The organism is Brucella pseudogrignonensis, from assembly GCF_031454375.1.
Lineage (GTDB): Bacteria > Pseudomonadota > Alphaproteobacteria > Rhizobiales > Rhizobiaceae > Brucella > Brucella pseudogrignonensis_A.
The window spans coordinates 1-57040 of record NZ_JAVDQT010000011.1 but is presented as its reverse complement, the minus strand read 5'-3'; the positions used below and the strand labels follow the sequence as shown (position 1 = coordinate 57040).

The following is a 57040-nucleotide window of genomic DNA, read 5'->3' as shown; positions in this document are numbered from 1 at the left end:
GGCGGTTTTAGGCATTTGTCTTGGTAGCCAGCTTATCGCGCGCGCTTATGGTGGCGAGAATATTCTCAACCGCCCGATGGAATTTGGCTGGCATGAGGTTCGGCTCACAGAGCAGGGTGCCGCAGATCCGGTTCTTTCGGCAGCAGGCGCGGCGTTCCCTATTTTCCACTGGCATCGTGATACGTTTTCGCTGCCTGATGGGGCGGTTCATATGGCAACCAGTGATATGACGGTCAATCAGGCTTATAGGATCGGGCGTGCGACCTACGGCACCCAGTTTCACTTCGAGGCTGACACCAAGCTGGTCTCGGAATGGAGTGCTTTTCTTAGTGAGATGATTGCCGGTTTCGATTCTCAATGGGCGGCTGAACTTCCGAGAAACATACAACTGTCAGGTGTTGCTGCTGACCGGGCAGGGGCTGCTCTCGCGCGGGCATGGGTCGGTCTGATCTGACAATTCGTTGCGAGTTTGCCACAGGTGAAAACCATTTGGGATTTTCAGTCTGAAAGCAACAATTGTAATGCCGACGTTTAGTTGCGAGTAACTTTTTTCAGGTGTAACTGAGGCCACGTTCCGGGTGGCAAATGGTCGGACAAGGTGCAAACCTTGCCCATTACGAAAGCTCGGTCTCCGACTGTCCGGTAACCTGTCCAAAGAGTTTTCGATTATGACCGCTAAGCATGCTGCACTTCTCACAGTTCTGATGGTTTCTGCGATCGTGTTCATGGCAGTTGGCATTTTTACCGTCGATGCTGGCAACAGCATGACCTCGACCGACGGCTACGGCATTTCAAGCGCGCGTTAAATAATCGGATTGGCGGCTGGGCCAGTCGCTTCAAGAAAGCGCTTTTCCGGGCCATCGATGACGATGGCCGACAGCTTTCCGTTTTTCCATGCATATGTGTCTAGATTGACCCGGTTGGGCTGAACATCAACGACGCGCTGCGGTGTATGGCCGTGGATGATCACCTTATCTAATGGGTCGGTCCATTTCAGAAATAGTGTTCTGATCCACATCAGGTCATCACGATCCTGCTCATCAAGCGGCACCACCGGGTTAACGCCCGCGTGGCAGAAGAAGAAATCTCCAAAACTTACCGAAGAGGGCATTGAGCGGACATAGTCAATATGCGCTTGCGGAATTGCGTCCAGCAAGAGCGGGTATGCGGCTTTTGCCGATGCAGGGTCGGTGTAATCGACCGCCACACCGTAGGAACGGGCAGTGTCACTGCCGCCATGCAATGCAAAAATGCCATTTGTATCGCCGGTCGCAAGATAATGCAGAAATCCATCATCATGATTGCCGATTAGTGAAAGAATGCGCGGATCATGCGTTGAAGCATGGATCAGAAAATCCAGCACGCCTTTGGAATCCGGTCCCCGGTCGATGTAATCGCCTAAGTGAATAATGCGCCAATCATGCGTGGGATGACGGTCAATATCGGCGCGGATCAGCCCATGCATATCCTGCAAAAGATCAAGGCGACCATGCACATCGCCAATGGCGTAAAGCCGGATACCTTCCGGGCCTTTTGCGTCCTTTAGGGTAATGCCACTCATGAATCGCCGCTCTCTTTCACGTCTTTTCCAGCCCGCTGCCGATAGCGCAATCGCGACACGCGTTCACGCTCGTCGTTGAGTTCGCGGTCGTTGGTTGCCTGTTCGACAAAGCGGATATGTTTTTGCACCGCTTCGCGTGCCGCTTGCGGGTTGCCCGCAATCACCGCGTCGTAAATGGCGCGATGCTGTGACAGCAGCATGTCAGCCACGCCGGGATAGCTGTAAATCAGACTTCGATTGTAGAAAACGCCGTCTTTCAAAAGCTGATAGCAGGAGCGCAATGTGTGCAGCAGAACGATGTTGTGTGCAGCTTCCCCGATGGCATTATGAAACTCAACATCGAGTTGCGCACCCTTATCAAGATCATTGGCGCTGTTCGCATCTTCCATCGCCGTCATGATTTCAGCGAGTAATGCTTTATCGGCAGAGGTTGCGCGCAGCGCCGCATATTCAGCGGCAATGCTTTCGATCTCACGACGATATTCGAGATAATCAGTCGTGGCTTTTCGGTGTTCAGCAAAAAGCTTCACCACTGGCGGACTGAAAACCTGTCCGATGACATCGGCCACAAAAGTTCCGCCACCATGACGGGATGTGAGAAGGCCAGCATTTTCCAGTCTTTTCAGCGCATCACGCAGGATCGGGCGGGAAATATCGAGCTGCAGCGCAAGATCGCGCTCACCCGGAAGCTTATCGCCGCCGCGCAGAACGCCTTCGAGGATCAGGCTCTCAATCTGATGCACAACATCATCTGCCGTACGGCTTGCGAGAATGCGGGAAAACACTGGTTCGGTCATGGTCGCAAACTAGCCCCAAGCGGAGGTTACGGCAACGGGTCTCTGAAACGCATAAACAAAAACCCCGGAAGCGATGCATCCGGGGTTTGGAAACGTTGAAATATCTTATCAGGCCGTCTTACGCTTGCGGGTTCTCACGAAAACAACGATGCCGGCGACAAGGCCAAACATCGCCCATTTGAAAGGCAGTACATCGGCGGTTTCGCTGCGGATTGGAAGCACGGTGACAGTACCCGGACGGCTTTCGAAGCCTGTTTTTCCTTCAGCTTTTGCCTGTTCGATCTGATGTGGGGAGACAACCCATTCAGCGCCGCGCGACTTGTCGTAAAACATGAAGCCGCAGCCAACGATAACAGCGGTGACGATTGCGAGAATAAGGCGGGGAGCTGTGTTCATTTTCATTCCTTAATTTTCTTTGGCAGCAGTTTTGGCTGGTGCCCTATACTAAAGGCCGTTGAGTGAAACTCATCGGGCTTTGGTTAGCCTGAGTGGCGATTGAACTTTTTCAATGCGTGATGCGATAGCATCTTAGCGCATTGGTATTCGAGCTCGACGGCGTTCATACGCAATCGTGTCCGCTCCGTCTATTATTTAGACATGCCTTGTGGAGCGCTGCCACTTTCCCAGTAAGGAACAGGACCATAAAGATCGGCCAGATAGTCGATGAAAAGTCTGACCTTGGCGGGCAAAAACTGCTTTGATGGATAGACTGCATGAACGGCGACATTTCGGGACGCTGCATAGTCAGGCAATACCTGCACCAACTTTCCAGCGGCGAGATCCGGCCCGACATCCCAAGTTGAGCGTTGCGCAATGCCAAGACCTGCAAGCACGGCTTCGCGCACCAGCTCGCTCGAATTGGTTTGAAGGGGGCCGACCGGACGAATGGTGATCGGGCCTTTCGGGCCTTCTAGTCGCCAAGGATCATTGTTGTGCGGCGCAAGACAAATGTGTTCGGAGAGGTCTTCGATTGTCTGCGGTGTGCCGCGTTCAGCAATATAAGCGGGGGAGGCCACAAGAATTCGACGCACGGGTGCGAGACGGCGGGCGACAAGCGTTGAGTCGGAGAGTTCGCCAATGCGGATTGCAAGGTCATAACCGTCGCCAACAATATCCACCATCTCATCCGAAAGCTGCATATTGACGGTGAGGTCAGAATTGGCGCGCATGAATGGCACCAGATAAGGCGCGATATGCATACGCCCGAAGGTGGTGGGGGCTGAAATTTTCAGTGTCCCACGCGCATCGGCTGACCGGCGGGCGACAAAGGCTTCCGCTTCTTCGATGTTGCCGAGAATGGCCAGCACGCGCTCGTGATAGCCTTGTCCTGCTTCTGTAAGCGCAATCTGCCGTGTTGTGCGCTGGAGAAGGCGGGTGCCGAGGCGCTCTTCAAGTCTGCCGAGACGTTTGGAAACGACAGCCGGTGATAGCCCAAGATCGCGTGCCGCAGCTGACATGCTGCCGGTTGCGACAACACGCGCGAAAATCTCCATATCGGCCAGACTGCTCATCATGTTAGTTTCAAATGCTCCCCGGCAGATATACGCATGCGCTCATCTAGCCGAGGCTTTGCAGAAATCGCAAGGCGATTATGCCGCAGCGTTAAAACTGTTTCGCCATAGGCATGATTGGTAAAATTAGTTTACCAGTTATGTGAAGTCGCTGGGAGGCGGAGGAGCATATGAGCGGATTGATCATGCCAGAGCCGGATGCGGCCGTCTTGCAAAGACGGACTAGCATCGTTGCCGATTTGCGCAATATCGTGCCGGGTGAGGGCGTTGTCGATACTGTTAATGCGATGCGTGTGTTTGAAAGCGATGGGCTGACAGCACATCGTTCTCTACCGCTGGTCGTTGTTCTGCCGGAAACCGTCGAACAAGTCTCAGAGGTGCTGCGCTATTGTCATGACAATGGCATTCGCGTGGTGCCGCGCGGAGCTGGCACATCGCTGTCCGGTGGCTCGATGCCGCTGGTCGATGCTGTGCTTCTCGGCATGTCGCGTTTCAATCGTATTCTCGAAATTGATTATCCCAATCGCGTTGCAGTGGTTCAGCCGGGAGTAACGAATCTCGGCATTACCAAAGCTGTTGAGCATGAGGGCTTTTACTATGCGCCTGATCCATCCTCGCAGATTGCCTGCTCGATAGGCGGCAATGTTGCGGAGAATGCTGGTGGCGTGCATTGCCTGAAATATGGCCTCACCGCCAACAACGTGCTTGGCATTGAAATGGTGCTGATCACTGGCGAAGTCTTGCGCCTTGGTGGCAAGCATCTTGACAGCGAAGGTTATGATCTTCTTGGGCTGATGACCGGCTCGGAAGGTTTGCTTGGGGTGGTGACGGAAATCACCGTGCGTATTCTGCAAAAGCCTGAAACCGCGCGTGCTGTCATGGTCGGCTTTCCATCAAGTGAGCAGGCGGGGCAATGCGTAGCCGATATTATCGGCGCAGGGATTATTCCGGGTGGAATGGAAATGATGGACCGTCCCGCGATCCTTGCAGCAGAAGATTTTGTCCGTGTTGGCTATCCGCTTGATGTGGAGGCGCTGTTGATCGTGGAACTCGATGGCCCGCCGATTGAAGTCGACCATTTGATCGGAGCGGTCGAGAGCATTGCGCTTAAAAATGGCTCGACCACCTGCATCCTGTCGCAGTCGGAAGAACAGCGACTGGCTTTCTGGGCGGGTCGTAAAGCGGCTTTCCCAGCGGTGGGGCGTATTTCGCCGGACTATCTTTGCATGGATGGGACCATTCCACGCAAAGAATTGCCGCGCGTTTTGTCCGGAATGCGCGAGTTATCCGAAAAATATGGGCTTCGGGTCGCCAATGTGTTTCATGCAGGTGATGGCAATCTGCATCCGCTCATCCTCTATGATGCAAATATTCCCGGCGAGTTGGAGGCTGCTGAAGATTTCGGCGCCGACATCTTACGTCTTTGCGTGAAGGTTGGCGGCGTGCTGACGGGCGAGCATGGCGTGGGTATCGAAAAGCGCGATCTCATGCCGGAGATGTTCAACGAAATCGATCTCGACCAGCAGATGCGTGTGAAATGTGCGTTTGATGCGAAGCACCTGCTCAATCCCGGCAAGGTCTTTCCGCAATTGCGCCGCTGTGCCGAGCTTGGTCGTATGCATGTGCATCGCGGCGAGCTGGCCTTCCCCGACCTTCCGCGTTTCTGATCTGTGGTTATGAAAATGACTGATGTGAATATTCTAAGACCTCATGATGAAGCTGGTGTCGTCGAAGCGGTCCAGTGGGCACTTGGCACGTCAACGCCGCTGGAGATTATCGGCAACGGCTCAAAGCGTGGGATAGGTCGCCCGGTGCAGGCCGGGCATGTTCTGGATGTGTCGCAGCTTTCAGGCATAACGCTTTATGAGCCGGATGAACTGGTGCTGTCAGCAAAGGCGGGCACACCTGTTGCCGAAATTGAAAAACTGCTGGCGGCAAGCCACCAATGCTTTCATTTTGAACCGATGGATTATGGTCCGCTGCTTGACGGTGAAGCAGGTCGCGGCACAATTGGCGGTGTGTTGGCTGCAAATCTGTCGGGGCCGCGTCGGTTGAAGGCGGGCGCTGCGCGCGATCATATCCTGGGCGTGCGGGTGGTTTCAGGCCGTGGGGAATTGTTTAAATCCGGTGGGCGTGTCGTCAAGAATGTCACCGGTTACGATCTTTCCAAGGGCATGGCCAATTCCTGGGGTACGCTGGGCGTGGCAACCGAAGTTACATTCAAGGTTCTGCCCAAGCCTGAGACTTCTGTGACGCTTGCTGTTCGCGGGCTGGATGACGAGCAGGCTGCTCGCGTCATGGCTATGGCGATGGGATCGCGCGAGGAAGTGGCATCAAGCGCTCATTTGCCGCCCACTGTCGTCAATCGTTTTCTCGATGGCAAGCTTGGCTGGGAAGCCGCAACCATTCTGAGGCTGGAAGGCTTTGCGCCGTCCGTCGCACATCGAAGCAGGCAATTACAGGCTCTATTAAGTGGGGCGGGGGCAATCGAGGTAATTGATGAGCCTCAATCGACACAGCTCTGGACAGAAGTTCGCGATGTGCTGCCCTATGCGCAGGCTGGTGATACGCGTGCAGTCTGGCGTGTCTCAATGGCGCCGTTGCAAGGCTGGCGTATGATTGATGAGTTTCGCCGCTATGCAGGCGTCGATGCCTATTATGATTGGCAGGGCGGTTTGATCTGGATGCGGATGGAAGCAGAGCCGGAAGCAGGCACGCTGCGGAAGCTGATCGCCAAATATGGCGGCGGCCATGCAACGCTGATACGCGCACCGGAATTTGTGCGAGCCAATACGGACGTATTTGAGCCGCAACCGACAGCGCTTGCAGCACTTTCACAGAGGCTGAAACATCAGTTTGATCCGGAGAACATTCTTAATCCGGGACGTATGTATCCTGAGCAGGCGGGAGCGTGAGCCATGCAGACCCATTTCAGCCCCGAACAATTGCTCGATCCGGGTGTTAACGAAGCAGATAAAATCCTGCGTAAATGCGTGCATTGCGGCTTCTGCACGGCGACCTGTCCGACCTATGTGACGCTTGGTAATGAACTCGATAGCCCACGCGGACGCATTTATCTGATCAAGGATATGCTCGAAAACGGACGTCCGGCGGATGAAGAAGTCGTGCGCCACGTTGATCGCTGTCTATCGTGCCTTTCCTGCATGACGACCTGTCCATCGGGCGTCAATTATATGCATCTGGTCGATCATGCGCGTGCGCATATCGAAAAGACCTATAAGCGTCCATTTATGAACCGCTTTCTGCGCGGGATGCTGGCGCAGGTTCTGCCCTATCCGGGCCGGTTTCGGATGGCACTCAAGCTCGCCAAACTCGGGCGACCATTTGCTCCGCTTATGCGGAAAAACGCGAGCCTGAAGCCTATCGCAGCCATGCTCGAACTCGCGCCACAAAACCTCCCGGCCAAAGCTCATCCTATCCAAATCAGTATGGCCAAGGGAGAAAAGCGCGGGCGTGTTGCAATCCTGAATGGCTGCGCGCAACCTGTGCTTAACCCCGGCATCAATGCCGCGACACTGAGATTGCTCAATCGGTTTGGGAGTGAAGTGGTTGCACCAAAGGATGAAGGCTGCTGTGGTTCACTGGTTCACCACATGGGGCGCGAAGAACAGGCGCTCGATCAGGCCCGGCACAATGTCGATGTCTGGATGCGGGAGATTGAGACGGGCGGTCTCGATGCGATTATCGTGACAGCGTCTGGCTGCGGAACGACGATCAAGGATTACGGTTACATGCTGCGGCTCGACCCGGCCTATAAGGATAAAGCTGCGCTTGTATCATCGCTCGCTAAGGATATTACCGAATATCTGACGACAATCGAACTGCCGCAACCCAAAGAGCCGAAGGTGCTGACCGTTGCCTATCATTCGGCTTGCTCCATGCAGCATGGCCAGAAGATTCTGCGTCAACCGAAAGACTTGCTTTCAAAAGCGGGTTTCACGGTGAAAGAGCCATTGGAAGGGCATCTCTGCTGCGGTTCCGCGGGCACTTACAATATTATGCAGCCGGAAATCGCGACCAAACTTCGCGATCGCAAGGTAAGGAATATTGAGGCGACCGGAGCCGAACTGATTGCGACCGGCAATATTGGTTGTATGACGCAGATTGCAACAGGCAGTAAGCTGCCGATTGTGCATACGATTGAATTGCTGGACTGGGCCTATGGCGGGCCAAAGCCCGTTGCGCTTTCAGGTTCCAGCCTTCACTGACCGGGCATGTTTGAGCGGAAAGCCCTTGAAGCTTTTCGTTTCCTTCAGCACGAAAGTCGTCTGCATTTCCTTGATGCGGGGCAGCCGGCGTAGCGTGGACATTGCAAAATCGGCATAGGTATCGAGATCGTGCGATACGACTTGCAGCAGAAAGTCGGCGTCACCGGCAATACTGTAACAGGTGATGACTTCATCAAGGCTCATCAGCTCAGCCGCAAATTGCTCGGCTTCGGCTTCGCTGTGACTATCGATTTTGATGCGGACAAATGCCAGCACGCCAAGCCCAATTGCCTTGCGATCAAGCGTGGCGCGATAACCCTGTATCACGCCGTCTTCCTCCAGTTTGCGAACTTTGCGCCAGCTTGGAGAAGTTGACATGCCGACCTGATCAGCGAGGGCCTGATTTGTGAGGCGACCGTCATCCTGCAAGGATTCGAGAATTCTGATGTCAGATGTATCAAGTGTGCTCATGTAAACTTACCTCAGAATCGACTATTTCTGGTAAGTTCTACCATAAATCTATGTAAGACAGGACAGATAGGCAGGATTGACCTGATGATGCGGTGTATTCCTCGGTGAGAGATTTCTGTTTCAGGAGCCGTTATGCACGAAGATTTACGCCTCGCCATTATTGTTAATCCAGAACTGCCTCTGGGACTGCTCGCCAATACAGTTGGCGCGATTTCCATTGGGCTGGGTGCAAAGCTGCCCTTCATTGCCGCCCGACAGCTGGTCGATAAAACGGGCATCGCAATCGACATCAGCTCGGATCGCCCAGTGCCAATCCTTCAGGCTGATGCGGAAACTATCCGGGCAATCGCATTAAAAGCGGCAGGCTTTGAAGAGCGACAGGCTGTTGTGGCCTTCCCAGCCTTTGCGCGTTCGCTGCATGTTTATGCAGAATATGAAGCGGCTTTTCCTGAAAAGGAACTTGCGACCGAGGTAATTGATGGGCTGGGAATTGCAGGCCCATCGAAATGGGTGCGCTCGTTAACGGGTAGTTTGAAGCTGCTGCGATGAAAAAAGCCCGCCATTTGGCGGGCTTTATTGTGCCATTAAACCACGGAGAATGTCGCAGGGTTCGGTCCGATGCGGCCGTCTGTTTTGTCCAGCTTGGTGATTGCATCATGGTCGGTGCCATTAAGGCTGAAGTCGAAAACTTCGAAGTTTTCCTTGATGCGCGCTGGTGTAACCGACTTTGGAATAACGATGTTGCCGGTTTCGATATGCCAGCGCAGGATAACCTGAGCGACTGATTTGCCGTGCTTTTCAGCAATCGTTTTCAGCGTCGGGTTTTCCAGAATGGTCCCTTGGCCGAGTGGGCTCCAGGCTTCCGTCGCAATGTCATGCTTGCTGTGGAAAAGGCGCAACTCATCCTGCTGGAATTGCGGATGAAGTTCGATCTGGTTGATAACCGGAACAACATCGCTTTCCTTGAGAACACGCTCAAGATCAGCAGTCTGGAAATTCGACACGCCGATGGATTTTGCCCGGCCTTCTTCTTTAATCTTGATGAAAGCGCGCCATGTGTCCATGAACAGGTCTTTGGATGGCAGCGGCCAATGGATCAGATAAAGGTCAACATAATCCGTGCCGAGTTTTTTGAGACTGGCGTCAAAAGCCTTGAGCGTTGACTCATAACCCTGTTCTTTATTCCAGAGCTTTGTCGTCAAATAAATATCGCTGCGGGCAATGCCGGATTCGTTGATTGCCTTGCCGGTGCCTTCTTCATTGCCATAAATGGCTGCAGTATCAATGTGTCGGTAGCCTACTTTCAGCGCTTCGCTGACAGCCGTGACAGCCTCGTCATTGCCAACCTGCCAGACACCGTAACCGAGCTGCGGGATATGATTGCCGTCGTTCAGTTTTACCGCCGGTACGGTCATGTTCAGTCCTTCCCTCTTACATATATACTCTTCATTTTGCTTGCACAGCATATGGGTGTTCGCATGAAAAGTGAAAGACCTTTCGTCTGCCTTTGTGCCTTAAGGCGGACGCTTTTCCTATAAAAACGCCAAAAATTTCAATTCGATGACAAAAAGGCCGTTGTCACTTTATGCGACAACGGCCTGAATTTGCGATCCATCAAGGGTTTTAATTATCGAACGACGACGCGTGTGCCAACAGGAACGCGACCATAAAGATCGCTCACATCTTCGTTACGCATGCGGAAACAACCAGAAGACATGGCTTTGCCGATGGTCCAAGGCTGATTGGTGCCATGAATGCGGTAAAGTGTGGAGCCAAGATAAAGTGCGCGTGCACCAAGTGGATTGTTTACTCCGCCCTTCATTTGCGCTGGCAGAATACGGCCCTTTTTGCGTTCGCGCTCGATCATCGTTTTGGGTGGCGTCCATGTCGGCCATTCGGCCTTGCGGCTTACTTTTTGCGTGCCTTTCCAGCCAAAACCCTGTTTGCCAACGCCAATACCATACCGACGCGCCTGACCATTGCCTTCGACGAGATAAAGGAAGCGTTTGCCGGTATCGATGACAAGAGTTCCGGGCTTTTCGCCACCGGAATAGGAGACAACCTGCGGCAGGAACATCGGGTCTAGTTGTTGCTTCTTGCGCACAACCTTTGCCGGATTGGCGGCAGGGCGCTGCTGGCTCACATTCTGAATGCGTGCTTCAGACGGCTGCTTCTTTTTAACAATGGTACGTTTCTGAGGTTGTGCAGGTTCGGCGTTCGGTAACACGCGCACAGCAGGGCCGCCGAGTTGCGCGAGCCAGCGCTGCGATGTTTCATTATCGACCCGAACCGGCGGCTTGGTTGCATAACGATCATTGGCAAAAGCCATGCTGGTCGTGACGATGGAAACGGTGATTGCCGCAATTGATCCGATTAAAAGCAGATGACGTGGTTTCATAAGCCAAATCCGTCTATTCTGCGCCTTGCATTCGCGCTGACGCTGTTGCCCTTCATATCCCTGACATGTGCTGTCAGGAGTACGAACCCGAAATTCATCAGGCTATTGTGCCGTGCAATGGAATCATAAAGGTAAATTTTGAGCCGCCTGGTTCGACAGATGGCTTCAAAATATAGTTGTGGTTAGCGCAAGGTTGCGCGACATGATTAAGAGTTGATGAAAGTTCAGGGGGCAGACATGAGCGATACAGTGCAGGAAAAGACTGGCTTGATCGTCAATGCAGACGGAAAAATGCGCTGTTTCTGGCCGGGGGAATTGCCTGATTATATCGCCTATCATGATAATGAATGGGGTGTGCCCGTTACTGATGATCGTCGTTTGTTTGAGAAAATCTGCCTTGAAGGTTTCCAGTCCGGCCTGTCGTGGCTGACGATCCTGCGCAAGCGCGAGAATTTTAGGGCAGCCTTTGATGGCTTCGATTTCAATCGCATTGCACTCTACGATGATAGGGATATCGAACGTCTGCTTGGTGACAAGGGTATTGTGCGTCATCGCGGTAAGATTGTCTCCACCATCAACAATGCAAATCGCGCCATTGAGCTGGTGAAAGAAAAAGGCTCGCTTGCCGCCTATTTCTGGTCGTTTGAACCGGGGGCGGATGAACGCCCTGCCGTGGTTGATTATCCTACCCTGATTGCCAATCCTACAACTGCGACTTCAACGCGTATTTCAAAAGATCTTAAAAAGCGCGGCTGGTCTTTTGTTGGGCCAACAACAGTTTATGCGTTTATGCAGGCCATGGGACTGGTGAATGACCATATCGAAGGCTGTCATTGTCGCGCGCATATTGAAGACCTAAGAACGTCGTTTGAACGCCCTTAAGCATTGATTGCGTTTACATTATTTTTCTGGCAGAAAGCCGCGACAGGAGAAAAAAATGGATCTGACATCGCTTGTGGTTTTTGCCGGTATTCTGGTTGTTGCGGCAGGCACGCCGGGTCCGAATGTTGGCGCTTTGGTTGCGCGGGTTATCAGCCGTGGCCACAAGGGCGTGTTTCCATTCATGTTTGGCCTTTGGCTTGGCGATGCTATCTGGCTCTCACTGGCTGTATGGGGCCTGTCGGCAATTGCTAACAGCTTCCACACTGTTTTCCTTGTGCTTAAATATCTGGGCGTCGCATATCTAATCTATCTTGCATGGAAAATGTGGATTGCACCTGTTGAAACAACAGCAGATGAAAGCGCAATTCCGAGCTATGGCGAAGCAAGAAAGCTGTTTTTCAGTGCGCTGGCTGTAACGCTCGGCAATCCAAAAATCATGGTGTTTTACATAGCGATCTTGCCGACCGTCATCGATATTACGCATGTTTCGGTTGTCGGTTGGCTCGAATTGCTGTTGGTGATGTTTGCGGTTCTGGCTGCAGTCGATAGTGCTTGGGTGGTGCTTGCAGCACAGGCGCGCCGTTTTCTGCGCAGCCCGCGTGCTATGAGAATTGCCAATCGGACAAGTGCCGGGATGATGGCGGGCGCTGCGGTTGCGATAGCCACGCGTTAAGCGCGTCTTTTTAAAACTCTTCCTGCACTTGCCGCACCCCGTTTGATGCGTTAGGAAACCGGCAATGAATTTGCCGGTTTTTTCTGGCGTAATATGAACAAAATCAGTGATCAGGCGGGAAAAATGGCCGACAAAGCGGACAAGATGAAGGCACGGTTGCCACGCGGGTTTGTCGATCGGGTGCCGGATGATCTGCGCGCCACCGAAAAGATGACCGCGACCATCCGCGAAGTTTACGACCTTTATGGTTTTGAGCCGGTGGAAACGCCGCTTATTGAATATACCGATGCACTCGGAAAGTTCCTGCCCGATCAGGATCGTCCGAATGAAGGTGTGTTCTCGTTTCAGGATGACGACGAGCAGTGGCTGTCGCTGCGCTACGATCTGACAGCGCCGCTGGCGCGGTTCGTGGCTGAAAACTACGAAAGCCTGCCAAAGCCTTATCGCAGCTATCGCAATGGCTGGGTTTTCCGCAATGAAAAGCCGGGTCCGGGCCGTTTCCGTCAGTTCATGCAGTTCGATGCCGACACTGTTGGCGCGCCAAACGTCTCGGCTGATGCTGAAATGTGCATGATGATGGCCGACACGGTTGAGCGCCTCGGCATTGCGCGTGGCGATTATGTGATCCGCGTCAATAACCGCAAGGTTCTTGATGGCGTGCTTGAAGCGATCGGCCTTGATGGCGATGCGAATGCTGGCAAGCGCCTCAATGTTCTGCGTGCCATCGATAAGCTCGACAAGTTTGGCGCTGAAGGCGTTCGTCTTTTGCTTGGCAAAGGCCGTCTTGACGAAAGCGGCGATTTCACCAAGGGCGCTGAACTGTCCGATGCAGCCGTGGAAAAGGTTCTGGCCTTCACCGCTGCGGGTGGTGCAACCGGTGCTGAAACCATTGCCAATCTGCAGGCTGTTGTTGCTGGCAACGCCAAGGGCGAAGAAGGCGTGAAAGAGCTTGCCGATATGGAAGCTCTGTTTGACGCTGGCGGTTATGAAGGTCGCGTGAAGATCGATCCTTCAGTCGTGCGTGGTCTCGAATATTACACCGGTCCGGTGTTTGAAGCCGAACTTCTGTTTGATGTCACCAACGAAGATGGCCAGAAGGTTGTGTTCGGCTCGGTTGGCGGTGGCGGTCGTTATGACGGTCTGGTGTCGCGCTTCCGTGGCGAGCCAGTCCCGGCAACGGGTTTCTCTATCGGTGTTTCGCGCCTGATGACAGCGCTGAAAAACCTCGGCAAGCTTGATGTGTCCGATGTGGTTGGCCCAGTTGTCGTGCTGGTCATGGACAAGGATGCGCAGAGCCTTGGTGGCTATCAGAAGATGGTTTCTCAATTGCGTCAGGCTGGTATCCGCGCTGAAATGTATGTCGGCGGTTCCGGCATGAAGGCGCAGATGAAGTATGCGGATCGTCGTGATGCGCCATGCGTCATCATTCAGGGTTCGCAGGAGCGTGAAGCTGGCGAAGTTCAGATCAAGGATCTGATCGAAGGCAAGCGCATTTCTGCCGAGATCGAAGACAATGCCACCTGGCGCGAAAGCCGCCCGGCGCAGGTCACGGTCAAGGAAGAGGGTATCGTTGCGGCAGTGCGCGAAATCCTTGAAGCGCAAGCTCGCGATCGCGCACAGCAGGCGAAGTGACGGATAACATGGCAGGTCAACGCACATCTTTAGTCTTCACGACACTTCGCGGGCAGCTTGGTGCCAGCGAAGCTGAGCTTGTCGATATTCCGCTGATCCAACCTGCCGATCCGTTTCTGGATATGGCGGGCGAAGATTTGCGCCGCCGTATCTTTCTCACCGAAAATGAAAATGGCGACAGCCTTTGCCTGCGTCCGGAATTTACTATTCCGGTCTGCCGCAATCACATTGCGCTGAATGCTGCAACACCGAAGCGTTATGCCTATCTCGGTGAAGTGTTCCGACAGCGTCGCGATGGCGCGGCCGAGTTTCTTCAGGCAGGTATCGAGGATTTGGGTGCAACCGACGAAGCGGCATCGGACGCGCGTTCGATTGCTGATGCGTTGGCCTGTGTTCATGCCGCAGCGCCCAATGCCAAGCTTGAAATCGTGTTGGGCGATCAGTCTGTTTTTGCAGGGATGCTCAAAGCTTTGGGTCTTCCGCAAGGATGGCGCAAGAAGCTGCTGCGTGCTTTTGGCGATGAACATACGATGGAAGCAGCTTTTGCCGAGCTGACTGGCGAACAGCGCAGCGACCCGTTGCCGGAAAATCTGGCTGGACTTGTGGCGCAGGGCGACGAGGCAGGGCTGGCGCGTATGCTGGAAGCAGAAATGCTTGAAGCTGGTATGTCGCCGGGCGCCGGACGCACACCTGCGGAAATCGCCCGTCGTCTGATCGAGAAGGAAGATCTGGCTGCTGCCCGTTTCCCTTCATCTGCGCTGGATGTGTTGAAGCGTTTCCTTTCGATCCGCGTTTCGCTTGAAACGGCAAGCATTACGCTACGGGCTTTTGCTGCTGATAATGCGCTTGATCTCAGTGCTGTTCTGCAAAAATTTGAAGCGCGCACCGATGCGATTATCGCCGCTGGTATTCATGCCGAAGACATTGTCTACGATGCGTCTTTCGGACGTCCGCTCGATTATTATACGGGCCTCGTTTATGAAATCCGTCAGGCGGGAGGCGACAAGGATAAGGTGTTGGCCGGTGGCGGTCGTTATGATCGGTTGCTGACCATGCTCGGTGCATCCGAAAATATTCCGGGCGTAGGCTTTTCCATCTGGCTCGACCGGCTTGAGGCGCTGAGCGGAGAACAATCATGACTGTAACGCTCGCACTTCCATCCAAAGGACGGCTGAAAGAGCAGACGCTCGCTGTGCTGGAAAAGGCCGGATACAAGGTCATTCTGCCGGAGGATTCGCGCAATTATCGTGCGCGGGTTGAAGGCGAAAATGATCTCGACATTCTGTTTTTGTCGGCGTCGGAAATCGCGCGCGAGCTTGGCTATGGCAGCGTTGATCTGGGCGTGACGGGTGAAGATCTTGTTCGCGAAACGCTCGCCCATGCGGATGAGCGCGTGGCGATTGAGGCAGAGCTTGGCTTTGGCCATGCCGACGTTGTGGTTGCTGTGCCTGAAGTCTGGCGCGATGTGACGACGATGGCCGACCTTGATGATGTTGCTGCGGATTTCCGCCAACGTCATGGTCGTCGTCTGCGCATTGCCACCAAATACTGGCGTCTGACGCAGCAGTTCTTCTCGCAGAAGCACGGTATTCAGGTCTATCGCATCGTTGAAAGTCTGGGTGCTACCGAAGGTGCACCAGCAGCTGGTTCGGCAGATATGATTGTCGATATTACATCGACTGGCTCAACGCTGACTGCAAACAAGCTCAAAGTGCTTGAAGATGGTATTATTCTGCGTTCGCAGGCTTGTCTGGTTTCAGCCCGTCGCAGCGAAGCCAATGCGAAAGTTGCAGAGGTCGTTTCGCGTATCCGCAAGGGCCTCGCGAGCTAATAACCGAGTGCTGAATTTAAAAAGCCGGTCTGAAATTCAGACCGGCTTTTTTATTGTTAGTTTTTAGGCTTGCTACCGACAAGGCCATAATAGGCAATGTAGATGTAGCAGATGATTGGCATCAGGAATGCCAGATGAATACCAACGCTATCAGCCAAAGCGCCTTGAATAAGCGGGATGATCGCGCCGCCAACAATTGCCAGACACAGAATGCCCGAACCCTGACTGGTGTGCTTGCCAAGACCATGCAGCGCCAGACTGAAAATCGTAGGGAACATGATCGAGTTGAACAGACCAATTGCCAGAACTGACCACATGGCGACGTGACCCGTGGTTGCGACGGTGATCAGCAGCAGGATGATTGCCATAGCTGCGTTGAACGCCAGTGCCTTACCGTCATCGATATAGCGCATTGCCGCTGCACCAATGAAGCGGCCAATCATGGCACCACCCCAGAAATAGGCCACATAGTGAGCGGCTTCAGCTTCAGCGAGGCCAGCGACATTTGGATCGCTCAGGAAGTTGACAAGGAAGCTGCCGACGCTGACTTCAGCGCCAACATAAACGAAGAGACCGATGGAGCCGAGCACGAGATGGCGATACTGCCATGCGGAACCGTCTTCTTTGGTGATGACGGCGGTTTCTTCTTCCTGCACATCAGGGAGTTTCAGGATAGCAAAAACCACTGCGAGAACTGCGAAGGCGAGTGCAAGCAACAGATAAGGAAACTGCACGGCGTCTGCGTCTGCGGCACTTGTTGCGTCGGAGGTCGCTGCCGACAGGATCAGAAACGCACCGAAGAGAGGCGCAACCGTCGTGCCGAGCGAATTGAACGCCTGTGTCAGTGTCAAACGGCTGGCTGCTGTTTCTGGCGCACCCAGAATGGTGACATATGGGTTTGCTGCCACCTGAAGAATGGTGACACCGGAGGCCAGAACAAATAGAGCGCCGAGGAAGAGTTCGTAAACGCGATAGGATGCAGCCGGGATAAACAGCGCGCAACCAATGGCGGCTACAACCAGGCCGGTTACGATGCCCCATTTATAGGAAATGCGTTTGACCAGAGCGCCTGCAGGCAGCGATACAATGAAGTAAGCGCCGAAGAAGCAGAACTGAATCAGCATCGACTGGAAATAGTTGAGCTGAAAGACGCCTTTGAGATGTGGGATCAGAATGTCGTTGAGACAGGTGATGAAGCCCCACATGAAGAAGAGCATGGTAAGGCTGGCGAGAGCAAAACTGTAATTCTTGCTCGAATGGGAGTCAGCACGAAGCTGAGCATTCGTTGTTGGGGAGACGGCCATTTTTTCTCTACAAACTAAGTTATGAGACACGTCTGGGAGGACGATATGTCTTTCCAAAATTAAAATAGGCGGTTGCATTAACTTACAAGATAACGCGATGCAATCTCTGCGCGTTATAAGTAACAGTTGCGTGTCTTTATAAAGCAGATACTAAAAAAGCCGTGCTGAGGAGGCACGGCTTTTTGAATTTGCGTGGAGAGGCTAAACTTAGCCGCGCTTTGCATCGATCGAGATTGAACCCGCACCCTGCAATGTCAGAAGGATCAGACCGCCAGCAATGGCGAGGTTCTTCTGTGCCATCAGAGCGTTCATGCCTTCGGCGAAGTTCATGTGGGCAACGAGCGTTGCACCGATGGTGAACAGAGCCACGATTGCAGCAGCGAGGCGTGTCTGGAAACCAACGAGAATGGCGAGGCCGCCGACAAATTCAATCAGACCAACAACAATCGCGGTGATGGTTGGAGCTGGAAGGCCGAGGCCAGCAAAATAACCGGCTGTGCCGGAAATTGCTGTCAGCTTGGCGAAGCCAGCGAGAATGAACAGGATCGAAATGAAAACGCGTGCGACGAGTGTGGCAACGCCATTGCTCTGAGGAATAATCGAGGACATCAGGGGGTATCTCCAAATTAATGTGAGCTACCAAATACATGCCTCAAACTGTCAAGGAAAGATAGCTATTCCTCGACAGTTTGTTCGGTTTTTGTGAACAGTTATTCCGGAGCGATCATTTTCTCTGCGCGAACAAGCCGTTCATAATCTTCTTCAGAGACGTGGCCACTGTTTAGCGCTTCTTCACGCAAGGTCGTGCCGTTCTTGTGCGCGGTCTTTGCGATCTTGGCAGCATTGTCGTAGCCAATGGCTGGCGCCAGAGCGGTGACGAGCATCAGCGAGCGTTCCAGAAGATCTTTGATGCGGTCCTCATTAGCCTCAATGCCTTCGACACAGTGATCGGCAAAAGAAACCATGGCATCGCTTAAGATGCGGATCGACTGTAACACGTTATAAGCAATGACCGGCTTAAACACGTTCAGCTCGAAATGTCCTTGGCTTGCAGCAACGGTTACAGTTGTCTGATTGCCGAAGACCTGTGTGGCAACCATTGTCAAAGCTTCTGCCTGTGTCGGGTTGACCTTGCCGGGCATGATCGATGAACCGGGTTCATTTTCTGGCAGCGAGAGTTCGCCGAGACCCGAGCGCGGGCCAGAGCCAAGGAAACGAATATCATTTGCGATCTTGAAGAGATCAGCCGCCAGCGCGTTGAGGCTGCCGTGGAAATTCGCGAGTGCACCATGGCTGGCGAGAGCCTCAAACTTGTTTGGTGCGGTTTTGAAGCTGAGGCCAGTGATTTCGCTCACGGCATCGGCAAAGCCAGTATCAAAGCCCTTCGGTGCATTGAGGCCGGTGCCAACAGCCGTGCCGCCTTGCGCAAGCAGGAAGACGTCGGCGAGCGACTGTTCAATGCGATGGCGCGCATATTCGAGTGCTGCGCGATAGCCGGAGAATTCCTGACCGAGTGTGACCGGCGTCGCATCCTGTGTATGGGTGCGGCCAATCTTGATGATGTCCTTGAATGCTTCTTCTTTGACTTTGAGTGCTTTGGTCAGGTGCTCAAGCGCTGGATAGAGGCGGTTAACGGCTTCAACCGCGGTGGCAATATGGATTGCAGTCGGGAAACTGTCGTTAGACGACTGGGCCATATTGACGTGGTCATTCGGATGGACTGGCTTCTTCGAGCCAAGTTCGCCGCCAAGAAGCTCAATCGCGCGGTTTGAGATAACCTCGTTGGCGTTCATGTTCGACTGCGTGCCGGAGCCAGTCTGCCAGACAACAAGCGGGAAATGCTCGTCGAGCTTGCCTTCGATCACTTCCGATGCTGCAACGGCAATCACCTGTCCCAGAACCGGATCAAGCTTGCCAAGCGCAATATTGGTTTCAGCTGCCGCGCGCTTCACAACGCCCAATGCATGGACGAGGGGCAGGGGCATACGCTCGCCACCAATTTTGAAGTTCTGCAAAGAGCGCTGTGTCTGTGCGCCCCAGTAACGATCCGAGGCAACATCAATCGGTCCGAACGTATCTGTTTCGGTACGCGTGGCAGTCATTTTCAGTCTCCGGCTATGGTTTCAGGCAGCAAACGCCCGCCTATCGATTCGAGAATAACAGCATTGGGCGATTATGGGCTACGCCATGCGCACATGGTAACGCTAAATCACGTAACCATTTGATAAAATATGATTATAAAAGTCAAATTTTATTGAGCGTCATACCGTATCAAAACCTAGTTATCTTCACTGTCGTCATCACCGTCATCGGTTTCCGAAATCCACGCAGTCGGCTCGACTTTTTGCTGTGTTTTGCTATCGGTGAAAATCCACCAGCCGGTGTCAGTTTCATCCCAATCGCCGCCGCCAGCCTTCAGCTTGTCGAGCGACCGATATTGACCAACCGACTCATTGCGCTGATCGTCGTCATCGATCCAGACCACGGTTACTTTGCGGCCATCTTGCGGCGCTGTCGCTATTGGTAGTTCTTTGCGCATATGATTATCCAATCTCAGTTAACTTCATATAATCATAGGGCGAAACAGGATTGCGACAAGCCGGGATAGTCCGGCTTGTCGCCAAATAATTATCCGAGGCGAGCGGCTTTCAAAGCATGGCCCCACCATGCCAATTGATCGAGCATGTTCTTTGCTGCTTCGGCGAGATGCGGGAAGTCATCCAGCGTGTTCTCTTTTTTGACAACTGCGAGGTAGTCAGGGAACAGGATATGAACGCCGGTCTTGACCGACATTGAGGACATTTCAACGGCAATCATACGGAGCTGTTCAACCGCGCGTGCACCACCAACGCCGCCATGACCGACAAAGCCAATTGGCTTCTGAATCCAGTCACCATAATCGATGGCGTTTTTCAGAACTGCCGTCGGCGCATGGTTATATTCGGCAGCAGTCAGGATATAAGCGTCGAACGCGCGAAGCTTGGTCTTCCACTTATCCGCAGTTTCGGCCTGCGCAGTTGTCGTGGCACTATCGCCATAAAAGCCCATCGGATAATCGGCTAGATCAAGAACTTCAACGTCGAATTCGGGACGTTCAGCAGCGACCTTCGCAATCCATTCTGCCGATACGGGCGAGAAACGCTGTTCGCGGGTGCTACCGATAATCACAGCGACTTTTAGCTTGCTCATGGGTGTTTCCTTTTTGATGGTAACCAATGGAAACTGAGGCTATACTGGTGACTGGATCACGCGCAAGGAGGCACTTTTATGAAACCCGGTGACTTCAAGGAAACCAGTGCCTGTAGGGCTGTGACCGATATTCTGTCGCGCGTGGGCGATAAGTGGACAGTTCTGGTTGTGAGCTATCTTGGCAATCGGCCAATGCGCTTTAATGAGTTGCGCCGCACGGTGAATGGTATTTCCCAGAAAATGCTGACAACGACGTTGCGGAATCTGGAGCGGGACGGATTTGTTTCGCGAACCGTTTTCCCGACTATCCCGCCCAAGGTGGAATATGAATTAACTGATCTGGGCCGTGATTTGCTGAAGCCGGTCCGTGCTTTGGGTGAATGGGCCATTGCCAATGAAGCGCATGTCATGATGGCGCGGGTGCATTACGATGCGCGAACAAGCGGTGATGATGTGCGGGCAGAAGCTGCTGAATAGGGATCAAAAAGCAAGGGGCATAAAAGTGGAAAGGCAGGCTTGCGCCTGCCTTTCCTGTTGCCTGAGACAAGACTTCCAAGTGCGGGGGCAAATAGGAAGTCTATCTCGTATTACACTCGCGATTGACCATGAAAGTCGGGGAATGTAAATCAGAAAATTCTAAAATACGGGGTCTATCTACCGAAAAGCTCGATTTAGATGAATTTTCTATAAATCACAAAGAGTTACGCAATGTAAAAAAGGCGACCCGAAGGCCGCCTTTTCCAAAATAATTGGGGTTTTGGATTCCTTAGAAATCCATGCCGCCCATACCGCCCATACCGCCAGGCATGCCAGCAGGAGCTGCATCCTTCTTAGGCAGTTCAGCGATCATAGCTTCAGTGGTGATCAGGAGACCAGCAACCGATGCTGCGTTCTGCAGAGCGGTGCGAACAACCTTAACCGGGTCAACAACGCCAGCCTTGATCAGGTCGCCGAATTCGCCATTGGCTGTGTTGTAGCCATAGGTGTCCGAGCCGTTTTCAAGGATCTTGCCAACGATAACCGAAGCTTCTTCACCAGCATTGGTCGTGATCTGACGAGCAGGAGCCTGCAGAGCGCGACGAACGATGTTGATGCCAGCTTCCTGGTCAGGGTTTGCACCCTTAGCAACGATCTGCGACGAAGCGCGGAGCAGAGCAGTACCACCACCAGCAACGATACCTTCTTCAACCGCAGCGCGGGTTGCGTTCAGGGCGTCGTCAACGCGGTCCTTCTTTTCCTTAACTTCGATTTCAGTTGCACCGCCAACGCGGATAACTGCAACGCCGCCAGCGAGCTTAGCAAGGCGTTCCTGAAGCTTTTCACGGTCGTAGTCAGAAGTGGTTTCTTCAACCTGCTGCTTGATCTGCGAAACGCGCGCGTCGATTTCAGCCTTCTGGCCTGCACCGTCAACGATCGTGGTGTTTTCCTTGGTGATCGAAACTTTCTTCGCACGGCCGAGCATGTCGAGCGTAACGGTTTCAAGCTTGATGCCGAGGTCTTCGGAGATAACCTGACCGCCGGTGAGTATCGCGATGTCTTCGAGCATTGCCTTGCGGCGATCGCCGAAGCCAGGAGCCTTAACAGCAGCAATCTTCAGGCCGCCACGCAGCTTGTTAACAACGAGAGTTGCAAGCGCTTCACCTTCTACGTCTTCAGCGATGATGACGAGTGGCTTCGAGGTCTGAACAACGGCTTCGAGAACTGGCAGAAGAGCCTGCAGGTTCGAAAGCTTCTTTTCGTGCAGAAGGATGTATGCGTCTTCGAGATCAGCAACCATCTTGTCTGGGTTGGTGACGAAGTATGGCGACAGGTAGCCGCGGTCGAACTGCATGCCTTCAACGACTTCGAGTTCGGTTTCAGCGGTCTTGGCTTCTTCAACCGTGATCACGCCTTCGTTGCCGACTTTCTGCATCGCTTCAGCGATCATCTTGCCGATTTCGGCTTCGCCGTTAGCGGAGATGGTGCCAACCTGTGCAACTTCTTCCGAAGTGTTGATCTTCTTGGCTTTGCCGAGAAGGTTTGTAACAACTTCAGTTACAGCCAGGTCGATGCCGCGCTTCAGGTCCATTGGGTTCATGCCGGCAGCAACAGCTTTTGCGCCTTCCTGAACGATGGCCTGACCGAGAACGGTCGCAGTGGTCGTGCCGTCACCAGCAGTGTCGTTGGTCTTGGAAGCAACTTCGCGCAGCATCTGTGCGCCCATGTTTTCGAACTTGTCTTCGAGTTCGATTTCCTTAGCAACCGATACACCATCCTTGGTGATGCGTGGAGCGCCGAAGGACTTGTCGATAACAACGTTACGACCCTTAGGGCCGAGCGTTACCTTAACAGCGTCAGCGAGGATATCGACGCCGCGCAGCATCTTTTCGCGCGCTGTGCGACCGAACTTTACGTCTTTTGCAGCCATTTTACTCTCCTGGGAAATGTCCCGGTCAGATTATGGTGAATTGAAATTTAGGCGGTAACTAATCTCTGGCTTCGCCGATACCGGCGCGAGCCCGAAAAATTAGCCAACGATGCCCAAAATGTCGGATTCTTTCATGATCAGCAGGTCTTCGCCGCCGATCTTAACTTCTGTGCCCGACCACTTGCCGAACAGAACCTTGTCGCCAGCCTTAACTTCGAGAGCGATCAGCTTGCCTGCTTCGTCACGAGCGCCAGCGCCAACAGCGACGATTTCGCCTTCCTGTGGCTTTTCTTTAGCGGTGTCAGGGATGATGATCCCGCCAGCGGTCTTAGCTTCCGATTCAACGCGACGAACGACGACGCGGTCATGAAGCGGGCGGAACTTGATATCAGCCATGGTATAACCCTTGGTGTTATAGACGTTGAACCCTGTTTACGGATCGAGCCGATCCGCGCTTGTTAGCACTCTGTCTGTGTGAGTGCTAAGCTGCCAAAGAGATAGAAGTGGTCCTATTCTTTGTCAAGGATCGTTGCCGTTTTTTGACAAAAGCAAAAATAATTTCTGCCCAACGATGCTTTCGCGCTGTGAAAGCCTGATGGCAACGCATGTGGAGACTATAATGACGCGTAGCAAGGCAGACAGAAAAATATCGTCCAAGGCATTGCTATGGGCGGGGTTATGGTCAGAAATCGGGCAGTTTGGTTAACGAACCTAGCGCCTGCAAAGCCTGATTGGTGAACGCCGGGATTGAACACAATCCGTTCATTTGGACGCAGAGCGGCGCAAGCGTGGTGACAGAGCGGGCTCATTCTTGTAGAGGAAACCGCATGGTGCGCTTGCGCATCGTCCGATTTAACCGGCAAAAGGCCGGACCCAGCATATTGAGGAAAACAATGAAGCTGCCTGAACGCCTGGACGATCTGACGGATGGATATGATGCGATCTTCTGTGATGTCTGGGGTGTTCTGCACAACGGCGAAGTTGCCTTTGCTTCTGCGGTCGCAGCACTCAAGCGTGCGCGCGCCAAAGGCATTACCGTTATTCTCGTCACCAATGCACCACGCCCGTTTGGCAGCGTGATTGCACAGATGACGCTGCTTGGCGTACCAGAAGATGCTTATGATCGCGTTGTTACATCCGGCGATGTCACCCGCGATCTGATTGTCGAAGGCCCGCGCAAGATTTTCCATATCGGCAGCGAGCGCGAATTGGCCATCTATGAAGGCCTCGACGTGGAGCTGGTCGAAGAGTTTGAAGCTGCGGGCGTTGTCTGCACCGGGCTTTATGACGACGAAACCGAGACGCCTGAAAATTATGCGGAATTGCTCCAGCGCATTCGGTCCCGCAATCTGCCATTCATCTGCGCTAATCCCGATATCATGGTTGAACGCGGACCACGCCTCATCTGGTGTGGTGGTGCGCTTGCACGCGAATATAGTCAGCTTGGTGGTCGCACGTTGATCGCCGGTAAGCCGCATCGTCCGATTTACGAAGCTGCATCGAAAGCCGTTGAAGAAATTCGCGGACAGGCCGTTGATAAGTCTCGCATTCTTGGTATCGGAGATGGCGTGCTAACGGATGTGAAAGGCGCTGCGGATTACGGTCTTGATGTGCTTTACATTTCGGGTGGCGTTCATGCTGCCGATTATGCGCTGGATGGTAATGTTGATCTCGACAGAATGACTGCTTTCCTGCACAAACATGGACATTCTCCAATCGCCTCGCTTTATGCTCTTGTCTGATACCTGTTTCGAGAATCTGCTTCGACCATGACAAAATCTGCTTTTCAGCGTCTTTCAGGAACAGATGCATTGCCGCTTACACTGCGTGATTGCGTGGTGGCGATTGGCAATTTCGATGGTGTCCATCGCGGTCATCAAGCTGTACTTGAGCGTGCGCTGGAATTGGCAGATCGCGATAATTTGCCTGCGGTGGTGCTTACATTTGAGCCGCATCCGCGCAGTTTCTTCAAGCCTGACGAGCCTATCGAACGGCTCACCGATGCGGTCGAAAAAGCGGAAATCCTTCGGCTCATGGGTTTTGATGCCGTGGTCGAGCAGCCATTTACGGCTGAATTTTCGGGTCAGTCCGCTGAAGATTTTGTGCGTAATATCCTTGTTGATCGACTGCATGCGAGCCGTGTCGTAACCGGCTATGATTTTCATTTCGGCAAAGGTCGGCGCGGTACACCGCAATTTCTGGAAGAGGCCGGTCAATCATCAGGCTTTAGTGTTTCGCTAGTCGATGCATTTAGCGATGAAGGTGGCAACCTTGTTTCTTCGACGCGTGTTCGCTCGCTTTTATGCGCTGGCGAAGTGGCAGAAGCGGCAGGCCTGCTTGGCTATCGCTATCGCGTGAGTGGCGAAGTCATTCATGGTCAGAAGCTTGGCCGCACGCTTGGTTTTCCGACCGCTAATATGGTGATCGACGATCATGTCAGTCTGAAACACGGTATTTACGCTGTGCGGTTCCGCAGAGCTGATGGCGTACTTCATGATGGTGTTGCGAGCTTTGGCCGACGTCCAACAGTGGCAAGCGATGGAAAGCCGCTGCTCGAAACCTTTGTTTTTGATTTCACGGGCGATCTCTATGGAGAAATCGTTGAAGTGTCGTTCTTCGGCTATTTGCGCGGTGAAGTGAAATTCGATGGTCTGGATCCGCTGATTGCGCAGATGAAACGCGACGAGGAAGAATCACGAGCGATTTTGGCGGGTGCAAAACCTTTGTCAGAACTGGATCGACTTCTGTCTTTTCCAGCATATTAGTGTTTACTTGCAACACTTGGATAAAGATGTGCTGATGTTTCTACCTCTGATTTAAGTTTAATTTTACATATTCCGTTCAACAGTAATAAATATCCCTAAGTTTTATGGGGAACTGTTTTTCGGAGTTTCATGTGACGCGTATTGTCTCTCTCGCCTTTGTTACAGGCGCCGCATTGTTCGTTGGTCCTCTTTCGGTCATTGCCGCAGATATGCAGCAGACAGATGTTTATGCGACTCAGGAAGTGAAACCTGCCCGCAAATATCCATGGTCGGGCGACTGGTATCTCAAGGTCGGCGCAGCCGGAATGATCGCGCCGAAGTTTGAGGGATCAAACAAATACCGCTTTTCAGGGCAGCCTTTGATTTCGCTTGGCCGTCAGGGTGAAGCAGAGCGTTTTTCTTCGCGCAATGACAATGCAGCCTTTGCCTTCATCGATACGGATCGCTTCCGTGCCGGTGCAGTCGGCAAGCTGATGTTCAAGCGTGATACCGATATTGACGGTCTGCATGAAACGAAATTCGGTGGTGAAGCCGGTGGTTTTGTTGATGTCTATCCAACCGACTGGCTGCGTGTGCGTGGTGAAGTGCGCCACGGTATCCGTGCGCATAAGGGCGTTGTAGCTGATATTGCGGCAGATGCATTTTATGACGTAACGCCTGTTGTACGCGTTTCGGCTGGACCGCGCGCTACCTTTGCTTCCAAAGATTACATGCGCACTTATTATGGTGTGACGGCAGAAGAAGCTGTGGCTTCTGGCCTTCAGGAATATCGCCCGGGCGGCGGCTGGGAATCCGTCGGCGTTGGTGGTGCGGTAACGTGGCGCGCGACCGACAAGATCGATACCAGTCTTTTTGGCGAATATAGCCGTCTTCAGGACAAAGCCAAAAACTCCAGCATCGTGAAAGAACATGGTTCGCCGAACCAGTTCACCGTCGGCGTGTCGGCGACTTATCGTTTCGATTTCTCGCTGGATTGATCAAACTAAGCCAATCTGTAAAGTTTTCGGGGGCAGGGCTGCAAGTTTATTGCGCCCTGCCTCTTTATTCCTGCGAAGGTCATTGCTAAAAGCGTGTCCATGATGACGGATTTTCGGCAAATTATTGCGGCCATACGAATTATTGGCCCGGCCTTCCTTTAAGCCATAATGGCGCTGCTCGATGCGGCGCATGGCAGGAAGGTCCGGGAACGGCCTGCTGCGCCTTGCAGCTTTACTTTATTTCCAAGCATCTCACCCGCCATATTTCCGTGCGGGATTACAGGCAAATGATAAAATGACCGATACGACCGCCAAGATCGATTATTCCAAGACGCTCAATCTTCCGCAGACCGAGTTTCCGATGCGCGCAGGCTTGCCAGCACGCGAGCCGCTTTTTGTCCAGCGCTGGGAGGAAATGAACCTCTACAAGAAGCTGCGCGAAGACGCGAAAGACCGTCCGCTTTATGTTCTGCATGACGGCCCTCCATATGCAAACGGCAATATCCATATCGGCCATGCGCTGAACAAGATCCTTAAGGACGTCATCACGCGCTCGTTCCAGATGCGTGGTTTCAACTCGAATTATGTGCCGGGCTGGGATTGTCACGGCCTGCCGATCGAGTGGAAGATCGAAGAAAAATACCGCGCGCAGGGCAAGAACAAAGACGAAGTTGCAATCAACGAATTCCGTAAGGAATGCCGTGAATTTGCTGGAAGCTGGATCAAGGTTCAGGCGGAAGAATTCAAGCGTCTTGCAATCTGCGGTGATTTTGAAAATCCATACACGACGATGAACTTCCATTCGGAAGCGCGCATTGCTGGGGAGTTGCTCAAGTTCGCAGCCTCCGGTCAGCTTTATCGTGGTTCCAAGCCAGTCATGTGGTCGGTGGTTGAACGCACTGCGTTGGCAGAAGCGGAAGTCGAATATCACGACATTGAGTCGGATATGATCTGGGTGAAGTTCCCGGTCGCAGGCACGAATGATCTTTCTGGAAGCTCTGTCGTTATCTGGACGACGACTCCTTGGACCATTCCGGGCAACCGCGCTGTTTCTTATTCAAACCGCGTTGCTTATGGCCTTTACGAAGTTGTTGCGGCGGAAAATGATTTTGGCCCCCAGGCTGGCGAAAAGCTGATCTTCGGCGATAAGCTTGCTGAAGAATGTGCAAAGAAAGCAAAGCTTGAGTTCAAGCGTCTGCGTGATGTGTCGTTTGAAGAGCTAGGTGCCGTCACACTCGATCATCCGCTGAAAGGCTTTGCCGGTGGATATGAGTTCGTGGTTCCATTGATCTCGGGTGATCACGTTACCGACGATGCGGGTACAGGTTTCGTTCACACAGCTCCAAGCCACGGTCGCGAAGACTTTGAAGCGTGGATGGATGCAGCGCGCGAACTTGAAGCACGCGGCATTGATGCAAGCATTCCGTTCCCGGTTGGTGATGACGGCTATTACACCAAGGACACACCGGGCTTTGGTCCTGATCGTGAAGGTGGTCCGGCACGTGTTATCGACGATAACGGCAAAAAGGGCGATGCGAACGAATCCGTTATCAAGCAGCTGATTGCGCATAACAATCTGTTCGCGCGCGGTCGTCTCAAGCATTCCTATCCGCATTCATGGCGCTCGAAGAAGCCAATCATCTATCGCAATACGCCGCAATGGTTTGTCTATATGGACAAGAATCTGGGCGACGGCACAACACTGCGTTCGCGTTCTTTGAAAGCGATTGAAGAAACCCGCTTCGTACCTGCTGCCGGTCAGACGCGTCTGCGTGCCATGATCGAAGGACGCCCGGATTGGGTGCTGTCGCGTCAGCGCGCATGGGGCGTGCCGATCTGTGTGTTTGCCGATGAAGAAGGCAATATCCTGCAAGACGATGCCGTCAATAAGCGCATTCTTGAAGCTTTCGAGGAAGAAGGCGCTGACGCATGGTTTGCCGATGGTGCGCGTGAACGTTTCCTTGGCAATCGCGCCGGTGAAAGCTGGACGCAGGTTCGCGATATTCTCGACGTTTGGTTCGACTCGGGTTCAACGCACACCTTTACGCTCGAAGATCGTCCGGACATGAAATGGCCTGCCGATGTTTATCTTGAAGGCTCGGATCAGCATCGCGGCTGGTTCCACTCGTCGCTGCTGGAAAGCTGCGGAACGCGTGGCCGTGCACCTTACAATGCTGTTGTTACCCATGGTTTCACCATGGATGAGAACGGCAAAAAGATGTCGAAGTCTCTCGGAAACACTGTCACCCCACAGGACGTCATCAAGGATTCTGGCGCCGATATTCTGCGTCTCTGGGTTATGACGACTGACTATTGGGAAGATCAGCGCCTTGGCAAGAGCATCATTCAGACCAATATCGATGCCTATCGCAAGCTGCGTAACACAATCCGCTGGATGCTTGGCACGCTCGCCCATGATGAAGGCGAAACGCTGCCGCATGCCGATCTGCCTGAGCTTGAGCGTCTGATGCTGCACCGCTTGGCAGAACTCGATGAAGTCGTTCGTTCCGGTTATGACGCGTTTGATTTCAAGCGGATCGCCCGTGCACTGATCGATTTCATGAATGTCGAACTCTCGGCCTTCTATTTCGATATCCGCAAAGATGCGCTTTATTGCGATGCACCATCCAGCGTTCGCCGTAAGGCAGCACTTCAGACAGTTCGTGCGATCTTTGATCGTGTGACGACATGGCTTGCACCAATGCTGCCTTTCACCACGGAAGAAGCATGGCTTGATCGTTATCCGAACGCGGCTTCGGTGCATCTTGAGCAGTTCCGTGAAATTCCATCGGAATGGCGCGATGATCTGTTGGCTGAGAAGTGGCGCAAAGTTCGTAATGTCCGTCGCGTTGTCACCGGTGCTCTGGAACTTGAACGCGCCGACAAGCGCATTGGTTCGTCTTTGGAAGCAGCGCCTGTTGTCTACATCGCAGACAAAAGTCTTGCCGATTCGCTAGAAGGTCTGGATTTTGCTGAGATCTGCATCACGAGCGATATTTCGGTGAGCGATGCAGCAGTTCCTGAAGGTGCATTCACGCTGGATGACGTTAAAGGCGTGGCCGTTGTTCCTGTTCGCGCTGAAGGAGAGAAGTGCGCACGTTCGTGGCGTTATACGACTGATGTGGGTTCCGACTCGGAATTCCCTGAAGTTTCGGCCCGTGATGCGGCTGCCTTGCATGAACTGAAAGCTCTCGGTAAGCTTTCTGCATAATAATCAAAAGCCCGGTTACCACGATTGGTTCCGGGCTTTTTCGCTATAAGGCTTGCTTTATAACGTGAGGACATGGTGAAATAGCGGTTAATATCGCGATTGCCCGTAGAGATGGTCTCATGTAAAAGGCTGTCCTTGAGATAAACTTGCAATCTGCCTTGGAGTTGCCGGTTTTCTGAGGCAGAGGAGTGAAAGCTTCTCTGACAAAGAGAAAATCGACAGGCGTAAAAGAAGTGGCGCTAATGAAGATTGAAGGACGAGTTCTGGTTTTGATGACGGCAGTTGCGGGTCTCGCACTGTCTGGCTGCGTGTCGTCGCCGACCTATGGCACCGACAAAACCGCAGGGGCGCAGCTTCTCGACGATATGTCGAATATGGCAAGCTTCGGTCAGGGCAAGAAAAAAGACCGCATTGATTATAAACCGCGTCCTGATCTTGTTCGTCCTGCAGAGGGCGATAAGGGTTCGTTGCCAGCGCCGCAGGAAAGTCTTGCCAGTGCCGGTGATCCTTCGTGGCCAGAATCGCCAGAGCAGCGCCGCAAGCGTTTGCGTGATGAGATTACAGCAAACCGCGATAATCCGAACTTCGTGTCGCCGATTGAGCAGGATGCACCAATTGCAAGCAATGCCAGCCATCTTCCGGGTGGCAACAGCCGTCGCGAAGATTTTGCAACACGCACGCCGACTGCCGATCCCGTACGTATTGCAGAGTTGAAGAAGGCGCGCGAGCAGCAGGCTCAGGGTTCCTCTTCGACGCGTAAATATTTGAGTGAGCCGCCTTTGGCTTATCGTGAGCCAGCATCGTCTGCGGCCACAGGTGAACTGGGGCAGGATGAAGCGCAGAAAGAACGTGAGCGCAAGAAAGCCGCTGGTGGTGGTGGCAAGAGCTGGCGCGATATGCTGCCTTGGAATTGATTATCTAAAATACTCTTGATGAATATTTAATCAGCCGAAAGATTAATCTTTCGGCTGATTTTTTATATCTGGAGCATCGTCATCGAAGTGACACATTTAATAGGTTTGATTTATAATATTAATTATTTTTAATGTTGGTTATTCTGAACAATATTTGATTTCAATCAACGAACATATTCTGGCAGAGCGTAATCTGCTTCTTTTCGGGATGTAAGGTGCTTATTATGAATAAATTAAACCGTATATGGGACTCTCCCAGTGGTTACGGCCTGGTCAGTCGTTGCCTTCATTGGCTGATGGCAATGATTTTCGTTTGGCAATTCACTTCAACAATTCTTCGTATATTCGCCAAAGATACTTCACTTTATAATTTCATCTGGCCAACGCATTATCAGGTAGGTTTTGCTCTGCTGTTACTGGTTCTTGTCAGGGGTGTGTGGGGGTTGCTTAATATTTCCAAGCGCCCGCCTTATGCGGGCGTGAGTGGTAAGCTCGCAGGTCTTGGGCATCTGGTCATCTATGCACTGATGTTTGTCGTGCCAGCACTTGCGCTGCTGCGTACTTACGGCAATGGCCGTGGGTTTACATTTCTCGGGATGGAGATTTTTGCGAAAACCGGTGTTCAGGATGCAGCTTTAACTGCTCCCGGCAATGCTGCGCATGGCCTGTTGGGCTGGGTGTTGCTGGCCGTGATCGCTGGTCATGTGGCCATGGCGCTGCTTCATCATTTTGTGCTGCGTGATGACACGCTGCGGCACATGACGGGACATCGCGTAACCAATTAAGTTGGTTCAGCGTTTCTCGCGAAAAAAATCCCGGAGTAGGGTCTGGGATTCTTCTTCCGAGAAACCGGTATAGACTTCGGGAACGTGATGGCATGTGGGCTGCGTATAAAAGCGCGGCCCATATTCAACTCCACCGCCCTTAGGGTCTGCGGCACCATAATAAAGACGGCGAATACGTGCAAATGAGATCGCGGCCGCGCACATTGCGCATGGTTCAAGCGTCACATAGAGGTCGCAATCGATAAGCCGTTCCGATTGGAGTGTTTCACCAGCCTGCCGGATGACAAGCACTTCGGCATGGGCTGTGATATCGTTCAACTCACGCGTCCGGTTGCCAGCACGTGCGATGATTTCGCCGTCATGAACGAGTACCGCACCAATCGGCACCTCGCCACGAGTGGCGGCAGATTTTGCCTCTTCAAGCGCAATATCCATAAACGTAGCGCCGTTTTGGGATGAAATATCTGCAACCTTTTTCAATCCAACCTCATTTCATGGCCGGTAGAGGGAAATTTCGCTCGCAAGCTTATGAGCGATTTGTTACTGCATAAGTCACGAAATCAAAACCGATTTGCGAACGGATTTATACAGCGCTCTTGACCGGACCGTTCTTTGCCAGCTCCCCAGCGGCCAGAGACACCACGGCGGCGCTGCTGAGAGGCTAATATCAGATGAGTACAGAAGACGACAATAAGGGCGGTCGACGTCCTCCATTTGGACGCGATGGTCGCGATGGGCGGGGCGAAGGTCGCGGAGATCGTGGTGAACGTTCGGGCAGCACGCGTGGCGAACGCGGTGAGCGTCGTCCGGGATTCCGCGAAGACCGGCCTCGTGAAGGTGGCTTCCGCGAAGACAGACCGCGCCGCGACGATGACCGTGGCGCTCCGCGTAAGTTTGGATCGCGCGACACGCAGGATGGTGAAGATAGCGGTGAACGCATCGCCAAGCGTTTGGCGCGTGCAGGCATCGCCTCGCGTCGTGAAGCTGAGACGATGATCGCGGCTGGCCGCATCACCGTAAACGGCAAAGTGCTTTCGACACCGGCTGTCAACGTTAAGCGCACGGATGTCATCACGGTTGACGGCAAGCAGCTGAAGCAGGCTGAGCGCACACGCCTCTGGCTTTATCACAAGCCTGCTGGTCTTGTGACGACGAACCGCGATCCCGAAGGTCGCCCGACTGTGTTTGAAGCGCTGCCAGAAGAAATGCCACGTGTGCTTTCTGTTGGTCGCCTCGATATCAACACCGAAGGCTTGTTGCTGCTTACCAATGACGGCGGTCTGTCGCGCGTTCTCGAACTGCCTTCAACGGGCTGGTTGCGTCGTTATCGCGTCCGCGCTCATGGCAAGGTTACGCAGGCGCAGCTCGATACGCTGAAAGAAGGTATTGCCGTCGAGGGTATTTTCTACGGCAGCATTGAAGCGACGCTTGAGCGCGAGCAGGGTGCCAATGTCTGGATTTCGATTGGTTTGCGCGAAGGCAAGAACCGCGAAGTTAAGAATATTCTTGGTGCGCTTGGTCTGACCGTTGGTCGTCTGATCCGTGTTTCGTTTGGTCCTTTCCAGCTCGGCGATCTAGAAGAAGGTGGCGTACGCGAAATTCGCGGCCGTATTCTGCGCGATCAGCTTGGCGAAAAGCTTGTTGAAGAATCGGGTGCTGACTTTGATGCGCCAATCGTCAATGAGTTCTCGAATGCTGTCGTTCAGGGACGTACTGCACGTGAGATGGAACAACGTGAGCCGGAAGAGGAACGTCGTCGTCCGCAGCGCGAGTGGATTTCCAGTCAGCCGGAACGCCGCAAGCCGAAAGAAAAGAAAGACGACAAGATCGAACCGCGTCGTCGCGGCGGTGTGAATGTCTGGATGGCCTCTGGTGCACGTCCGCAAGGCGAAAAAGCAGCAGCAGAAAAAGCAGCACGTGCAACAGCACGTGGTGAGCGCGCAAGCCGTTCCGATGGTGATTTGCAGTCGCGTCCGCGCCGTTTTGAGCAAGGCGATCAGCGCCGCGAAGACGGTCGTGAGGATCGTCCACGTCGTTTTGATAAGCCAGCTGGTCGTCCAGAGGGTCGCTCAGAAGGCCGCCCGCCGCATCGTGGTCCGCGCAGTGAAGGTGACTTTCAGTCACGTCCACGCCGTTTCGGTGATGGTGAGCAGCGTCGTGATGAGGGACGTGAAGACCGTCCACGTCGCTTTGAAAACCGTTCGGAAGGCCGTTCCGAAGGTCGGTATGAGCCTCGCACACCACGCCCAGAAGGTCGTGATGATCGTAGGCCGCGCCCAGAAGGCCGCAGCGATGATCGCAAGCAAGAGCGTCGTCCGGGCAAGCGCGAACGCGCCGAACTGAAGGCAGAAGGCGGCGAAAGATCATCGGGCGGTTATGAAGGCCGTAGCTTCAGTAAGCCTTCTGGCCCTCGCGGCGAAGGCCGTTTCGGTGGTGGCAATGCTGATCGTGGTCCACGCAGCGGTGCACCTCGTTCCGGCGAAGGTCGTGGCCCGTCAAAGGGTCCGGGTGGTTTCGGCAAGGGACCAGATCGCGGCGGTTCGGGCGGCAACAGGCCGAATGATGGAAAGCCACGAGGTGGCAAGCCGGGAGGCAATGGTGCGGATCGTCGGCGGTAAATTCCGCGGGCGCGCGCTCGTTACACCCACAACAAATGCGATCCGTCCCACGACGGATCGCACCCGTGAAAGTCTTTTCAATATTCTTGCGCACAGCTTTCCAGAAAAAGTGGACGGCGGCCGTGTTCTCGACCTGTTTGCTGGTACGGGCGCGCTGGGCCTCGAAGCCCTTTCGCGTGGTGCGCGCTATGCGGTTTTTGTCGAAGAATCGGCGGAAGGTCGCGGTATTCTTCGTCAAAACATCGAGGCTTTCGGTCTTCAAGGCCAGACCAAGGTGCTGCGCCGCGACGCCTGCAAACTCGGTGAAGCTGGCACAATGGAGCCGTTCGATCTGATTTTTGCAGATCCGCCTTATGGACGTCGTATGGGCGAGAAAGCACTTTTATCAGCACTGGAAGGCGGTTGGCTTAATCCTGACGCACTTATCGTGCTTGAAGAGGAAACTGAAGCATCGCTTGAGCTGGATGAACGATTCGTCGTGCATGAAGAGCGGAATTATGGTGGCACCATCATTCGCCTTATCCAATTGAAGCAAGGCTGAAAATCGGCCTGCCCCGGAGACGGGACGGGCAATGATATTTGATATTGATTTTGAAGCATTTCGGCCTTTTGAATGGGTGAAATGAAAACTGATTGGAGATGTCGTTTGGTGCATAACCCCTCACTCCGGCGCTTATTGTTGCCTACGGCAATCGGTTTCGCACTGGCTTTGCCGCTGGCAGCTGTTTCTGTTCGGGCGCAGACACCCGCTCCGGCTGTATCAACCGAAGCCACAGCCGTTCCGCCGGCGCAAAATCTTCCGGAAATAACGAAATCTGAAGACATCAGCAGCTTCACGCTGGAAAATGGTTTGAAGGTTGTGGTCATTCCTGATCATCGTGCGCCGGTCGTCACGCAGATGATCTGGTATCATGTTGGCTCCGCTGATGAAGCGCCCGGCAAATCCGGCATTGCGCATTTTCTTGAGCACCTGATGTTCAAGGGCACCAAGACTTATCCGGCTGGTGAGTTTTCCGCAAAGATTGCAGCCATTGGCGGTCAGGAAAATGCTTTCACGTCTTATGATTATACGGCCTATTTCCAGCGCGTTGCGCCTGATGCGCTTGAAATGGTGATGGGCTATGAATCAGATCGTATGGCCAATCTGGTGCTTGATGAAGAAGCAGTCACGACAGAGCGTGAAGTGATCCTTGAAGAGCGCCGTATGCGTGTGGATTCAAATCCCGCAGCGATGCTGATGGAAAATACTGATTCTGTGCTTTTCTATAACCATCCTTATCGCGTGCCGGTTATTGGTTGGCGGCAGGAGATGGAAAAGCTCAGCCTCAAGGATGCGGTTGATTTCTATCAGCAATATTATACGCCAAACAATGCAACACTGGTGATCGCCGGTGACGTGACGCCGGAACGCGTGCGTGATCTGGTCATGCAAACCTGGGCCAAAATCCCCAAGCGTGCCGATGTGTTGCCGCGTGAGCGTCCGCAGGAGCCTCAGAAAAACGCAGCGCGTGTTGTGACACTGCATGATGATCGCGTCAGTACACCTTCGTTCCGCATATCGTGGCTTGTGCCATCGTATGCGAATGAAAAGCGCTTTCCGAATGTGAAGGCGGGTGATGCACCTGCGCTTGATTTGCTTGGCGAAATTCTGGGCGGCTCACTGCGTTCGCGTCTTTATCAGGAGCTCATCGTCAAACAGGGCATCGCTTCCAATACGGGTGCGAGCTATGACGGTGATCCGCTTGATGACGGCACATTCTCGGTCTATGGCTCGCCACAAAATGGCAAGACACTGGCAGACGTAGAAAAGGCCGTTGATGCTGAACTTGCACGGATTATCAAAGATGGTGTGACACAAGACGAGCTTGATCAGGCGCGCAATCGCTTCCTGAAAGCGATTACTTTTGCACGTGATAGCCAGTCTGGAATGGCCCGTATTTACGGTTCGACCTTATCGATTGGTCAGAATATCGAAGATATTCAGAAATGGCCGGATGTTATCAAGGCTGTGACGGTCGACCAAATCAAGGATGCAGCAGGCCGTTATCTTGTCAAAGATCAGTCTGTGACCAGCTATCTGCTGCCACCCGATACTGAGCCAGAAAACGCTCGTGAAAACCCTAATGCCGCCGCAGGCGATGCAGTTGGTCAAGGCGCAGAAGGAGCAATCCAGTGAGTAAGGTTGTTGTATTGAGCATTCTGCGTGCAAAAAATGCCGTCGCTGCCGTTGTCGGCTCGATATTGTTGCTGGTGGCAGTGAGCCTGCCTGCCAATGCTATCGAAATTCAGGAAGTCGTTTCCCCTAAAGGCATCAAGGCCTGGCTGGTTGAAGATAATTCCGTACCGCTCGTTTCTATGCGCTTCTCATTTAAGGGCGGGGCTTCACAGGATCCATCCGGCAAGGAAGGTCTGGCGAATTTGATGACTGGGCTTTTCGATGAAGGCGCTGGCGATCTCGATTCGGATAGTTTTCAGGAGCGCATTGATAATCTCGGCGGAGAAATGAGTTTCTCAGCGTCCCCGGATACGGTTTCAGGCAGCATTCGTATGCTGGCAGAGAACCGCAAGCCTGTTACTGATCTTCTGGCGCTTTCGGTCAACAAACCGCGTTTTGATCAGGATGCGATTGATCGTATCCGCCAGCAAGTGGTTGCGAGCCTTGAAGCATCGCAACGCAATCCATCGACCATCGCGTCGCGCAAATTTGCAGATGTGCTGTATGGCAATCACCCCTATGCGCGTCCGGATGAGGGCACGATCAAGTCGCTGCAATCAATCACACGCGATGATCTGGTGAATTTCCATCGTAAGAATTTTGCTCGCGATAAGCTGACGGTCGGTGTGGTCGGTTCGATCAATGCGAAAGACCTAGGCGAAATGCTTGACGAAGTCTTTGGCGATTTGCCCGCGACCGCAGAACTGGTGCCGGTTCCGGATGCGAAGCTCGCGCTTGGCACCACAACCAGCCTCAGCTTTGACATGCCGCAGACGTCGATCAGCTTTGTTTATCCGGCTGTGCCGCGCAAGGATGATGAATTTTTCGCTGCCTATCTGATGAACCACATTCTTGGTGGCGGTTTTACATCACGCCTTTATGCGGAAGTGCGTGAAAAGCGTGGCCTCGCCTATTCGGTATCGTCGTCTATGTCGTTGCGTGATCATGTTTCGGCGCTGACCATTTCGACCGCAACACGCCCTGAAAAAGCACAGGAATCGCTCAAGATTATTCGCGAACAGGTTGGAAAAATGGCTAGCGATGGCCCAACAGAGGCTGAGCTTGCTGCTGCAAAAAGCTATCTCAAGGGCTCTTACGCTGTGAACAATCTCGATTCTTCCATCTCGATTGCCGACACACTGGTTGGTCTTCAGGAAGCGGACCTTGATCGGGATTACATCGACAAGCGCAATGAATTGATCGATGCGGTGACGCTAGATCAGGTCAAAGCTATTGCCAAAAAGCTTTTGGAAGCAGAACCTGCAATTCTGATTTTCGGTCCTGCGCAGTCCTAAAGCATGTCGCGGAAAAGTGGGAACTGCTTTTGCGGGGAAATCAGTCCACTGGACTGATTTCTGATCCCGCTTCGATCCGATAACGACATGCGTTAAAATAAGGAGCTAGAGCGAGCGCTGTGAATACGAATAAGCGCAACACGCTCTAAACGCATACGGCGAGAGAAAAGCTTTATGGATATGACACTACCAACATCTCCGCGTATCGCCGTCGCTTTTGGCGGCGGTGGTGCACGTGGTATTGCGCATATCCATATTATCGAAGTGCTGGACGAGCTTGGCATCAAGCCAGTGGCGATTGCCGGCTCGTCTATTGGTTCGATCGTTGGCGCTGGCATGGCCAATGGCATGAGCGGCGCGGAAATTCATGAATATATGGCTGCGATTTTTAATCGCCGCTCTGAAGTCGCCCGCCGTATGTGGCAGGCGCGGCCTGAACGCTGGGTGGAGCTGCTTAAAGGGGGCTTCCGAGTAAGCCAATTCAATCTTGAGAAGATATTAGACGTCTTTCTTCCGGCATCATTGCCCGAAAATGTCGAGCAGCTGAAAATCCCTATGAGCATAACTGCCTCTGATTTTCATGCGGCAACAGAACTCAACATTGAACAGGGTGATCTGCGTTCAGCGATTGCGGCCTCCTGCGCCATCCCGCCTGTTTTCAGGCCGGTGCGTCGCGATGGACGCATTCTCGTTGATGGCGGACTGCTCAATCCGGTTCCGTTTGATCTGCTGTTCGACAAGGCCGATATTGTCATTGGCATAGACGTTGTTGGTGCGCCGGTTGGCCCGGATGATTATATGCCGACAACGATGGAGGCCGTCATGGGAGCCAACCAGCTCACCATGTGCTCTATCATTGAGAACAAGTTCCGCAACCGTCCGCCGCATATTTTTCTGCGTCCGAATGTTGAGCGGATTGGCCTGCTTGATTTCCTGAAATTCGAGCAGATACTGTCGCAAACAACACCCATTCGCGAAGAACTCAAACAGGCGCTGGATACGGTTTTGAGCGGCAAGCCTGCGGCTGCCGCTTCCTGATTTATTCAGCCGCAACCGCGGCTGAAGATGCGCTTTCATCCATATCATGACCGCCCTTGTCGATACGCTGACCTTCGCGGGCGGGCTTCACCAATGGTTCCGGTGTAACTGGCTTGTTGAAGAGCAGATGGCGCCCCGCCATGATCCCTTCCGATGCCTGCACATGCAGACGATCTTCGTCGCGCTGGCGTACATCTTCACGAATATTATAAGCTTCGGCTTCCGATACGCCCAAGCCTTCTAAAGTACGCTGACCGAACAAAAGGCCCGACTCGAAAGTTTCGCGCAGTTCATATTCCACGCCTTGCGCACGCAGTTGCAGCGTGTGTTCACGGTCATAAGAACGAACAAACAGACGGACATCGGGATATTCAGACTGGATCAGATTGACGATGCGGTTGGTGATTTCCTTTTTATGCGTACAAACAGCTACGAGCTTAGCCTTACGTATGCCTGCCGCTTCCAACACATCCTTGCGGGTGCCATCGCCAAAATAAATCCGGAAGCCGAATTTCCCGGCAGCACGAACGCGATTGGGCGAGTTGTCGATCACTGTCACGTCGATACCGCCTGCGAGCAATATCTGCGCCGAAATCTGTCCGTAACGCGAAAAGCCGATCATCAAAACGTCGGCGCCAGCACCATCGAAATCTTCTTCGATAATCTCCTCGGTCTTTTCCTTGATAAGGAGTTTCGAGCCGATGAGAACAGAGAGCGGAGTTAGTGCCATGGAGACGGTCACAGCTGCAACAAGTTCTGAGCTCAGTGCATTTGAAATGACGGCTGCGGCGGCGGCTGCCGAGAAAAGCACAAAGGCAAACTCGCCGCCCTGTGGCAGCAGAAACGCAACCCGGATGGCATCATTGTGCTTCGAGCGGAATATACGGCACAGAATGTAAGTGATTGCTGCTTTGACGATCATGAAAATCGGAACAGCAATCAGGATTGTTTGCCAGTATTGCAGAATGACTGTGAGGTTGAGCGAAAGGCCCACAGCCACGAAGAACAGACCAAGAAAAATTCCACGGAACGGTTCGATATCGGCTTCAAGCTCATGACGATAGGACGATTCAGCCAGAAGTACACCTGCAATAAACGCGCCCATAGCCATTGAAAGCCCGGCAGCTTGCAGAAGGCTTGCCGAACCCAACACCACAAACAGGGCGGCTGCGATCATGACTTCGCGCGCGCCAGTGTTGGCGATGATCCGGAACATCGGATTGATCAGATAACGCCCGGCGATAACAAGCGCTGCGATTGCTGCGATAGCCGTTGCAAGATGAAACCCGGCGCTAGCTTGGGATGGTTCATTTGGTGAAAGTGCTGGAATGATCGCCAGAATCGGCACGATCGCGAGATCCTGAAACAACAGAATCGCGAAAGCGCGCTGTCCATGCTTCTGGTTGGTTTCTGCACGATCTTCCAACACCTGCATGGCAAAGGCCGTCGATGACAGGGCAAGGCCAAAGCCGATTATGATCGCCGCTTCTGTGGTCAAACCTGCAAGGTAGATGCCGAGTGCTGCAAGGGCGGAACCTGTGAGTATGACTTGTGCTGCACCAAGACCAAAGATTGCATGACGCAAAGCCCACAGACGCGAAGGCTTCAATTCAAGCCCGATGACGAACAGTAGGAACACGACGCCAAGCTCTGAGAAATGCAACAAGTCTTCGCCATCTGAAATCAGACGTGCCACCGGGCCGATCACAATACCCGCTGCGAGATAGCCGAGAACGGTCCCAAGGCCGAGCCGTTTGAACAGCGGAGCCGCGATAATCGCGCCGCCCAGAATCATCAGCGCTTGTAAGTAGAGACTTCCGCCAGTTGGGACCATGATATGCTCTTGGAATTCGAAGAATGTGAGGGCTTCCCTTGAAGCCATCGGATTTCAGCAATATAGAAACACGATATGTCTCTAATCAGTCCGATGTCGAATAATTTGACATAAGTTTTTTGCAAATTCCGATTACGGCTGGTTACATAGCGTGGTTTCCTACTGGACCCAACGTTAATTTCAATCTTGGATTATACAATGATTTCAGACAATTCATCGGGTAAACTTGTTGATCGCGCAGCGCAGCTGGTGGCTGCTGCAAAGCGCGCTGGAGCAGATCATGCTGACGCAGTTGTGATCCGTGCCCGCTCGGTGAGTGTCTCGGTCCGGCTTGGTAAGGTTGAGGGAACCGAATCGTCCGAAAGCGATGACTTTTCTCTGCGGGTCTTTGTCGGTCGCCGCATTGCCAGTGTTTCTGCAAATGCTGGTAGCAATCCGGATCAACTGGCAGAGCGTGCCGTCGCTATGGCGCGTGTTGCACCGGAAGATCCGTTTGAGCAATTGGCCGATCCTGATCTGCTGGTTAAGCAGCCGCGTGATCTTGATCTTTATGACGCGACTGAAATTGATACAGCACGGCTGACAGCTGATGCGCTGGCAACCGAAGAGGCAGCTCGTGCGGTTGCTGGTGTGACCAATTCGGGTGGCGCAGGCGCATCGCGCAGCATGGGCGGCCTGGTTCTTGTCACATCGTCTGGTTTCTCTGGCGAATATGCGGCAACGCGTTTTGGTCGCTCGGTGTCTGCGATTGCAGGCGAGGGCACAAAGATGGAGCGCGATTACGATTTCAGTTCGCGCCTGCATTTCGCTGATCTTGATACGCCTGAAAATATTGGCCGTAGTGCTGGTGAACGTGCTGTTCGCCGTCTTGGAGCGCGCCAAGCCAAAACAGGCCCAGTTAATGTCGTGTTTGATCCGCGTCTGGCACGCGGAATTGCAGGGCATCTTGCAAGTGCGATCAATGGCGCGTCTGTCGCGCGCAAGACCAGCTTTTTGCGCGATAGTCTTGGCAAGCAGATTCTGAAATCAGGCATCAATGTCACCGATAATCCTTTGCGCGTTCGCGGATCGTCGTCGCGTCCGTTTGATGGCGAAGGCATTGAAGGCCAGCCGCTCACAATGGTTGAGAATGGTGTGCTGGCACATTGGCTGCTGTCGGGGTCGAGTGGGCGTGAATTGGGCCTAGTGGGCAATGGACGTGGTGTGCGTTCCGGCTCTGGCGTTTCACCTGCGTCAACCAACTTTGCGATTGAGCCCGGTCTCGAGACACCGGAGGCGCTTATTCGTGCGCTTGGCACCGGCTTTTACGTAACGGAAGTATTTGGTCAGGGTGTCGATATGATTACCGGCCAGTATAGCCGTGGCGCATCTGGTTTCTGGATCGAGAATGGCGAGCTTGCCTATCCTGTCAGTGAAGTGACAATTGCGTCTAACCTTAAGGACATGTTCCTCAACATGACGCCAGCTTCCGATATTGACCGGAATTTTGGTATGACGGCCCCAACTCTAGTGATCGAAGGCATGACCCTTGCCGGAAATTGAGAAACGAAAAGACATTCAGAACGAACTTGAACTTCTGCGTCACGCAGCGCGTGAGGCAGGCCGCATTGCTATGCGTTATTTCGGTCAGTCGCCGGAGGTCTGGTTTAAAGAAGGTCAATCGCCCGTCAGCGAAGCCGACTTCGCGGTCGATACCCATTTGAAGCAGGTTTTGCTCGAAGCACGGCCTGATTATGGCTGGATTTCTGAGGAAACAACGGATGATCGCGTCGATGCGGTGCGCCGTCGTTCTTTTGTGATTGATCCCATTGATGGAACGCGCGGTTTTATTAATGGGCAGTCTCAATGGTGCGTAAGTCTCGCAATTGTCGAAGATGGCAAACCGATTGCCGGTGTGTTGCAATGCCCTGTACTCAACGAAGTTATTGAAGCTGGCAAAGGCTTTGGTGCATCGCAAAACGGATTGCCGATCCAGACGCGCTTGCCGCCTCCCGGTGAAAAAATCGCGATGGCTTCGGCAAAACGCATGGTTGATGTGCTGCCGGAAGGCTGGCGCGACCGCGTGATCGTGCATCCTTATGTGCCATCGCTCGCTTATCGGATTGCGATGGTGGCACGCGGAGATATTGCTGGCACCTTCATTCGGCCAAATTCGCATGATTGGGACTTGGCTGCAGCTGATCTGATTTTAAGTGAGTCGGGCGGGGCGTTGCTCAATCACGATGCTCAGCCGCTTCACTATGGTGGACCAACGTTGCAACACGGAGCATTGGTGGCATCCAGCGGAAATCTTTTGCAGGAAATGTTGAGTGTTGTAGCCGACTGGCCATTGAGCTAATCATGCCGCAAAACAAGTGATTTCAAGGGATATTATAATGAGCGTCGAAGGCGACAAGAAGCAGCTTCTTCATCTGGTATTTGGCGGCGAGCTGAAAAAGCTCGGAACCGTTCAGTTCCGTGATCTCGATAATCTCGATGTTGTCGGAATCTACCCGGATTATGAATCGGCCAAGACTGCATGGAAGTCCAAGGCGCAGCAGACTGTTGATAACGCACATATGCGTTATTTCATCGTGCATTTGCACCGCCTGCTTGATCCGGAAGGCGTTGATCTGAAAGCGGAATAAACGCTTGTCTGGTTCACGTGATCGTTCTGATGGCTTTGCCAAGCGCTTGTGGCGCCGCATTCGCGGCCCGCTTGCACGTTCGGCTGTGGTTAAATCTGCGCTGGTGCAGTTAATTTCCGGCTATCTAAAATTCGTACGCCTGACCAATCCGCCGCGCAAAGGTTCTGCGGATATCAAGGTTCTTTTGCGCGAGAATAGCCCCTCGATCATAACCTTCTGGCACGGTCAACACATCATGGCGCCGGTCGTGCGTCCGCATGATTTGGCTGTGGTGGCCATGTTTTCGCGCAGTGCTGATGCAGAGCTGAATGCGCGAATTGCTGAAAAATTTGGCTTTATCACCGTGCGCGGCTCTGGTGGACGCGGCGAAGGCAACTCGACGAAAAAAGGTGGTGCGCGCGCACTTCTGACATTGAAAAATGCGCTGAAAAAGGGACAATCGGCATCGATGATTGCCGATATTGCTCATGGCACGGCAAGGGAAGCGGGGGAGGGTATTATTTTGCTGGCCAAGCTTTCCGGCCGACCAATAATGCCTTTTGCATATGCTTTTTCGCGGAATCATGTTTTGCATAAGACATGGGATAAGACCACTATTCCATTACCATTTGGACGCTCGATGATTGTGTGCGGAGAGCCTGTCTGGGTGGATGAAAATGCCGATGAGGCACAACTGGAAGAAAAGCGCATGGAACTGACGCGACAGCTGAATGACGCGACGAACAGAGCCTATGCTGCATTGGAGGCAGGTAAATGAGTGAACGATGGGCGCGAAACATGTTGTCGGCCTATCGCATGCTCGGCTCTGCCGCTTATCCTTTTATCGGGACTTACATTTCCTATCGTGCCTCGCGTGGCAAGGAAGAACGCGCGCGTCGCGGCGAACGCTATGGTAAGACATCTATTGCCCGTCCTCAAGGTCCGGTGATCTGGGCGCATGCTGCCAGTGTGGGCGAATCGGTTGCGATGGCTCCACTGATCGAAAGCATCGCTTCGACTGGCATCCATATCGTCATGACGACCGGGACGGTGACTTCTGCAAAGCTTGTTGCTGATCAACTCGGTGATCAGGTCATTCATCAATATGCGCCACTTGATCTGCAACCGGCAGTCAACAACTTCCTTAATCACTGGAAGCCTGATCTGGTTATTGGCTGTGAATCTGAAATCTGGCCAGCAACTGTGCTGTCACTTGGCACACGGCATATTCCGCAAGTTCTCGTCAATGGTCGCCTTTCTGACCGCTCGTTTGCCTCATGGCAGAAGCGACCTGAACTGGCAGAGGCACTGTTTGAAAATTTCGCGCATGTGATTGCGCAATCGGAACTGGATGGTGAGCGCTTCCGAACCCTCGGTGCGCGACCTGTCAGTGTTTCCGGCAATCTCAAGGTTGATACAGCACCGGCTCCGGCTGATCCGCAGGCACTGGCCGCGATTCAGCATCAGATTGGTGGACGTCGTACATGGGCCGCCATCTCGACGCATGACGGTGAAGAAGAAATCGCAGCCGAAGTGCATCAGATGCTGAAAGTTCGCTATCCACGTCTCGTAACGATCATTGTTCCACGTCATCCGAACCGCGCGCCCGCTATTGAAGCCATGCTTGCCGAAAAGGGTTTGAAGGTTGCGGCGCGCAGCCGTGGCGATGTGATCGAAGCAGATACTGATATTTTGCTCGGTGATACGATTGGCGAAATGGGGCTTTATCTGCAACTCACCGAAGTTGCTTTCATCGGCAATTCGTTGACCAAAGAAGGCGGTCACAATCCGTTGGAGCCAGCGATGATGGGGACTGCTGTTCTTACCGGCAAGAATGTTCAGAACTTCCGTGATTCTTTCCAGCGCCTCATTAAGAATGGTGGCGCGCGCGTTGTGAAAGACCGCAACATGCTGGCAGGCGCGATTAATTTCCTCTTCAACAATCCCGATCACCTGAACACGATGATCCGTGCGGGGGCTGATACGGTTAAAGATATGCGCGGTGCGCTTAACCGCACGCTCAATTCGTTGGAACCGTTCATTCAGCCGTTGGTGCTGCAAGCACAGTTGCCGGGAAATCGCAATGAAGCGGCTTTCATACATGGCGGCATCTGAGCATGGCGAGTGAGGCACCGCCGTTCTGGTGGGGAAAACCCGACTGGCGTGCGCTTAGTCTCGCACCGCTTTCATGGGTTTACGGTGCTGTCGCTGGTCGCAGGCTTCTGAAAGCGGAACCACCAAAGATCGCCGCGCCTGTTTTATGTATCGGCAATTTTACGGTCGGCGGTGCGGGCAAGACGCCTACTGCAATTGCATTTGCGAAGGCTGCAAAAGAACGTGGCCTTAATCCCGGAATTGTTTCACGCGGCTATGGTGGCGATTACAAAGGGTTACATATTGTCGACCCGTCAAATGATAGTGCCCGTCATGTTGGCGATGAACCGCTTTTGCTGGCGCGCCATGCACCTGTAGCACTCTGCCCCGACCGGCTCAAATCAGCGCAGGAACTGCTGGCACGTGGCTGTGATTTCATCATTATGGATGATGGCTTTCAAAGCGCGCGGCTACATGCCGATTTTGCGTTGCTGGTGGTTGATTCCACGCGGGGCATCGGTAACGGCAAGGTTATTCCGGCAGGGCCGTTGCGCGCACCGTTGACTGACCAGATGCGAAAGACCGATGCGCTTTTGCGTATCGGCAAGGGCAGCGAGGCTGATAATGTGGTGCGACAGGCATCGCGTGCCGGGCGTGCCGTTTATGACGCGCAATTGATACCTTCATCATTAACAGAAGTTTCAGGTAAGCGCTGGCTGGCTTTTGCAGGAATTGGCAATCCGTCGAAGTTTTTTGCGAGCGTGCAGCAAGCTGGCGGGGATGTTGTGGAAGGCCAGACATTCCCGGATCATTACAGCTATCAGCCTGACGATATTCGTAGACTGATCGATACCGCAGAAAAACTTGGCACTGGGCTGATTACTACCGCCAAGGATCATGTTCGTCTGGAAACTATGCGTGATGTGCCCGACGACTTTATACGCAAACTAGCCGTACTTGATGTCGATCTAGAGTTTGAACGCAAAGATGCGTTGCGCCAGATTCTCGATAAGGCTGTCGAGCGGTTCAAAGCACGCTCGTTAGAGCGCCATGCGCCTACTTAGGCGCATAAAGGTAGCTCTAACTCTTTATGAAATAAGCGTTGTTTAAGCCTTCTTACGGCTGCGTAGTTCAGGATTGATTTCCAGCTCACGCTCATAGGAAATGAGGCCGGATGCATAGGCTTCCTGTCGCGCAACGCTCCAGTATTTCAGCTCATCAAGCGGAATTTGAGCCGCCGATACCGCGCAAACGACATATGAGCCGTGTTTGACGATTTCAAAATCGCCATCAAGATAGCGTAGGACGGCTTCGGAAGAGCGTGGTGATTCAAATTTGTTCATTGTGTAATTCCTTGATTCAAGAAAAGTCTTAGCGCCTTCCGAACAAGCGTTCAATATCAGTAAGCTTCAGCTCGATATATGTCGGGCGCCCGTGGTTGCATGTTCCAGAGCCGGGCGTTGATTCCATATCGCGCAAAAGCGCGTTCATTTCTTCTGGTTTCAGTCGTCGCCCGGAGCGTACTGAGCCATGACATGCCATGGTCGCAGCGACATGATTGAGCATGGCCTTGAGACCATCGGACGTATCATGGTCAGCGACCTCGTCGGCAAGATCACGGATCAGTTGCTGCACGTTCATTTCGCCCAGCATCGCAGGCGTTTCACGAACCGCAATTGCGCCGGGACCAAATTGTTCGATCCCGAGGCCGAAGCGCGCGAGGGTTTCAGAATGCGTGGCCAGTCGCTCCGCATCGTCTTCGGCCAGATCGACAATCTCTGGAATCAGCAACATTTGCCCGGGGATCGGACGCGAATGCAGCGCATTCTTCAATGCCTCATAGACCAACCGTTCATGGGCCGCGTGCTGATCTACAATGACGAGACTGTCTTCAGTTTGCGCGACAATGTAATTTTCATGGATTTGCGCGCGGGCAGCGCCGAGCGGCTTCTGCAACAGCTCGACCGGGGCGTCCGCGATCGTGGCGCGTGCATCGGCGACAGGCGCTGTAAAAGTTGAAATCGTAGTCTGTGATTCTTCGCGAAATGCCGGAACATGATCGAAATTGAGTGGCTTATGTGCCGGGTGTGCCGTTTGCGGTGACCATTCGCTGCGGGGGGCAGCGGTGGTTGCTGGTCGCCATGCTGGTGCCGCGTAATTGTTGGTTGTCGCGCGCGGTTGGAAGCTTTCAGCACGAAATGCCTGTAACATCGCTTCTGCGCCACTGGTTGCCGGGCGTATGCCAGATTGTGCAAGCGCCTGTTTGATCGAACCAACGATCAACCCACGCACCAGACCCGGGTCGCGGAAGCGCACATCGGCTTTTGCTGGATGCACATTGACATCGACTAAGGCCGGATCAATTGTCAGAAATAGCACGGCTACCGGATGGCGATCACGAGCAATCACGTCCGCATATGCGCCGCGCAGCGCACCAAATATTTGCTTGTCACGGATGGGGCGCCCGTTGACATAGGCAAACTGGTGAAGTGCATTGCCGCGATTAAATGACGGAATGCCAGCAAAACCAGCCAATCTTACACCGTCGCGTTCTGCATCAATATGCAGCGCATTATCGGAGAATTCTTTACCAAGAATCTGCCCGATACGTTCTAATGTTGCATCTACGCCCGTTCCCGTCGCGGGCAGTTCAAGCGGTGTTCGGTCGGAACCTGCAAGAGAAAAGCGTACGTGAGGAAAAGCGATTGCGACGCGCTTGATAACATCTGTGATCGCAGTCGCCTCTGCGCGGTCCGTCTTCATGAATTTCAGACGAGCAGGGGTCGCGTAGAAAAGATCGCGCACTTCGGCAATCGTACCGCGATTAAGCGCTGCGGGACGCGGACCTTCGAGATGTCCGCCGCTTACTGTCACTTCAAAGCCCGATTCAGCATTCTGCGGGCGGGATTTGAGCGATAGTTTCGAAACTGAACCAATTGACGGCAATGCCTCACCGCGAAAGCCGAGAGCGCGGATGTCGTTCACATCATCGGTGAGTTTCGAGGTACAATGACGCGAAACGGCAAGCGAAAGTTCGTTCGACGGAATGCCAGAACCATTATCGGTCACACGCAGCAAAGTCTTGCCACCGCCAGCCGTCACAACCTCAATGCGGGTTGCGCCCGCATCGATAGCGTTTTCGACAAGTTCTTTGATCACACTGGCGGGGCGTTCAATCACCTCGCCAGCTGCGATCTGGTTGATAATAGTTTCGCTTAAGTGCTGGATCGTCATGATGCGATTATAGCGGATTCGCTTATGCGAAGAACCGCTAATTCGTCATCATGCCGATCAGCTGCGTCCATAAATATCGTCAAAGCGAACAATGTCGTCTTCGCCGAGATATTCACCGCTTTGCACTTCGATCAGAACCAGTGGCAGAATGCCGGGGTTTTCCAGACGATGTTTGAAGCCGCAGGGAATATAGGTCGACTGGTTGTTGGTGAGCAGGATTTCGCGCTCGCCATTGACCACCTTGGCGGTGCCAGAAACCACGATCCAATGTTCTGAACGATGATGATGCGCCTGCAGGCTGAGACGGCTACCGGGCTTCACCTCAATACGCTTGATTTTGAAGCCATCGCCTTCTTCAAGCACGGTATAGGTGCCCCATGGGCGGTGCGCAGTACGATGCAGTTTTGCTGCTTCATGACCCTGCGCACGCAGCTTGTTGAACACTTTACGAACGTCTTGCGCCTTGTCGCGATGAGCAACCAGAAGCGCATCCGGTGTATCGACGACCAGCAGATCATGAACGCCGACGAGGCTTACAAGCCGGGTTTCGGAAAGAACAAAGCTATCAGTGGTGTCTTCAAGAACGGTTTCACCCCGCAGACGATTGCCATCTGCGTCAGGCTCAATCAGGTCTGCCATTGCAGCCCACGAGCCAATATCCGACCAGCCACAGGAAACCGGGATGCAGGCAATGTTGTCAGCCTTTTCCATCACCGCATAGTCAATCGAGATTGCGGGTGTTGCGGCGAACTGGTCTTTTGCTATTTCGAGTGTTTTTGTTTCGCCGTTGACGCCACGACGTGCGGCATCAAGGGCTGCTTTTGCGCCATTGAGAACGTCAGGTGCATGCCGCTCCATTGCTTCGATCATGGTTGCGGCTTTGAAGCAGAACATGCCAGAGTTCCAGTAATAGCGTCCGCTATCGACATAGCTCTGTGCCGTTGCAGCATCCGGCTTTTCAACAAAGCGCTGGACGTCTTCGCCATCGACCTCAATATAGCCAAAGCCTGTTTCCGGATGGTCAGGTACAATGCCGAACGTGGCGATCCGGCCCGTATCTGCAAGCTTGCGAGCTTTGAGTACCGCTTCACCAAATGCAGTTTCATCTTCAATCAGGTGATCGGCGGGCATAACCAGCAAGGTTGCGTCAGCGCCATAGGCCGATGCGGCCTGAAGCGCTGCAAGTGCTACGGCTGGTGCTGTATCGCGACCAAGTGGTTCAAGTAGGAATGTGTTTTCGATCTTGCGTGCATTCGCTGCGGCATAGGCATCCAGCGTCAAAAACAGGAAATCGCGATTGGTGACGGTCAGGATTTGATCGACACCTGCAAGATGTGATGCGCGCGCATAGGTTTTGCCAATGAGCGTGCCACCGTCAGGTAGTTCAATAAACGGCTTTGGGTGTGCGTCTCGTGATAGCGGCCAAAGTCTCGAACCAGAGCCACCGCTGATGATAACCGGAATAAAGCTCATTTGCTGTTCTCATCCTTCGTTACGTTACGGGCGATCTCAAGTCCCATGGTCAAAAGTTCTGCGGCCTGCTCTTCAGTCGCGGCTTCTACGTAGCAGCGTAGCTCTGGTGCATTGCCCGATGCGCGATAGTGAATTGCGTTGCCGGATGCAAAAAACAGTTTCACACCGTCGATTGTTTCCAAACGAATAATTGCGTCCGTTAAAGGAAACAGGTTTAAGCGTGCCTCCTCCTGCGTGATGACAGAAAGGAATGCGGCAGTTTTTTCTTGAGCAACGTTTTGCAAGCGGTCGCTAAGCGCAATTCGGAAACCGTAGCTCTGGGCGATTTCAGAGAGCGGCTTTTGCGTTTCCTTAATCGTGCTAAGGCAAGCGAGAATTGGCAGCAGCGCATCGCGGGTCGGCAATGCAGAGAGTTCATGTCCGTTCTTCTCAATGCTGCTTCCAAGTAGCACACCGCCATTAGCTTCAAACCCAACGACGCTATTGGCACTTTCGCTCAGCGCTTGCTGCATGCCAGTAATTACATAAGGCGAGCCTACGCGGGTACGCAAACCGCGGGTGAATTTTCCGCATTCTTCCAAAGCGGTATTGGAGGTAACAGGGGTGACGATCACATCAGCGCCTGCCCATGCTGCCGTAATTGCACCGACGAGATCACCGCGTACAAAATGCCCGTGTTCATCGGCAATAAGCGGACGATCAGCATCGCCATCGGTTGAGATGATAGCATCGAAGTGATTCTCGCCTGCCCATTTAGCAAGAAGCGATACGTCTTCCGGACGCAGCGCTTCAGTATCAACCGGCACGAACACATCAGAGCGACCAAGGGCGGTTGTTTTTGCGCCAAGAGCGTCGAGCACTTTCGTGAGAAGATCTCGGGCTACTGATGAGTGCTGATAGACGCCAACTTTCAAACCTGCGAGGCTGGCTGTACCGAGCAGCGTAATATAGCGCTCGGCATAGGCATTGATTGCCTGATCGCTTATTGGCACATTTTCAGCTTTGCGCGCAACAATATCATCGGGAAGGGCGGTGTAGGCAGCGCTGATTGCCGTCTCGTCAACCTTGTCGATTTCGCCGTCGGCACGATAAAATTTCAGACCATTGCGGTCATCTGGAATGTGACTGCCAGTGATCATGATGCATGGCGCATTTTGCGCCATAGCAAAATAGCTCAGAGCCGGAGTCGGAAGGACACCACAATCAACCGGTGTGAAGCCTGCATCTTCGATAGCGCCCATTGTAAGGGCTGCAATATCCGGGCTTGAAGGTCGCAAATCCTGCCCGACAAAAACACGGTCGCCAGCGTTCAGACTGCCGCGTGCCTTTAGCATCTCAACAAATGCCAACGAGTAGGCATAGGCAGGCAATCCGTTAAGCTCGGTTGCAAGGCCCCGAAGGCCGCTTGTGCCGAATTTAAGAGAACTGCCTGTCATGTCTTGCTCAAACCTTTTTAGAGATGAATATCAATATACTGCGCCGCGTCTCCTATCGCGTATATCCGAGATCGTTTCAATCGTTGCATGTTTATGTGGTTATCGAGAACTTTCTACCTACACGTAATCTCGATGTGCAGGCAGGTTGAGATCCGGTAGACTTTCGGCCTGCACAACCGCACGAGCGACAGCCTGCGCCATCACGGTTGCCGCAATTGCGCCGATTGCCGTTACATCAGCTTCAACCCCTGTCGCCTTGCCTGTCGAGAGCGCAAAGATAGTATCGCCATCCCACATTGTGTGGATCGGGTTAATCGTTCGTGCAAAGCCATCATGCGCCATGCCAGCAATTTTCTTCAATTCGGCTTTGTTAAACGGGACATTGGTTGCAATAGCCCCAATCGTCGTATTGGCGCCTGCTGATTTTACAACATTCCGGCCCTGCATGATCGCATCCATAATATTGCGGAAGCCTTTGCCATCTTCGTTGCGGGCACCAGCGAGAATCTGCTGCGAATTGGGCGCATAAACATCGCCCACGGCATTAACGGCAACAATCGCACCGATTACAACGTCAGTGCCGGGAACTTTATAGCTTGCTGTGCCAAGGCCACCTTTCATGGCGTAGTCCATGCCAAACATTTTGCCGACGGTAGCACCTGCGCCTGCGCCGATATTTCCTTCGCTCGAAGCTTCTGCTTTAGCTGCTTTGCAAGCGAGGTAGCCTGCTTCGTCGTCTGGACGGATAGAAAAATCACCAACGCCCAAATCCATAAGAACGGCAGCGGGAACAATCGGAACTACGCCTTTGCCGATTTTAAAGCCTAGGCCGTTTTCTTCCAGATAGCGCATTACGCCGGTTGCAGCGTTAAGACCGTAAGCGCTGCCACCTGACAGCATGACTGCGTTTACCCGATCAACGAGATTTATAGGGTCAAGCAGGTCAGTTTCACGTGTTCCGGGCGCAGAGCCGCGCACATCAACACCTGCCGTTGCGCCTTCCTCACAAAGCAAGACAGTACAGCCTGTCGGACGCTTGCTCATTGTGTGATGACCGAGCTTTATTCCCGGTACATCGGTGATGCTCCCGCCCATCAGTTCCAGCATTTGTGTGTCTCCCCCGCTTTTGGCTCTCGCCTGACTGACAATGAACGGTATTGTCCCAAGTCCTGCAAGTGATTTCGTAAATGTTCGTCTGTCCATAGCTTGTCCCCCCGGATGACTTTTAATCCGTCGTAATATTCTTCTCTTGTGAACGACGAAGACGCAAGACGTCCGCGACAAAAGTGCGGGAAAGAGCATGATAAAGTGGCTCATGAGAAATGAGCCGCGCTGTTCCATAACCAAGCATCGACGCGCACATCAGCGGAATAACATTGTTATGGTTGCCGGTCATTTCCAAGATGATCACAAATGCGGTCATTGGAGCCTGCACAACGCCGGCGAAATAACCTGCCATGCCAAGTACTGCTGCGAGGCTGGCGCTCGTGCCGAGCAGAAGTCCGATGGTGCTGCCAAGTCCTGCACCCACAGAAAGGGAAGGGGCAAATATGCCGCCGGGAATGCCTGAAATCATCGAAAGAAGCCCAGCAACAAGTTTTTCTAAGAAATAGAAGGGTGGCAGCGAAAGGCCTTCGACTGCAGAACGTGCCTGATCATAACCTGTGCCAAAGGTAGCCCCGCCGGATGCGATGCCTATGACAGCAACGGCGAGACCGCACAGGCCTGCTATCATGACTGTCCCGCGAAGCGGTGCTTTTTGTACGCGACGCCTCACGCGCTTTGTGAGGCTTAGTGCAACGGCACTGAAAGCAGCCCCAAATGCGCCACCAATCACACCGCAGCTTGCTACCAGAACCCAGTCCGTATGAGTTCCTACTGTAACGGTCGTGAGGCCGAAATAGTTATAATTCCCTACAAGTCCGAGTGATGCCAGACCCGCGAGAATGACTGCCGATAGCACAAGGCCATTGGTGCGGGCAGCATAGGCGCGCCCCATTTCTTCAATGGCAAAGACAATGCCTGCAAGTGGCGTGTTGAAGGCCGCAGCGATCCCCGCAGCAGAGCCTGCGAGAATGAGACCGCGCGCATGTTCCATGCTGCCGATACGGGCGGATAGCAACATGATCGAAGCGCCAACCTGCACGGTTGGTCCCTCACGCCCGATCGACGCGCCTGAGAAAAGGCCAGCAATTGTCAGGATGATTTTTCCGAATGCGATTCTGAGTGAGAGCAGGAGAGAGCGGTCCTCTGGATTGTTGAGGTGTCGTGCTGCAATGGCTTGTGGAATGCCGCTGCCACCAGAGCCGGGGAAACATGTGATTGCAATCCACGAGCAAAGCATGAAGCCAAGCGGCGTAATGATGAGTGGCAGCCATGCTCGCCATGGGCTTTCTGTGCCGTTTGTAAGGTTTTTGAAAAGGCTTTGGGCAATATCGGCAGCTTCGGCGAAGGCAACGCTGATCAAACCTATTGCAATAGCCCCGCACCAGAATACCAGGCGCGGTTTCCATAAGCGCGGGTTCATCCACATTGCTTGAGAACGGCGAAGGAGCGGTAGCTGTCGATATGATTTACGCATTTTGGCCCCTTTTGGGCTCATTATAAAAAAATTATGCTCAGCGAATTATCATAAAAATTACAGCGAGTAACTGAAACTTGTCTGCAAAAGACTTTCCAACCAGTCATAAGCGTGTTACCAGCCAGTGCCAATTCAATATGTAACGAAGTGCAGTCGCAGCTCCCGGATTCCTCTCCGGCGGAGGCGGCTTTTCTCATTCGGTAAAACCGGTAAAGGAATTGGCAATGGCTAAAATCGTGGAATCTTCCACCGGCGCGCTCGCTCTCACCTTCGATGATGTGCTTTTACAGCCGGGTCATTCCGAGGTTATGCCGGGTCAGGTTGACCTGCGCACCCGTATTGCCAAAGATATTGAACTGAACCTCCCGCTGCTTTCGGCTGCTATGGATACGGTCACAGAGTCACGTCTTGCTATCGCGATGGCACAGTCGGGCGGCATTGGCGTTATTCATCGCAATCTTACCCCTGAACGTCAGGCTGAAGAAGTCCGTCAGGTGAAGAAGTTTGAATCCGGCATGGTTGTGAACCCTGTCACTATCGGACCGGATGCAACGCTGGCTGATGCGCAGGCGCTGATGAAGGCGCATCGCATTTCCGGCATTCCGGTTGTCGAGAACGGTGCGAAGGGCCCGGGTCGTCTCGTAGGCATTCTGACCAATCGCGATGTGCGTTTCGCTTCTGATCCGGCACAGAAGATTTATGAGCTGATGACCCGCGAGAATCTTGTGACGGTTCGCGAAAATGTCAATCAGGACGAAGCCAAGCGCCTGCTTCATGCACATCGCATCGAGAAGCTGCTGGTTGTTGATGATAAGGGTCGTTGCGTTGGCCTGATCACTGTCAAGGATATGGAAAAGTCTCAGCTCAATCCAAATGCAGCCAAGGACGCGCAAGGCCGCCTGCGTGCCGCTGCTGCAACGAGCGTTGGTGAAGATGGTTATGAGCGCGCAGAACGCCTGATCGACGCAGGCGTTGATCTGCTGGTTGTCGATACGGCACACGGTCATTCGCAACGTGTTCTTGATGCTGTTGCTCGCATCAAGAAAGCCTATCCAAATGTTGCTATTCTGGCCGGTAATGTCGCCACCGCTGGTGGTACACAGGCATTGATTGATGCTGGTGCAGATGCCGTGAAGGTCGGTATCGGACCGGGCTCAATCTGCACGACACGTATCGTTGCTGGCGTTGGCGTACCGCAGCTTTCGGCAATCATGTCGGCAGTTGAAGCAGCTCACAAGCACAATATTCCTGTGATCGCCGATGGCGGTATCAAGTTCTCCGGCGATTTCGCCAAGGCATTGGCCGCTGGTGCGGTTGCCGCCATGGCTGGTTCGCTGCTTGCTGGTACTGAAGAAAGCCCGGGCGAAGTCTATCTGCATCAGGGCCGCTCGTTCAAATCCTATCGCGGTATGGGCTCAGTTGGCGCAATGGCACGTGGTTCTGCTGACCGCTATTTCCAGGCAGAAGTCCGCGATGAACTGAAGCTTGTCCCTGAAGGCATCGAAGGTCAGGTTGCTTATAAGGGTCCGATTTCAGCCGTTCTGCATCAGCTTGCCGGTGGTCTGCGTGCTTCCATGGGCTATGTGGGCGCCAAGACGCTGGAAGAATTCCGCGAGAAAGCGACCTTCGTGCGTATTTCAAATGCTGGCCTTCGTGAAAGCCATTCGCATGGTGTGGCAATCACGCGCGAAAGCCCAAATTATCCGGGCGGTATGTAATATCATACCATTTGTTATACTATATCGAGGCGGCCTTCATGGCCGCCTTTTTCATGACGCGAGATCTGCAAGCTCCACATCATTAACGAAAAGGGTTTCTGCGCTTTCCACGATGCAGTCTGCCAGCGCCTGAAAGTCTTTGCGACGTTTACTCTGCCTGCGCCAGAAAAGAGCAATTTCCCGCTTCGGCTGCTCACCGTCAAAAGGGATAATGCGCATATGATTGCTGCGTGCTTCCGCGCGAACGGCGATTTCCGGAATAAGTGTCAGCCCCATTCCGTGGCTGACCATTTGCAGCAAAGTGGTCATGCTTGTTGCTCCATACCTCACCAGTTGTCGTTGTGATGGCAGTGAGCAAACCGCCAGCGCCTGATCGCGCATGCAATGACCCTCTTCAAGCAATAATAGCCGGTCGAGTGCTGCATTGTCCTGCGTCATTGGCGAGGAGAGGACCGTTTGATCGTTGCTTGAGGTGGCAATCAGAAAGCGATCATCGAATAGCTTGAGCCATGCGAGACGATCATCAGCAATCGGCAAAGCCGCAACGATCGCGTCGATTTCGCCAGCATTTAACTCATCCAGCAGTTTTGCTGTCACACTCTCACGCAATTGCAGACGAAATGACGGGTGCTTGTCTCTGAGCAGTGGGATGAGATGCGGCACCAGATAGGGTGCGACGGTCGGAATGATTCCCAGCCGTAGCTGAGTTTGCAGAAGCCCTTTGCTCTGCGCTGAAATTTCTTCAAGTGCATGAAGCTCTTTCAGAATGGTTCGAATGCCGGGCAGCAGGTCACGACCAAGCTCCGTCATAATTACTTTACGTTGCGAGCGCTCAAAAAGCGGCGCTCCCGCCACAGCCTCCATTTCAGCAATCTGTGCCGATAGCGCAGGTTGCGAAATATGCGCGAGTTCAGCCGCTTTTCTGAAATGCAGGGTGGTGGCAAGCGCATCGAAATAGCGCATTTGTCTGATCGTAAACATGATAAGGAAATCCTATCAATAATAACAAAAAAAGCAATTGGAGATTATATTTGGAATAAGTCTAAACTGCGTGCGTTACCCAGCCAGTGTGTGCGGCCGACGAATAGCAACACACAAAAGCCAGGCTGAATGCTGGATCGACCAATAGATTTTTTTAGGAGGGAAGTTCCCATGGCAGACCGTCCGATTATGACTACAAGCGCTGGTGCGCCTATTCCGGATAACCAGAATTCCCTTACCGCTGGTGAGCGCGGGCCTGTTTTATTGCAGGATTATCAGCTGATTGAAAAGCTGACGCATCAGAACCGTGAACGCATTCCTGAGCGCGTTGTGCATGCCAAGGGCTGGGGGGCTTTTGGCACACTGACTATTACTGGCGA

General features: G+C 53.3%; 54 protein-coding genes and 1 pseudogene (1 of these 55 cut by a window edge). 31 read left to right on the top strand and 24 right to left on the bottom strand.

The window, feature by feature from the left end; all coding sequences use genetic code 11:
- Window positions 1–454 carry the 3' portion of a type 1 glutamine amidotransferase gene (locus J2782_RS20750; RefSeq protein ID WP_310015934.1) on the top strand. The gene continues 245 nt to the left of window position 1, outside the view, so the window shows 454 of its 699 coding nt (coding positions 246–699); its start codon lies off the left edge, out of view; it ends in the stop codon at window positions 452–454.
- 214 nt (window positions 455–668) lie between these two features.
- The gene (locus J2782_RS20745; protein WP_250043203.1) at window positions 669–806 is read left to right on the top strand and encodes a hypothetical protein; all 138 of its coding nucleotides are present in this window, start codon (window positions 669–671) and stop codon (window positions 804–806) included.
- Here J2782_RS20745 and J2782_RS20740 read toward each other — a convergent pair.
- From J2782_RS20740 to J2782_RS20725, 4 genes are all read right to left on the bottom strand, one after another.
- Window positions 803–1561, bottom strand: a complete 759-nt coding sequence (locus J2782_RS20740; protein ID WP_310015932.1) for a metallophosphoesterase — start codon at window positions 1559–1561, stop codon at window positions 803–805. The two genes, J2782_RS20745 and J2782_RS20740, sit on opposite strands and share 4 nt — an antisense overlap.
- Window positions 1558–2358 carry an FCD domain-containing protein gene (locus J2782_RS20735; protein ID WP_310015930.1) on the bottom strand — a complete coding sequence of 267 codons (801 nt, stop codon included), beginning with the start codon at window positions 2356–2358 and terminating at the stop codon, window positions 1558–1560. The genes J2782_RS20740 and J2782_RS20735 overlap by 4 nt, the downstream gene beginning before the upstream one ends.
- Before the next feature lie 108 nt (window positions 2359–2466).
- A complete protein-coding gene (locus J2782_RS20730; protein ID WP_310015929.1) occupies window positions 2467–2754 on the bottom strand; it encodes a hypothetical protein in 288 nt (95 codons plus the stop codon).
- A 191-nt stretch (window positions 2755–2945) separates the two neighbouring features.
- A complete protein-coding gene (locus J2782_RS20725) occupies window positions 2946–3872 on the bottom strand; it encodes a LysR family transcriptional regulator (protein ID WP_310015927.1) in 927 nt (308 codons plus the stop codon).
- Window positions 3873–4039: 167 nt separating this feature from the next.
- On the opposite strand from J2782_RS20725, the gene J2782_RS20720 reads away from it, so the two are divergent.
- The 3 genes from J2782_RS20720 to glcF are packed head-to-tail and all read left to right on the top strand — an operon-like array spanning window position 4040 to window position 8098.
- Window positions 4040–5536: an FAD-linked oxidase C-terminal domain-containing protein gene (locus tag J2782_RS20720; protein ID WP_310015926.1), complete on the top strand. Its 1497-nt coding sequence runs from the start codon at window positions 4040–4042 to the stop codon at window positions 5534–5536.
- A 15-nt stretch (window positions 5537–5551) separates the two neighbouring features.
- Window positions 5552–6784, top strand: a complete 1233-nt coding sequence (gene glcE, locus J2782_RS20715) for a glycolate oxidase subunit GlcE (RefSeq protein ID WP_310015925.1) — start codon at window positions 5552–5554, stop codon at window positions 6782–6784.
- A gap of 3 nt (window positions 6785–6787) precedes the next feature.
- Window positions 6788–8098, top strand: coding sequence for a glycolate oxidase subunit GlcF (gene glcF, locus J2782_RS20710; RefSeq protein WP_310015924.1), 1311 nt, complete (start codon window positions 6788–6790; stop codon window positions 8096–8098).
- Here the strand turns inward: glcF and J2782_RS20705 are convergent.
- On the bottom strand, window positions 8078–8569 hold the full coding sequence (locus J2782_RS20705; RefSeq protein ID WP_310015923.1) for an Lrp/AsnC family transcriptional regulator: 492 nt from the start codon (window positions 8567–8569) through the stop codon (window positions 8078–8080). The two genes, glcF and J2782_RS20705, sit on opposite strands and share 21 nt — an antisense overlap.
- A gap of 132 nt (window positions 8570–8701) precedes the next feature.
- Between J2782_RS20705 and J2782_RS20700 the strand changes: the two genes are divergently transcribed.
- Window positions 8702–9118 carry a DUF2000 domain-containing protein gene (locus tag J2782_RS20700; RefSeq protein WP_310015922.1) on the top strand — a complete coding sequence of 139 codons (417 nt, stop codon included), beginning with the start codon at window positions 8702–8704 and terminating at the stop codon, window positions 9116–9118.
- Between the two features lie 35 nt (window positions 9119–9153).
- Here J2782_RS20700 and J2782_RS20695 read toward each other — a convergent pair whose 3' ends face one another.
- Window positions 9154–9984 carry an aldo/keto reductase gene (locus tag J2782_RS20695; protein WP_094509858.1) on the bottom strand — a complete coding sequence of 277 codons (831 nt, stop codon included), beginning with the start codon at window positions 9982–9984 and terminating at the stop codon, window positions 9154–9156.
- 212 nt (window positions 9985–10196) lie between these two features.
- The gene (locus J2782_RS20690; RefSeq protein WP_310015921.1) at window positions 10197–10967 is read right to left on the bottom strand and encodes a L,D-transpeptidase; all 771 of its coding nucleotides are present in this window, start codon (window positions 10965–10967) and stop codon (window positions 10197–10199) included.
- A gap of 237 nt (window positions 10968–11204) precedes the next feature.
- On the opposite strand from J2782_RS20690, the gene J2782_RS20685 reads away from it, so the two are divergent.
- From J2782_RS20685 to hisG, 5 genes are all read left to right on the top strand, one after another.
- Complete coding sequence (locus J2782_RS20685; protein WP_310015920.1) at window positions 11205–11849, top strand: DNA-3-methyladenine glycosylase I; 645 nt, start codon at window positions 11205–11207, stop codon at window positions 11847–11849.
- A gap of 55 nt (window positions 11850–11904) precedes the next feature.
- The gene (locus J2782_RS20680; protein WP_310015919.1) at window positions 11905–12522 is read left to right on the top strand and encodes a LysE family translocator; all 618 of its coding nucleotides are present in this window, start codon (window positions 11905–11907) and stop codon (window positions 12520–12522) included.
- Between the two features lie 123 nt (window positions 12523–12645).
- Window positions 12646–14154 carry a histidine--tRNA ligase gene (gene hisS, locus J2782_RS20675; protein WP_310015918.1) on the top strand — a complete coding sequence of 503 codons (1509 nt, stop codon included), beginning with the start codon at window positions 12646–12648 and terminating at the stop codon, window positions 14152–14154.
- A gap of 8 nt (window positions 14155–14162) precedes the next feature.
- Entirely contained in the window at window positions 14163–15293 is a 1131-nt protein-coding gene (locus J2782_RS20670; protein WP_310015916.1) for an ATP phosphoribosyltransferase regulatory subunit, read from the top strand.
- The gene (gene hisG / locus J2782_RS20665; protein ID WP_310015915.1) at window positions 15290–15985 is read left to right on the top strand and encodes an ATP phosphoribosyltransferase; all 696 of its coding nucleotides are present in this window, start codon (window positions 15290–15292) and stop codon (window positions 15983–15985) included. The genes J2782_RS20670 and hisG overlap by 4 nt, the downstream gene beginning before the upstream one ends.
- A gap of 56 nt (window positions 15986–16041) precedes the next feature.
- Here hisG and J2782_RS20660 read toward each other — a convergent pair whose 3' ends face one another.
- The 5 genes from J2782_RS20660 to J2782_RS20640 form a co-directional block, all read right to left on the bottom strand.
- The gene (locus J2782_RS20660; RefSeq protein WP_310015914.1) at window positions 16042–17289 is read right to left on the bottom strand and encodes a sugar MFS transporter; all 1248 of its coding nucleotides are present in this window, start codon (window positions 17287–17289) and stop codon (window positions 16042–16044) included.
- Window positions 17290–17496: 207 nt separating this feature from the next.
- On the bottom strand, window positions 17497–17898 hold the full coding sequence (locus J2782_RS20655) for a DoxX family protein (RefSeq protein ID WP_310015912.1): 402 nt from the start codon (window positions 17896–17898) through the stop codon (window positions 17497–17499).
- 101 nt (window positions 17899–17999) lie between these two features.
- Window positions 18000–19391, bottom strand: a complete 1392-nt coding sequence (fumC, locus tag J2782_RS20650) for a class II fumarate hydratase (protein ID WP_310015910.1) — start codon at window positions 19389–19391, stop codon at window positions 18000–18002.
- Window positions 19392–19567: 176 nt separating this feature from the next.
- Window positions 19568–19828, bottom strand: coding sequence for a hypothetical protein (locus tag J2782_RS20645; RefSeq protein ID WP_310015908.1), 261 nt, complete (start codon window positions 19826–19828; stop codon window positions 19568–19570).
- 89 nt (window positions 19829–19917) lie between these two features.
- Window positions 19918–20478 (bottom strand): NADPH-dependent FMN reductase, encoded by a 561-nt coding sequence (locus J2782_RS20640; RefSeq protein ID WP_310015906.1) that lies wholly within the window; start codon window positions 20476–20478, stop codon window positions 19918–19920.
- 78 nt (window positions 20479–20556) lie between these two features.
- Between J2782_RS20640 and J2782_RS20635 the strand changes: the two genes are divergently transcribed.
- The gene (locus J2782_RS20635) at window positions 20557–20955 is read left to right on the top strand and encodes a winged helix-turn-helix transcriptional regulator (RefSeq protein WP_310015904.1); all 399 of its coding nucleotides are present in this window, start codon (window positions 20557–20559) and stop codon (window positions 20953–20955) included.
- A gap of 289 nt (window positions 20956–21244) precedes the next feature.
- On the opposite strand, the gene groL is transcribed toward J2782_RS20635, so the two are convergent.
- Both groL and groES read right to left on the bottom strand, forming a co-directional pair.
- Window positions 21245–22885, bottom strand: coding sequence for a chaperonin GroEL (groL, locus tag J2782_RS20630; protein ID WP_310015902.1), 1641 nt, complete (start codon window positions 22883–22885; stop codon window positions 21245–21247).
- A 99-nt stretch (window positions 22886–22984) separates the two neighbouring features.
- Window positions 22985–23281, bottom strand: a complete 297-nt coding sequence (gene groES, locus J2782_RS20625) for a co-chaperone GroES (RefSeq protein ID WP_006472506.1) — start codon at window positions 23279–23281, stop codon at window positions 22985–22987.
- Between the two features lie 497 nt (window positions 23282–23778).
- Here groES and J2782_RS20620 point away from each other — a divergent pair, with 497 nt between their 5' ends.
- The 3 genes from J2782_RS20620 (at window position 23779) to J2782_RS20610 (ending at window position 26627) form a co-directional block, all read left to right on the top strand.
- Window positions 23779–24627, top strand: a complete 849-nt coding sequence (locus J2782_RS20620) for a TIGR01459 family HAD-type hydrolase (protein ID WP_310015900.1) — start codon at window positions 23779–23781, stop codon at window positions 24625–24627.
- 27 nt (window positions 24628–24654) lie between these two features.
- Window positions 24655–25650: a bifunctional riboflavin kinase/FAD synthetase gene (locus J2782_RS20615; RefSeq protein ID WP_310015898.1), complete on the top strand. Its 996-nt coding sequence runs from the start codon at window positions 24655–24657 to the stop codon at window positions 25648–25650.
- 131 nt (window positions 25651–25781) lie between these two features.
- Window positions 25782–26627: a MipA/OmpV family protein gene (locus tag J2782_RS20610; RefSeq protein ID WP_310015897.1), complete on the top strand. Its 846-nt coding sequence runs from the start codon at window positions 25782–25784 to the stop codon at window positions 26625–26627.
- Here J2782_RS20610 and J2782_RS20605 read toward each other — a convergent pair whose 3' ends face one another.
- Complete coding sequence (locus tag J2782_RS20605) at window positions 26628–26819, bottom strand: hypothetical protein (RefSeq protein WP_310015896.1); 192 nt, start codon at window positions 26817–26819, stop codon at window positions 26628–26630. It lies immediately after the preceding gene.
- A gap of 103 nt (window positions 26820–26922) precedes the next feature.
- On the opposite strand from J2782_RS20605, the gene ileS reads away from it, so the two are divergent.
- The 3 genes from ileS to J2782_RS20590 all read left to right on the top strand — a co-directional run bounded on the left by ileS (window position 26923) and on the right by J2782_RS20590 (window position 31537).
- Window positions 26923–29838, top strand: coding sequence for an isoleucine--tRNA ligase (ileS, locus tag J2782_RS20600; RefSeq protein ID WP_310015894.1), 2916 nt, complete (start codon window positions 26923–26925; stop codon window positions 29836–29838).
- Window positions 29839–30080: 242 nt separating this feature from the next.
- Window positions 30081–30752: a hypothetical protein gene (locus tag J2782_RS20595; protein WP_310015892.1), complete on the top strand. Its 672-nt coding sequence runs from the start codon at window positions 30081–30083 to the stop codon at window positions 30750–30752.
- 224 nt (window positions 30753–30976) lie between these two features.
- Window positions 30977–31537 carry a cytochrome b gene (locus tag J2782_RS20590; RefSeq protein WP_310015891.1) on the top strand — a complete coding sequence of 187 codons (561 nt, stop codon included), beginning with the start codon at window positions 30977–30979 and terminating at the stop codon, window positions 31535–31537.
- Between the two features lie 6 nt (window positions 31538–31543).
- Here the strand turns inward: J2782_RS20590 and J2782_RS20585 are convergent, their stop codons facing one another.
- On the bottom strand, window positions 31544–32017 hold the full coding sequence (locus J2782_RS20585) for a nucleoside deaminase (protein WP_310015890.1): 474 nt from the start codon (window positions 32015–32017) through the stop codon (window positions 31544–31546).
- A 191-nt stretch (window positions 32018–32208) separates the two neighbouring features.
- Between J2782_RS20585 and J2782_RS20580 the strand changes: the two are divergent.
- The 5 genes and pseudogenes from J2782_RS20580 to J2782_RS20560 form a co-directional block, all read left to right on the top strand.
- Window positions 32209–33612 (top strand): annotated as a pseudogene (locus tag J2782_RS20580) (pseudouridine synthase); the annotation flags it as partial.
- Window positions 33613–34135: 523 nt separating this feature from the next.
- The gene (gene rsmD / locus J2782_RS20575) at window positions 34136–34696 is read left to right on the top strand and encodes a 16S rRNA (guanine(966)-N(2))-methyltransferase RsmD (protein WP_310015998.1); all 561 of its coding nucleotides are present in this window, start codon (window positions 34136–34138) and stop codon (window positions 34694–34696) included.
- Window positions 34697–34804: 108 nt separating this feature from the next.
- Complete coding sequence (locus tag J2782_RS20570) at window positions 34805–36331, top strand: M16 family metallopeptidase (protein ID WP_310015997.1); 1527 nt, start codon at window positions 34805–34807, stop codon at window positions 36329–36331.
- Window positions 36332–36354: 23 nt separating this feature from the next.
- Window positions 36355–37665 (top strand): M16 family metallopeptidase, encoded by a 1311-nt coding sequence (locus tag J2782_RS20565; protein ID WP_404989696.1) that lies wholly within the window; start codon window positions 36355–36357, stop codon window positions 37663–37665.
- A gap of 174 nt (window positions 37666–37839) precedes the next feature.
- Entirely contained in the window at window positions 37840–38703 is an 864-nt protein-coding gene (locus J2782_RS20560; RefSeq protein ID WP_310015889.1) for a patatin-like phospholipase family protein, read from the top strand.
- 1 nt (window position 38704) lies between these two features.
- Here the strand turns inward: J2782_RS20560 and J2782_RS20555 are convergent, their stop codons facing one another.
- Window positions 38705–40537 carry a monovalent cation:proton antiporter-2 (CPA2) family protein gene (locus tag J2782_RS20555; protein WP_250043279.1) on the bottom strand — a complete coding sequence of 611 codons (1833 nt, stop codon included), beginning with the start codon at window positions 40535–40537 and terminating at the stop codon, window positions 38705–38707.
- Between the two features lie 198 nt (window positions 40538–40735).
- Here J2782_RS20555 and J2782_RS20550 point away from each other — a divergent pair, with 198 nt between their 5' ends.
- Genes J2782_RS20550 through lpxK form a run of 6 tightly spaced genes read left to right on the top strand, consistent with a single transcriptional unit; the run spans window position 40736 to window position 46301 of the window.
- Window positions 40736–42079: a TldD/PmbA family protein gene (locus J2782_RS20550; RefSeq protein WP_310015888.1), complete on the top strand. Its 1344-nt coding sequence runs from the start codon at window positions 40736–40738 to the stop codon at window positions 42077–42079.
- Window positions 42066–42875 (top strand): 3'(2'),5'-bisphosphate nucleotidase CysQ, encoded by an 810-nt coding sequence (locus J2782_RS20545; protein ID WP_310015887.1) that lies wholly within the window; start codon window positions 42066–42068, stop codon window positions 42873–42875. Before J2782_RS20550 ends, J2782_RS20545 begins: the two co-directional genes overlap by 14 nt.
- A 37-nt stretch (window positions 42876–42912) precedes the next feature.
- A complete protein-coding gene (locus J2782_RS20540; RefSeq protein ID WP_250043285.1) occupies window positions 42913–43164 on the top strand; it encodes a DUF4170 domain-containing protein in 252 nt (83 codons plus the stop codon).
- 4 nt (window positions 43165–43168) lie between these two features.
- Window positions 43169–43921: a lysophospholipid acyltransferase family protein gene (locus J2782_RS20535; RefSeq protein WP_310015886.1), complete on the top strand. Its 753-nt coding sequence runs from the start codon at window positions 43169–43171 to the stop codon at window positions 43919–43921.
- Entirely contained in the window at window positions 43918–45258 is a 1341-nt protein-coding gene (gene waaA, locus J2782_RS20530; protein WP_310015885.1) for a lipid IV(A) 3-deoxy-D-manno-octulosonic acid transferase, read from the top strand. The genes J2782_RS20535 and waaA overlap by 4 nt, the downstream gene beginning before the upstream one ends.
- A gap of 2 nt (window positions 45259–45260) precedes the next feature.
- Entirely contained in the window at window positions 45261–46301 is a 1041-nt protein-coding gene (gene lpxK / locus J2782_RS20525) for a tetraacyldisaccharide 4'-kinase (RefSeq protein ID WP_310015884.1), read from the top strand.
- A gap of 42 nt (window positions 46302–46343) precedes the next feature.
- Here the strand turns inward: lpxK and J2782_RS20520 are convergent, their stop codons facing one another.
- The 6 genes from J2782_RS20520 to J2782_RS20495 all read right to left on the bottom strand — a co-directional run bounded on the left by J2782_RS20520 (window position 46344) and on the right by J2782_RS20495 (window position 53961).
- Window positions 46344–46580 (bottom strand): DUF2093 domain-containing protein, encoded by a 237-nt coding sequence (locus tag J2782_RS20520; RefSeq protein WP_310015883.1) that lies wholly within the window; start codon window positions 46578–46580, stop codon window positions 46344–46346.
- Window positions 46581–46608: 28 nt separating this feature from the next.
- Window positions 46609–48471: a DNA mismatch repair endonuclease MutL gene (gene mutL / locus J2782_RS20515; RefSeq protein WP_310015882.1), complete on the bottom strand. Its 1863-nt coding sequence runs from the start codon at window positions 48469–48471 to the stop codon at window positions 46609–46611.
- Window positions 48472–48528: 57 nt separating this feature from the next.
- The gene (locus J2782_RS20510) at window positions 48529–49944 is read right to left on the bottom strand and encodes a mannose-1-phosphate guanylyltransferase/mannose-6-phosphate isomerase (protein ID WP_310015881.1); all 1416 of its coding nucleotides are present in this window, start codon (window positions 49942–49944) and stop codon (window positions 48529–48531) included.
- Window positions 49941–51380 carry a phosphomannomutase gene (locus tag J2782_RS20505; RefSeq protein WP_310015880.1) on the bottom strand — a complete coding sequence of 480 codons (1440 nt, stop codon included), beginning with the start codon at window positions 51378–51380 and terminating at the stop codon, window positions 49941–49943. Before J2782_RS20505 ends, J2782_RS20510 begins: the two co-directional genes overlap by 4 nt.
- Before the next feature lie 117 nt (window positions 51381–51497).
- The gene (locus tag J2782_RS20500; protein ID WP_310015879.1) at window positions 51498–52583 is read right to left on the bottom strand and encodes a P1 family peptidase; all 1086 of its coding nucleotides are present in this window, start codon (window positions 52581–52583) and stop codon (window positions 51498–51500) included.
- A 22-nt stretch (window positions 52584–52605) separates the two neighbouring features.
- Window positions 52606–53961 (bottom strand): chloride channel protein, encoded by a 1356-nt coding sequence (locus tag J2782_RS20495; RefSeq protein WP_310015878.1) that lies wholly within the window; start codon window positions 53959–53961, stop codon window positions 52606–52608.
- Between the two features lie 224 nt (window positions 53962–54185).
- Here J2782_RS20495 and guaB point away from each other — a divergent pair, with 224 nt between their 5' ends.
- On the top strand, window positions 54186–55679 hold the full coding sequence (gene guaB / locus J2782_RS20490; RefSeq protein ID WP_250043304.1) for an IMP dehydrogenase: 1494 nt from the start codon (window positions 54186–54188) through the stop codon (window positions 55677–55679).
- Window positions 55680–55730: 51 nt separating this feature from the next.
- Here guaB and J2782_RS20485 read toward each other — a convergent pair whose 3' ends face one another.
- Window positions 55731–56660: a hydrogen peroxide-inducible genes activator gene (locus tag J2782_RS20485; RefSeq protein ID WP_310015875.1), complete on the bottom strand. Its 930-nt coding sequence runs from the start codon at window positions 56658–56660 to the stop codon at window positions 55731–55733.
- 171 nt (window positions 56661–56831) lie between these two features.
- Between J2782_RS20485 and J2782_RS20480 the strand changes: the two genes are divergently transcribed.
- Window positions 56832–57040 (top strand): catalase (locus J2782_RS20480; RefSeq protein WP_310013871.1); only part of this gene is annotated, 209 nt, incomplete at its 3' end.

What these genes read in the sequence shown, in the direction of transcription:
- J2782_RS20745 (WP_250043203.1), top strand. Translation starts at nt 669, where the DNA reads ATGACCGCTAAGCATGCTGCACTTCTCACAGTTCTGATGGTTTCTGCG.
- J2782_RS20740 (WP_310015932.1), bottom strand. Translation starts at nt 1,561, where the DNA reads ATGAGTGGCATTACCCTAAAGGACGCAAAAGGCCCGGAAGGTATCCGG.
- J2782_RS20735 (WP_310015930.1), bottom strand. Translation starts at nt 2,358, where the DNA reads ATGACCGAACCAGTGTTTTCCCGCATTCTCGCAAGCCGTACGGCAGAT.
- J2782_RS20730 (WP_310015929.1), bottom strand. Translation starts at nt 2,754, where the DNA reads ATGAACACAGCTCCCCGCCTTATTCTCGCAATCGTCACCGCTGTTATC.
- J2782_RS20725 (WP_310015927.1), bottom strand. Translation starts at nt 3,872, where the DNA reads ATGATGAGCAGTCTGGCCGATATGGAGATTTTCGCGCGTGTTGTCGCA.
- J2782_RS20720 (WP_310015926.1), top strand. Translation starts at nt 4,040, where the DNA reads ATGAGCGGATTGATCATGCCAGAGCCGGATGCGGCCGTCTTGCAAAGA.
- glcE (WP_310015925.1), top strand. Translation starts at nt 5,552, where the DNA reads ATGACTGATGTGAATATTCTAAGACCTCATGATGAAGCTGGTGTCGTC.
- glcF (WP_310015924.1), top strand. Translation starts at nt 6,788, where the DNA reads ATGCAGACCCATTTCAGCCCCGAACAATTGCTCGATCCGGGTGTTAAC.
- J2782_RS20705 (WP_310015923.1), bottom strand. Translation starts at nt 8,569, where the DNA reads ATGAGCACACTTGATACATCTGACATCAGAATTCTCGAATCCTTGCAG.
- J2782_RS20700 (WP_310015922.1), top strand. Translation starts at nt 8,702, where the DNA reads ATGCACGAAGATTTACGCCTCGCCATTATTGTTAATCCAGAACTGCCT.
- J2782_RS20695 (WP_094509858.1), bottom strand. Translation starts at nt 9,984, where the DNA reads ATGACCGTACCGGCGGTAAAACTGAACGACGGCAATCATATCCCGCAG.
- J2782_RS20690 (WP_310015921.1), bottom strand. Translation starts at nt 10,967, where the DNA reads ATGAAACCACGTCATCTGCTTTTAATCGGATCAATTGCGGCAATCACC.
- J2782_RS20685 (WP_310015920.1), top strand. Translation starts at nt 11,205, where the DNA reads ATGAGCGATACAGTGCAGGAAAAGACTGGCTTGATCGTCAATGCAGAC.
- J2782_RS20680 (WP_310015919.1), top strand. Translation starts at nt 11,905, where the DNA reads ATGGATCTGACATCGCTTGTGGTTTTTGCCGGTATTCTGGTTGTTGCG.
- hisS (WP_310015918.1), top strand. Translation starts at nt 12,646, where the DNA reads ATGGCCGACAAAGCGGACAAGATGAAGGCACGGTTGCCACGCGGGTTT.
- J2782_RS20670 (WP_310015916.1), top strand. Translation starts at nt 14,163, where the DNA reads ATGGCAGGTCAACGCACATCTTTAGTCTTCACGACACTTCGCGGGCAG.
- hisG (WP_310015915.1), top strand. Translation starts at nt 15,290, where the DNA reads ATGACTGTAACGCTCGCACTTCCATCCAAAGGACGGCTGAAAGAGCAG.
- J2782_RS20660 (WP_310015914.1), bottom strand. Translation starts at nt 17,289, where the DNA reads ATGGCCGTCTCCCCAACAACGAATGCTCAGCTTCGTGCTGACTCCCAT.
- J2782_RS20655 (WP_310015912.1), bottom strand. Translation starts at nt 17,898, where the DNA reads ATGTCCTCGATTATTCCTCAGAGCAATGGCGTTGCCACACTCGTCGCA.
- fumC (WP_310015910.1), bottom strand. Translation starts at nt 19,391, where the DNA reads ATGACTGCCACGCGTACCGAAACAGATACGTTCGGACCGATTGATGTT.
- J2782_RS20645 (WP_310015908.1), bottom strand. Translation starts at nt 19,828, where the DNA reads ATGCGCAAAGAACTACCAATAGCGACAGCGCCGCAAGATGGCCGCAAA.
- J2782_RS20640 (WP_310015906.1), bottom strand. Translation starts at nt 20,478, where the DNA reads ATGAGCAAGCTAAAAGTCGCTGTGATTATCGGTAGCACCCGCGAACAG.
- J2782_RS20635 (WP_310015904.1), top strand. Translation starts at nt 20,557, where the DNA reads ATGAAACCCGGTGACTTCAAGGAAACCAGTGCCTGTAGGGCTGTGACC.
- groL (WP_310015902.1), bottom strand. Translation starts at nt 22,885, where the DNA reads ATGGCTGCAAAAGACGTAAAGTTCGGTCGCACAGCGCGCGAAAAGATG.
- groES (WP_006472506.1), bottom strand. Translation starts at nt 23,281, where the DNA reads ATGGCTGATATCAAGTTCCGCCCGCTTCATGACCGCGTCGTCGTTCGT.
- J2782_RS20620 (WP_310015900.1), top strand. Translation starts at nt 23,779, where the DNA reads ATGAAGCTGCCTGAACGCCTGGACGATCTGACGGATGGATATGATGCG.
- J2782_RS20615 (WP_310015898.1), top strand. Translation starts at nt 24,655, where the DNA reads ATGACAAAATCTGCTTTTCAGCGTCTTTCAGGAACAGATGCATTGCCG.
- J2782_RS20605 (WP_310015896.1), bottom strand. Translation starts at nt 26,819, where the DNA reads ATGCGCCGCATCGAGCAGCGCCATTATGGCTTAAAGGAAGGCCGGGCC.
- ileS (WP_310015894.1), top strand. Translation starts at nt 26,923, where the DNA reads ATGACCGATACGACCGCCAAGATCGATTATTCCAAGACGCTCAATCTT.
- J2782_RS20595 (WP_310015892.1), top strand. Translation starts at nt 30,081, where the DNA reads ATGAAGATTGAAGGACGAGTTCTGGTTTTGATGACGGCAGTTGCGGGT.
- J2782_RS20590 (WP_310015891.1), top strand. Translation starts at nt 30,977, where the DNA reads ATGAATAAATTAAACCGTATATGGGACTCTCCCAGTGGTTACGGCCTG.
- J2782_RS20560 (WP_310015889.1), top strand. Translation starts at nt 37,840, where the DNA reads ATGGATATGACACTACCAACATCTCCGCGTATCGCCGTCGCTTTTGGC.
- J2782_RS20555 (WP_250043279.1), bottom strand. Translation starts at nt 40,537, where the DNA reads ATGGTCCCAACTGGCGGAAGTCTCTACTTACAAGCGCTGATGATTCTG.
- J2782_RS20550 (WP_310015888.1), top strand. Translation starts at nt 40,736, where the DNA reads ATGATTTCAGACAATTCATCGGGTAAACTTGTTGATCGCGCAGCGCAG.
- J2782_RS20540 (WP_250043285.1), top strand. Translation starts at nt 42,913, where the DNA reads ATGAGCGTCGAAGGCGACAAGAAGCAGCTTCTTCATCTGGTATTTGGC.
- waaA (WP_310015885.1), top strand. Translation starts at nt 43,918, where the DNA reads ATGAGTGAACGATGGGCGCGAAACATGTTGTCGGCCTATCGCATGCTC.
- lpxK (WP_310015884.1), top strand. Translation starts at nt 45,261, where the DNA reads ATGGCGAGTGAGGCACCGCCGTTCTGGTGGGGAAAACCCGACTGGCGT.
- J2782_RS20520 (WP_310015883.1), bottom strand. Translation starts at nt 46,580, where the DNA reads ATGAACAAATTTGAATCACCACGCTCTTCCGAAGCCGTCCTACGCTAT.
- mutL (WP_310015882.1), bottom strand. Translation starts at nt 48,471, where the DNA reads ATGACGATCCAGCACTTAAGCGAAACTATTATCAACCAGATCGCAGCT.
- J2782_RS20510 (WP_310015881.1), bottom strand. Translation starts at nt 49,944, where the DNA reads ATGAGCTTTATTCCGGTTATCATCAGCGGTGGCTCTGGTTCGAGACTT.
- J2782_RS20505 (WP_310015880.1), bottom strand. Translation starts at nt 51,380, where the DNA reads ATGACAGGCAGTTCTCTTAAATTCGGCACAAGCGGCCTTCGGGGCCTT.
- J2782_RS20500 (WP_310015879.1), bottom strand. Translation starts at nt 52,583, where the DNA reads ATGGACAGACGAACATTTACGAAATCACTTGCAGGACTTGGGACAATA.
- J2782_RS20495 (WP_310015878.1), bottom strand. Translation starts at nt 53,961, where the DNA reads ATGCGTAAATCATATCGACAGCTACCGCTCCTTCGCCGTTCTCAAGCA.
- guaB (WP_250043304.1), top strand. Translation starts at nt 54,186, where the DNA reads ATGGCTAAAATCGTGGAATCTTCCACCGGCGCGCTCGCTCTCACCTTC.
- J2782_RS20485 (WP_310015875.1), bottom strand. Translation starts at nt 56,660, where the DNA reads ATGTTTACGATCAGACAAATGCGCTATTTCGATGCGCTTGCCACCACC.